Annotated in this window: 57 protein-coding genes, 1 tRNA gene and 2 pseudogenes (1 of these 60 running past the window's edge); 27 read left to right on the forward strand and 33 right to left on the reverse strand. The window is 65.7% G+C overall.

All coding sequences use genetic code 11. The features are described from left to right. A partial coding sequence (locus F3J14_RS35540) for an NfeD family protein (RefSeq protein WP_247682115.1) occupies nt 1-124 on the forward strand: 124 nt, incomplete at its 5' end. Further along, nucleotides 121-894: a slipin family protein gene (locus F3J14_RS03320; protein WP_166721768.1), complete on the forward strand. Its 774-nt coding sequence runs from the start codon at nt 121-123 to the stop codon at nt 892-894. The genes F3J14_RS35540 and F3J14_RS03320, both read left to right, overlap by 4 nt. A 75-nt stretch (nt 895-969) precedes the next feature. Here the strand turns inward: F3J14_RS03320 and F3J14_RS03325 are convergent, their stop codons facing one another. Then, nucleotides 970-2,247 carry a haloacid dehalogenase-like hydrolase gene (locus tag F3J14_RS03325; protein ID WP_166721769.1) on the reverse strand — a complete coding sequence of 426 codons (1,278 nt, stop codon included), beginning with the start codon at nt 2,245-2,247 and terminating at the stop codon, nt 970-972. Nucleotides 2,248-2,711: 464 nt separating this feature from the next. Between F3J14_RS03325 and F3J14_RS03330 the strand changes: the two genes are divergently transcribed. The 5 genes from F3J14_RS03330 to F3J14_RS03350 all read left to right on the forward strand — a co-directional run bounded on the left by F3J14_RS03330 (nt 2,712) and on the right by F3J14_RS03350 (nt 7,420). Beyond that, the gene (locus tag F3J14_RS03330; protein WP_166721770.1) at nt 2,712-3,611 is read left to right on the forward strand and encodes a M24 family metallopeptidase; all 900 of its coding nucleotides are present in this window, start codon (nt 2,712-2,714) and stop codon (nt 3,609-3,611) included. A gap of 65 nt (nt 3,612-3,676) precedes the next feature. Continuing rightward, on the forward strand, nt 3,677-5,464 hold the full coding sequence (locus F3J14_RS03335) for an SDR family oxidoreductase (RefSeq protein ID WP_166721771.1): 1,788 nt from the start codon (nt 3,677-3,679) through the stop codon (nt 5,462-5,464). A gap of 34 nt (nt 5,465-5,498) precedes the next feature. Continuing rightward, nucleotides 5,499-6,404 carry a metal-dependent hydrolase gene (locus F3J14_RS03340; RefSeq protein ID WP_166721772.1) on the forward strand — a complete coding sequence of 302 codons (906 nt, stop codon included), beginning with the start codon at nt 5,499-5,501 and terminating at the stop codon, nt 6,402-6,404. 102 nt (nt 6,405-6,506) lie between these two features. Then, nucleotides 6,507-6,794, forward strand: coding sequence for a hypothetical protein (locus F3J14_RS03345; RefSeq protein WP_006757696.1), 288 nt, complete (start codon nt 6,507-6,509; stop codon nt 6,792-6,794). A gap of 251 nt (nt 6,795-7,045) precedes the next feature. Further along, nucleotides 7,046-7,420: a DUF2917 domain-containing protein gene (locus F3J14_RS03350; RefSeq protein ID WP_166721773.1), complete on the forward strand. Its 375-nt coding sequence runs from the start codon at nt 7,046-7,048 to the stop codon at nt 7,418-7,420. A gap of 178 nt (nt 7,421-7,598) precedes the next feature. Here the strand turns inward: F3J14_RS03350 and F3J14_RS03355 are convergent, their stop codons facing one another. Then, on the reverse strand, nt 7,599-7,877 hold the full coding sequence (locus F3J14_RS03355) for a hypothetical protein (RefSeq protein WP_166721774.1): 279 nt from the start codon (nt 7,875-7,877) through the stop codon (nt 7,599-7,601). Nucleotides 7,878-8,631: 754 nt separating this feature from the next. Here F3J14_RS03355 and F3J14_RS03360 point away from each other — a divergent pair. Then, on the forward strand, nt 8,632-9,933 hold the full coding sequence (locus tag F3J14_RS03360; RefSeq protein ID WP_166721775.1) for an NCS2 family permease: 1,302 nt from the start codon (nt 8,632-8,634) through the stop codon (nt 9,931-9,933). A 72-nt stretch (nt 9,934-10,005) separates the two neighbouring features. Here the strand turns inward: F3J14_RS03360 and F3J14_RS03365 are convergent. Continuing rightward, nucleotides 10,006-10,188: pseudogene (locus tag F3J14_RS03365) on the reverse strand (LysR family transcriptional regulator); the annotation flags it as partial. Here F3J14_RS03365 and F3J14_RS03370 point away from each other — a divergent pair. Further along, nucleotides 10,182-10,562: pseudogene (locus tag F3J14_RS03370) on the forward strand (MBL fold metallo-hydrolase); the annotation flags it as partial. The pseudogenes F3J14_RS03365 and F3J14_RS03370 sit on opposite strands and share 7 nt — an antisense overlap. Before the next feature lie 153 nt (nt 10,563-10,715). Here the strand turns inward: F3J14_RS03370 and F3J14_RS03375 are convergent. Together F3J14_RS03375 and F3J14_RS03380 are read right to left on the reverse strand one after the other, a co-directional pair. Further along, nucleotides 10,716-11,003: a DUF1488 domain-containing protein gene (locus tag F3J14_RS03375; protein WP_011659381.1), complete on the reverse strand. Its 288-nt coding sequence runs from the start codon at nt 11,001-11,003 to the stop codon at nt 10,716-10,718. Nucleotides 11,004-11,248: 245 nt separating this feature from the next. Continuing rightward, on the reverse strand, nt 11,249-11,440 hold the full coding sequence (locus tag F3J14_RS03380) for a DUF2964 family protein (protein ID WP_006757700.1): 192 nt from the start codon (nt 11,438-11,440) through the stop codon (nt 11,249-11,251). A gap of 380 nt (nt 11,441-11,820) precedes the next feature. Between F3J14_RS03380 and F3J14_RS03385 the strand changes: the two genes are divergently transcribed. The 8 genes from F3J14_RS03385 (at nt 11,821) to F3J14_RS03420 (ending at nt 16,570) form a co-directional block, all read left to right on the forward strand. Continuing rightward, nucleotides 11,821-13,710: a sigma-54-dependent Fis family transcriptional regulator gene (locus F3J14_RS03385; protein WP_166721776.1), complete on the forward strand. Its 1,890-nt coding sequence runs from the start codon at nt 11,821-11,823 to the stop codon at nt 13,708-13,710. Nucleotides 13,711-13,786: 76 nt separating this feature from the next. Beyond that, the gene (locus F3J14_RS03390) at nt 13,787-14,089 is read left to right on the forward strand and encodes a 2Fe-2S iron-sulfur cluster-binding protein (RefSeq protein ID WP_166721777.1); all 303 of its coding nucleotides are present in this window, start codon (nt 13,787-13,789) and stop codon (nt 14,087-14,089) included. 56 nt (nt 14,090-14,145) lie between these two features. Beyond that, nucleotides 14,146-14,640 (forward strand): SRPBCC family protein, encoded by a 495-nt coding sequence (locus tag F3J14_RS03395; RefSeq protein ID WP_166721778.1) that lies wholly within the window; start codon nt 14,146-14,148, stop codon nt 14,638-14,640. 93 nt (nt 14,641-14,733) lie between these two features. Beyond that, nucleotides 14,734-15,111, forward strand: a complete 378-nt coding sequence (locus F3J14_RS03400; protein WP_166721779.1) for a DUF2946 domain-containing protein — start codon at nt 14,734-14,736, stop codon at nt 15,109-15,111. Between the two features lie 224 nt (nt 15,112-15,335). Then, entirely contained in the window at nt 15,336-15,701 is a 366-nt protein-coding gene (gene copC / locus F3J14_RS03405; protein ID WP_166721780.1) for a copper homeostasis periplasmic binding protein CopC, read from the forward strand. 52 nt (nt 15,702-15,753) lie between these two features. Beyond that, on the forward strand, nt 15,754-16,200 hold the full coding sequence (locus F3J14_RS03410) for a copper chaperone PCu(A)C (protein WP_166721781.1): 447 nt from the start codon (nt 15,754-15,756) through the stop codon (nt 16,198-16,200). Nucleotides 16,201-16,232: 32 nt separating this feature from the next. Continuing rightward, on the forward strand, nt 16,233-16,409 hold the full coding sequence (locus F3J14_RS03415; RefSeq protein ID WP_166721782.1) for a hypothetical protein: 177 nt from the start codon (nt 16,233-16,235) through the stop codon (nt 16,407-16,409). A 20-nt stretch (nt 16,410-16,429) separates the two neighbouring features. Then, nucleotides 16,430-16,570, forward strand: coding sequence for a hypothetical protein (locus tag F3J14_RS03420; RefSeq protein WP_247682111.1), 141 nt, complete (start codon nt 16,430-16,432; stop codon nt 16,568-16,570). 40 nt (nt 16,571-16,610) lie between these two features. Here F3J14_RS03420 and F3J14_RS03425 read toward each other — a convergent pair whose 3' ends face one another. Further along, nucleotides 16,611-17,936, reverse strand: coding sequence for a leucine-rich repeat-containing protein kinase family protein (locus F3J14_RS03425; protein WP_166721783.1), 1,326 nt, complete (start codon nt 17,934-17,936; stop codon nt 16,611-16,613). 140 nt (nt 17,937-18,076) lie between these two features. Here F3J14_RS03425 and F3J14_RS03430 point away from each other — a divergent pair. Then, nucleotides 18,077-18,161, forward strand: a tRNA-Leu gene (locus F3J14_RS03430). A gap of 97 nt (nt 18,162-18,258) precedes the next feature. Here the strand turns inward: F3J14_RS03430 and F3J14_RS03435 are convergent. From F3J14_RS03435 to F3J14_RS03460, 6 genes are all read right to left on the reverse strand, one after another. Beyond that, nucleotides 18,259-19,398 carry an FAD-dependent oxidoreductase gene (locus tag F3J14_RS03435; protein WP_166721784.1) on the reverse strand — a complete coding sequence of 380 codons (1,140 nt, stop codon included), beginning with the start codon at nt 19,396-19,398 and terminating at the stop codon, nt 18,259-18,261. Then, nucleotides 19,391-21,013, reverse strand: coding sequence for a methionine--tRNA ligase (locus F3J14_RS03440; protein WP_166721785.1), 1,623 nt, complete (start codon nt 21,011-21,013; stop codon nt 19,391-19,393). Before F3J14_RS03440 ends, F3J14_RS03435 begins: the two co-directional genes overlap by 8 nt. Nucleotides 21,014-21,062: 49 nt before the next feature. After that, nucleotides 21,063-22,130 (reverse strand): FAD-binding oxidoreductase, encoded by a 1,068-nt coding sequence (locus F3J14_RS03445; protein ID WP_247682112.1) that lies wholly within the window; start codon nt 22,128-22,130, stop codon nt 21,063-21,065. Then, nucleotides 22,127-22,510: a cupin domain-containing protein gene (locus F3J14_RS03450; protein ID WP_166721767.1), complete on the reverse strand. Its 384-nt coding sequence runs from the start codon at nt 22,508-22,510 to the stop codon at nt 22,127-22,129. The genes F3J14_RS03445 and F3J14_RS03450 overlap by 4 nt, the downstream gene beginning before the upstream one ends. Continuing rightward, nucleotides 22,507-23,835, reverse strand: coding sequence for a SidA/IucD/PvdA family monooxygenase (locus F3J14_RS03455; RefSeq protein WP_166721786.1), 1,329 nt, complete (start codon nt 23,833-23,835; stop codon nt 22,507-22,509). The genes F3J14_RS03450 and F3J14_RS03455 overlap by 4 nt, the downstream gene beginning before the upstream one ends. A 125-nt stretch (nt 23,836-23,960) precedes the next feature. Continuing rightward, complete coding sequence (locus tag F3J14_RS03460) at nt 23,961-25,307, reverse strand: MFS transporter (protein ID WP_348771934.1); 1,347 nt, start codon at nt 25,305-25,307, stop codon at nt 23,961-23,963. Between the two features lie 175 nt (nt 25,308-25,482). Between F3J14_RS03460 and F3J14_RS03465 the strand changes: the two genes are divergently transcribed. Beyond that, nucleotides 25,483-26,235, forward strand: a complete 753-nt coding sequence (locus F3J14_RS03465) for a winged helix-turn-helix domain-containing protein (protein ID WP_166721787.1) — start codon at nt 25,483-25,485, stop codon at nt 26,233-26,235. A gap of 9 nt (nt 26,236-26,244) precedes the next feature. Here the strand turns inward: F3J14_RS03465 and F3J14_RS03470 are convergent, their stop codons facing one another. Genes F3J14_RS03470 through F3J14_RS03480 form a run of 3 tightly spaced genes read right to left on the reverse strand, consistent with a single transcriptional unit; the run spans nt 26,245 to nt 28,955 of the window. Then, nucleotides 26,245-26,946, reverse strand: a complete 702-nt coding sequence (locus F3J14_RS03470) for a glutathione S-transferase family protein (protein ID WP_166721788.1) — start codon at nt 26,944-26,946, stop codon at nt 26,245-26,247. After that, entirely contained in the window at nt 26,943-28,448 is a 1,506-nt protein-coding gene (locus F3J14_RS03475) for an FAD/NAD(P)-binding protein (protein ID WP_166721789.1), read from the reverse strand. The genes F3J14_RS03470 and F3J14_RS03475 overlap by 4 nt, the downstream gene beginning before the upstream one ends. An 18-nt stretch (nt 28,449-28,466) precedes the next feature. Then, complete coding sequence (locus tag F3J14_RS03480; RefSeq protein ID WP_247682113.1) at nt 28,467-28,955, reverse strand: nuclear transport factor 2 family protein; 489 nt, start codon at nt 28,953-28,955, stop codon at nt 28,467-28,469. A 158-nt stretch (nt 28,956-29,113) separates the two neighbouring features. Between F3J14_RS03480 and F3J14_RS03485 the strand changes: the two genes are divergently transcribed. After that, nucleotides 29,114-29,536, forward strand: a complete 423-nt coding sequence (locus F3J14_RS03485; protein ID WP_166721790.1) for a VOC family protein — start codon at nt 29,114-29,116, stop codon at nt 29,534-29,536. Nucleotides 29,537-29,573: 37 nt separating this feature from the next. Here the strand turns inward: F3J14_RS03485 and F3J14_RS03490 are convergent, their stop codons facing one another. Next, the gene (locus F3J14_RS03490) at nt 29,574-30,458 is read right to left on the reverse strand and encodes a LysR family transcriptional regulator (protein WP_211080321.1); all 885 of its coding nucleotides are present in this window, start codon (nt 30,456-30,458) and stop codon (nt 29,574-29,576) included. A 77-nt stretch (nt 30,459-30,535) separates the two neighbouring features. On the opposite strand from F3J14_RS03490, the gene F3J14_RS03495 reads away from it, so the two are divergent. Further along, the gene (locus F3J14_RS03495; protein ID WP_166721792.1) at nt 30,536-31,837 is read left to right on the forward strand and encodes an aspartate aminotransferase family protein; all 1,302 of its coding nucleotides are present in this window, start codon (nt 30,536-30,538) and stop codon (nt 31,835-31,837) included. Between the two features lie 86 nt (nt 31,838-31,923). Here F3J14_RS03495 and F3J14_RS03500 read toward each other — a convergent pair whose 3' ends face one another. From F3J14_RS03500 to F3J14_RS03510, 3 genes are all read right to left on the reverse strand, one after another. After that, nucleotides 31,924-33,006: a LuxR C-terminal-related transcriptional regulator gene (locus F3J14_RS03500; RefSeq protein WP_166721793.1), complete on the reverse strand. Its 1,083-nt coding sequence runs from the start codon at nt 33,004-33,006 to the stop codon at nt 31,924-31,926. Between the two features lie 157 nt (nt 33,007-33,163). Next, a complete protein-coding gene (locus tag F3J14_RS03505) occupies nt 33,164-33,712 on the reverse strand; it encodes a hypothetical protein (protein ID WP_166721794.1) in 549 nt (182 codons plus the stop codon). A gap of 419 nt (nt 33,713-34,131) precedes the next feature. Further along, entirely contained in the window at nt 34,132-34,881 is a 750-nt protein-coding gene (locus F3J14_RS03510) for an SDR family oxidoreductase (RefSeq protein ID WP_166721795.1), read from the reverse strand. A gap of 45 nt (nt 34,882-34,926) precedes the next feature. Here F3J14_RS03510 and F3J14_RS03515 point away from each other — a divergent pair, with 45 nt between their 5' ends. The 3 genes from F3J14_RS03515 to F3J14_RS03525 all read left to right on the forward strand — a co-directional run bounded on the left by F3J14_RS03515 (nt 34,927) and on the right by F3J14_RS03525 (nt 37,284). Beyond that, nucleotides 34,927-35,904 (forward strand): AraC family transcriptional regulator, encoded by a 978-nt coding sequence (locus tag F3J14_RS03515; protein WP_166721796.1) that lies wholly within the window; start codon nt 34,927-34,929, stop codon nt 35,902-35,904. A gap of 67 nt (nt 35,905-35,971) precedes the next feature. Then, a complete protein-coding gene (locus tag F3J14_RS03520) occupies nt 35,972-36,832 on the forward strand; it encodes an AraC family transcriptional regulator (RefSeq protein WP_166721797.1) in 861 nt (286 codons plus the stop codon). Nucleotides 36,833-36,876: 44 nt separating this feature from the next. Beyond that, a complete protein-coding gene (locus tag F3J14_RS03525) occupies nt 36,877-37,284 on the forward strand; it encodes a DUF2000 domain-containing protein (RefSeq protein ID WP_138849408.1) in 408 nt (135 codons plus the stop codon). 148 nt (nt 37,285-37,432) lie between these two features. On the opposite strand, the gene F3J14_RS03530 is transcribed toward F3J14_RS03525, so the two are convergent. The 5 genes from F3J14_RS03530 to F3J14_RS03550 all read right to left on the reverse strand — a co-directional run bounded on the left by F3J14_RS03530 (nt 37,433) and on the right by F3J14_RS03550 (nt 42,404). Continuing rightward, nucleotides 37,433-38,134 carry an ABC transporter ATP-binding protein gene (locus tag F3J14_RS03530; RefSeq protein WP_011659407.1) on the reverse strand — a complete coding sequence of 234 codons (702 nt, stop codon included), beginning with the start codon at nt 38,132-38,134 and terminating at the stop codon, nt 37,433-37,435. Then, nucleotides 38,134-38,907: a high-affinity branched-chain amino acid ABC transporter ATP-binding protein LivG gene (livG, locus tag F3J14_RS03535; protein ID WP_166721798.1), complete on the reverse strand. Its 774-nt coding sequence runs from the start codon at nt 38,905-38,907 to the stop codon at nt 38,134-38,136. Before livG ends, F3J14_RS03530 begins: the two co-directional genes overlap by 1 nt. Next, nucleotides 38,904-40,175 (reverse strand): high-affinity branched-chain amino acid ABC transporter permease LivM, encoded by a 1,272-nt coding sequence (locus F3J14_RS03540; protein WP_006749487.1) that lies wholly within the window; start codon nt 40,173-40,175, stop codon nt 38,904-38,906. The genes livG and F3J14_RS03540 overlap by 4 nt, the downstream gene beginning before the upstream one ends. Nucleotides 40,176-40,186: 11 nt before the next feature. Beyond that, on the reverse strand, nt 40,187-41,113 hold the full coding sequence (gene livH, locus F3J14_RS03545) for a high-affinity branched-chain amino acid ABC transporter permease LivH (protein WP_166721799.1): 927 nt from the start codon (nt 41,111-41,113) through the stop codon (nt 40,187-40,189). Between the two features lie 172 nt (nt 41,114-41,285). After that, the gene (locus F3J14_RS03550; RefSeq protein ID WP_166721800.1) at nt 41,286-42,404 is read right to left on the reverse strand and encodes a branched-chain amino acid ABC transporter substrate-binding protein; all 1,119 of its coding nucleotides are present in this window, start codon (nt 42,402-42,404) and stop codon (nt 41,286-41,288) included. 809 nt (nt 42,405-43,213) lie between these two features. Here F3J14_RS03550 and F3J14_RS03555 point away from each other — a divergent pair. Beyond that, entirely contained in the window at nt 43,214-43,834 is a 621-nt protein-coding gene (locus F3J14_RS03555; protein ID WP_166721801.1) for a hypothetical protein, read from the forward strand. 559 nt (nt 43,835-44,393) lie between these two features. Next, on the forward strand, nt 44,394-45,950 hold the full coding sequence (locus F3J14_RS03560; protein WP_166721802.1) for a hypothetical protein: 1,557 nt from the start codon (nt 44,394-44,396) through the stop codon (nt 45,948-45,950). Nucleotides 45,951-46,287: 337 nt separating this feature from the next. Here the strand turns inward: F3J14_RS03560 and F3J14_RS03565 are convergent, their stop codons facing one another. The 4 genes from F3J14_RS03565 to F3J14_RS03580 form a co-directional block, all read right to left on the reverse strand. Next, complete coding sequence (locus F3J14_RS03565) at nt 46,288-46,797, reverse strand: OmpA family protein (RefSeq protein WP_166721857.1); 510 nt, start codon at nt 46,795-46,797, stop codon at nt 46,288-46,290. Between the two features lie 84 nt (nt 46,798-46,881). Next, nucleotides 46,882-48,150 (reverse strand): diguanylate cyclase, encoded by a 1,269-nt coding sequence (locus F3J14_RS03570; RefSeq protein ID WP_166721803.1) that lies wholly within the window; start codon nt 48,148-48,150, stop codon nt 46,882-46,884. After that, nucleotides 48,147-48,854: a YfiR family protein gene (locus tag F3J14_RS03575; protein WP_166721804.1), complete on the reverse strand. Its 708-nt coding sequence runs from the start codon at nt 48,852-48,854 to the stop codon at nt 48,147-48,149. The genes F3J14_RS03570 and F3J14_RS03575 overlap by 4 nt, the downstream gene beginning before the upstream one ends. Before the next feature lie 140 nt (nt 48,855-48,994). Next, a complete protein-coding gene (locus F3J14_RS03580) occupies nt 48,995-49,762 on the reverse strand; it encodes an SMI1/KNR4 family protein (RefSeq protein WP_166721805.1) in 768 nt (255 codons plus the stop codon). Between the two features lie 215 nt (nt 49,763-49,977). On the opposite strand from F3J14_RS03580, the gene F3J14_RS03585 reads away from it, so the two are divergent. Continuing rightward, entirely contained in the window at nt 49,978-51,219 is a 1,242-nt protein-coding gene (locus F3J14_RS03585; protein ID WP_166721806.1) for an FAD-binding oxidoreductase, read from the forward strand. Nucleotides 51,220-51,229: 10 nt separating this feature from the next. Here F3J14_RS03585 and F3J14_RS03590 read toward each other — a convergent pair whose 3' ends face one another. The 5 genes from F3J14_RS03590 to F3J14_RS03610 form a co-directional block, all read right to left on the reverse strand. After that, nucleotides 51,230-51,991, reverse strand: coding sequence for a FadR/GntR family transcriptional regulator (locus F3J14_RS03590; RefSeq protein ID WP_166721807.1), 762 nt, complete (start codon nt 51,989-51,991; stop codon nt 51,230-51,232). A 71-nt stretch (nt 51,992-52,062) separates the two neighbouring features. Beyond that, nucleotides 52,063-52,953, reverse strand: a complete 891-nt coding sequence (locus F3J14_RS03595; protein ID WP_166721808.1) for an amidohydrolase family protein — start codon at nt 52,951-52,953, stop codon at nt 52,063-52,065. Nucleotides 52,954-53,001: 48 nt separating this feature from the next. After that, nucleotides 53,002-53,943 carry an ABC transporter substrate-binding protein gene (locus F3J14_RS03600; protein ID WP_166721809.1) on the reverse strand — a complete coding sequence of 314 codons (942 nt, stop codon included), beginning with the start codon at nt 53,941-53,943 and terminating at the stop codon, nt 53,002-53,004. Between the two features lie 78 nt (nt 53,944-54,021). Then, complete coding sequence (locus F3J14_RS03605; protein WP_006749500.1) at nt 54,022-55,059, reverse strand: ABC transporter permease; 1,038 nt, start codon at nt 55,057-55,059, stop codon at nt 54,022-54,024. A 16-nt stretch (nt 55,060-55,075) separates the two neighbouring features. Continuing rightward, on the reverse strand, nt 55,076-55,907 hold the 3' portion of the coding sequence (locus F3J14_RS03610; protein WP_166721810.1) for a sugar ABC transporter ATP-binding protein. It continues 710 nt past the right edge of the window; 832 of the gene's 1,542 nt are visible here — the last part of the coding sequence; its start codon lies beyond the right edge, outside the window — the gene reads right to left on this strand; its stop codon occupies nt 55,076-55,078.

Below are 55,907 nucleotides of genomic sequence, written 5' to 3' on the forward strand. Positions count from 1 at the left end.
TAGCAGCGTGCCGCTCGCCGCCGGCAGCCGCGTGCGCGTGACCGGCCGCCAGGGGCTGACGCTGACCGTCACGCCGCTCTACGACGTGCCCGGGCAGGCACAACCCCAAGGAGAACCTTCATGATCGGTTACACGTTCGGCTTCAGCAGCGTCCTGATCGTCTTCGTCGTGGTGCTCGTCGCGTCGTCGATCCGCATCTTCCGCGAGTACGAGCGTGGCGTCGTGTTCATGCTCGGCCGGTTCTGGAAAGTGAAGGGGCCGGGGCTCGTGCTGATCATCCCGATCGTCCAGCAGGTCGTGCGGATCGACCTGCGCACCGTCGTGTTCGACGTGCCGCCCCAGGACGTGATCACGCGCGACAACGTGTCGGTGAAGGTCAATGCGGTCGTGTATTTCCGCGTCGTCGATCCGGAGAAGGCGGTGATCCAGGTCGCGCACTTCTTCGACGCGACCAGCCAGCTCTCGCAGACGACGCTGCGTTCGGTGCTCGGCAAGCACGAGCTCGACGCACTGCTCGCCGAGCGCGAGCAGCTGAACGCCGACATCCAGAAGACGCTCGACGCGCAGACCGATGCGTGGGGGATCAAGGTATCGACGGTCGAAATCAAGCACGTCGACCTGAACGAGACGATGGTGCGCGCGATCGCGCGGCAGGCCGAGGCCGAGCGCGAGCGGCGCGCGAAGGTGATTCACGCGGAAGGCGAACTGCAGGCGTCGGAGAAGCTGCTGCAGGCCGCGCAGCGGCTCGCGCTGCAGCCGCAGGCGATGCAGCTGCGCTACCTGCAGACGCTGACGACGATCGCGGCCGACAAGAACTCGACGATCGTGTTTCCGCTGCCGATCGATCTGCTGGGGTCGCTGATGGAGCGGTTGGGGGTGAAGCGGGAGCCTTGAGATGTGCGTGTGCCGGCTCGCACGAGGCCGATGCGGATGGACGCGGGGCCGCGGCGGTCCGGCGCCCGGCCCGCGTCAGGCCAGCAGCTTGCGCTCGGTCTTGCCGTACTTGATCGACTTCTCGTCCGGGATCATCAGGCCCGTGTGCTCGTCGCGGCCCTGCAGCAGGAAGCGCGCGTCCGGCTTGCCGATCTGTTCGGCCGCGAGCGTGCTGTCCGCGCCGATCTCGCCCTTCTTCATCCGGTTGACGATCACGCCGGCCGCGGTGTCCTTGAAATCGCGCAGCATCCACGCGTCGCCGTCGCTGTCGCCGAACACCAGCAGCGGGCCGTAACCCTTCTTCGACGCGAGGACGTTGCGGATGCCCACCGTCTTGCCGGGCCCCCAATTGAAATGCCAGCCGGCCGGATAGGTGCTCGTGTACCTGCCGTCCTGCATGTCGAGACGCAGGCCGATCACGTTCTCGGGCGCCACGCCGTAGCCATAGTTCGGATTGCCGGCGAACACGCGCACGACGTCGTCGAGCGACGCGGTACTCACGTACACGTCGATGCCGTTCGCACGCAGCGTATGCATCACCGCGCGGATTTCCTCGTGAATGCGGATGCCGTGGAAATGGGTATCGGCCACCACGCCGGCCTTGCCCGGCAGCGCCTTCGGGCTTTCGTAGCGAACCTTGCGCAGCGCGTCGCCGATACCGTAGTTGTTCGACGCTTCCGCCATCGCCTGCAGCTCGGCGGTCGTCATGTTCTTGTAGAAGTAGATGATCCACTTGTAGCCGACTTCGAGCGGATGCGTGTCGCAGATCGCGTCGTACATGAAGTACAGCTTCGCGCGAAAATCCTTGAACTGGTCGGTCTCGCGAATCTCGTCGAGGCTCTTGTCGCCGCCGAAGCCCTTGTAGTTCGCATGGAGCCAGCGGTAGTCGGACTCGACGTCGGCGGCGAGGTCCTCCATCGTCACCGGCTTGCCGTCGACGGTCGTATAGTCCTTCATGAACGCGCCCTTCGGCACGTCCTTCCACATCACGCCGACGAACTCGTCCGGCGTCAGCTTGTACTGCAGATGGTTGATCTGGTACATCAGCAACGCCTCTTCGCAGTCGTTCATGATGCACGTGTTGTCCCAGTCGAACACCGCATACGGGCGGCGCTTTCCATCGTAGCGCGCGCTCGCGACGCCATGCTGGTCGAGCACCGCCTGCAGGCGCGCGGCGTTAAACGGCGACCAGCGGCCCGGGTCCAGCGTGTCCGGCGCGATTGCGCGCTTCGCGCCGGCGATGCCGGCCTTGAGCATGAGCGGCGTCGCAGCGGTCGCCGCGGCAAGGGTGTTCATGAACCTGCGGCGTTGCATGGTCTCTCTCCGTGGAAATGTCGAATCGGCTTCGGTCGCCCCGCGCGACGCGCGGCACACCGGCCCCGCGAAGCCGCAAAGGCTTCGAATAGGGGCGGATGATGTGACGAAATTATTTCGGCAATTTGACAGCGTCTCGCCGCGACACGACGGAGAGTTGATCCGGCGCGACATGCCGGGCCCGCGCCGGAGCCTCGCGAGCTGCTCCCGGCCGGCCCGACCGCCGGAAACCTAGAGCTTCTCCTCCATTTCGGCCCTTCATTAGGAGAAGTCCTCACCTCCGGGGGGCTGGCACACGACGTCGAACCGGCCATGATCGTTACATCAATCAATGGCACATTAAATGCTGACTGAATAATTCGCCCGACATCACCGGCGGATGCGTTCCGGATCAGCGCCCCAGCCTTGCACAGGACTCGCGTCGCGCCGAGACGCAAACGCGGGCCGACACATGGAGACGCATCATGACCGCTCACAACCCGCTGCCGGAAGTCCACCTCGACGAGCTGCCGCAATTCCGCGCGGTCCAGCAGCTTGCCTACCGCTGCGTCGAGACCGTCGGCGCGATGCTCTATCCCGGCATCACCGAGAAGGAAGCCGCACGCCTGCTGACCGAATGGCTGCAGGACCACGGCGTGCACGACTGGCTGCACAAGCCGTTCGCGTGGTTCGGCGAGCGCACCGCGTTCGAGGGCTTCTCCGGCCTCAAGCACATGGGCGGCTTCAACCTCGCGTTCTTCCCGAGCCACCGCCAGCTCGAAACCGACATGCCCGTGATCCTCGACGTCGCGCCCGTGCTCGACGGGGTCGTCGCGGACGTCGGCTACGCGCACTGCCTCGGCCGCAACCCGATCCTCGAACAGCTGCAGGACGACCTGATGGACCATCGCGACATGATCGTGCGGCTCGTGAAGGCGCGCCGCCCGATGGCCGAGGTCGCGCAGGCGGTCGACGCGCTGTGCCGCCGCCAGGGCGTCGAGCCGCGCCACAAGGCCTATCCGTTCAAGGTGCTCGCGCATCGCGTCGCGAAGATCCACAAGCCGTCGAAACCGCGCTTCGTCGCGCGCTTCGGGCTGAACGCGACGCGCAACCTGCTGCTCGACCAGGGCCGGGCGGCGAAGCAGCAGGGCTGGTCGCCGCTGTGGTCGATCGACCGCCGCTCCGAACATGCGCCCGTGCCGGGCCTGTGGGCCGTCGAGCCGCATCTCGGCTTCGCCGGCGTCGGCGCGAAATTCGAGGAACTGCTGGTGATCACCGACGACGACGCGTACTGGCTCGACGACGACCTGCCGCACGTGCGCCGCTGGCAGCGCCGCCAGGCCGAACGCGCGCAGGCCGTCGCGGCTGTGCCGGCCGCTGCGTGACGCGTCCGCGTCGCGCCTTCCTCCCGAATTCCCTAAGCCCCGAATCCCTGAACGACGGACTCACGATGCAGCCTCTTTCCGACGAAGCACCGCTGGCCCTGTTCGAATTGCTTCACAGCGAGACGGCCGTCGCCTCCGGCGACCTGACGCTCGCGGTCAGGACCTGGGGCGACCCGGCCCGCTCGCCGGTCGTGCTCGTGCACGGCTACCCCGACGACAGCAGCGTCTGGCAGCAGGTCGCGCCGCTGCTCGCACGCAAGCACTACGTGATCGCCTACGACGTGCGCGGCGCGGGCCTGTCCGGCGTGCCGAAGCGCACGGCCGACTACCACCTCGCGAAGCTGACCGACGACTTCATCGCGGTGATCGACACGCTCTGCCCCGGCCGCGCGGTGCACCTGATCGCGCACGACTGGGGCTCGATCCAGGGCTGGGAATTCGTCACGGATCCGCGGCTCGCCGGCCGCATTGCGTCATACACGTCGTGCTCGGGGCCGTGCCTCGACCACGTCGGCTTCTGGCTGCGCGAACGCGTGCTGCGGCCGACGCCCGCATCGTTGGCCAAGCTCGGCGGCCAGCTCGTGCGCTCGTGGTACGTGACCTTGTTCCACCTGCCGTTCATCCCCGAGCTGAGCTGGCGGCTGTGGCTCGGCCGCGCATGGCCGGGCCTGCTGCGCCGGGTCGAGAAGACGCCGGCCGCCCCGCGCGCGACGCAGGCCGACGACGGCGCGCACGGCGTGCGCCTCTATCGCGCGAACTTCATCCGCTGCCTGTTCGCGCCGCGCGAGCGCTACGCGCACGCTCCCGTGCAGACGATCGTGCCGCTCGGCGACAAGTACGTGAGCCCGGCGCTGTCCGAGAACCTGTCGCGCTGGGTGCCGCGGTACTACCGGCGCGAAGTCGCGGCCGGCCACTGGCTGCCGCTCGCTGATCCCGCGCGCTTCGCGGGCCTCGCCGAGCAGCTGATCGACGCGGTCGAATCGGGCGAAGAGCCGCCCGCGCTCGCGAACGCACGCCGGCGCGCCACCAGCGGCCGCTTCAGCGGCAAGGTCGTGGTCGTCACCGGCGCGGGCAGCGGCATCGGACGCTGCGCGGCGCTCGCGTTCGCCCGCGAAGGCGCGACCGTCGTCGCGTGCGATATCGAGCTCGCGAGCGCCGAGCGCACCGCGCTGCTGCTCGGGCTGATCGGCGCGCAGGCGCATGCGAAATGCGTGGACGTCGGGTCCGCCGACGAGATGGAAGCGCTCGCGACGTGGGTCGGCAGCGAACTCGGCGGCGCGGACGTCGTGATCAACAACGCGGGCATCGGCATGGCCGGCGGCATTCTGGATACGACCACCCACCACTGGGAGCGCATCCTGCACGTGAACCTGTGGGGCGTGATCCACGGCTCGCGACTGTTCGCCCAGCAGATGGCCGCGCGCGGCACCGGCGGCCACATCGTCAACACCGCGTCGGCCGCCGCGTTCGGGCCGTCGCGCGACCTGCCCGCATACGCGACGACGAAAGCTGCCGTGCTGATGCTCAGCGAATGCATGCGTGCGGAACTCGCGGAGAAAGGCATCGGCGTGACGGCCGTGTGCCCGGGCTTCGCGGAAACCGGAATCATGGCGTCGACGCAATACGCGGGCGCCAACGCTCAGGACGAGGCACGGCTGCGCAAACGCGCGACGAAGCTGTACCAGATGCGCGGCCTGAAACCCGAGACCGTCGCGCAGGCGATGGTCGACGGCGTGCTGCGCAACCGGCCGGTCGTGGCGGTGGGCGCCGAGGCACATGCGCTGCGCGTCGTCGGCCGCTTCATGCCGTGGCTCGGCCGAATGCTCGCCCGCATCGGCATGGCATCACATTGACGGCGCAGGCCCCCGCACAGAAACGGAGACACAGATGACCGCTACCGCCGACTATCACCAGATCAAGGCCCGGCACGTGAAGTTCGACTTCAGCGACACGCCGATCACGTGGGTGCCGAACGACCCGTGCAGTACGCACATCATCAACACGCTGAACCTGCTGTTCCCGGAAGGCGAGCTGTGGTTCTGCCGCGTGTACAACAAGGCGCTACCGCACATCACCGATGCACGCCTGCGCGACGAAGCCGAAGGCTTCCTGCGCCAGGAAGCCGTGCATTCGCGCTCGCACGGCGGCGTGCTCAAGCATTACTACGACCGGCACGGGATCGACACGAAGCCGTTCACGCAGAAGCTGAACTGGCTGTTCACGCGCGTGCTCGGCGAAGCGCCGTTCGGGCTGAAGATCGGCCATACGCGCTTCTGGCTGCGGCAACAACTCGCGGTGATCGCGTCGCTCGAACATTTCTTCGGCTATCTCGGCAACTGGGTGCTCAATGCGCACGGGCTCGACGAAGGCGGCGCCGACCCGACGATGGTCGACCTGCTGCGCTGGCACGGCGCGGAGGAAGTCGAGCACCGGACCGTCGCGTTCGACATCTACAACCACGTGGGCGGAAACTACCCGGAGCGCTGCGTGCACATGGCGTTCGTGATCGTGCTGCTGCTCTACTTCATCACGAGCGGCGCAAGATTCATGTACCGGCGCGACCCGGCCGCCGGCCGCTATCCGGGTTTCGTGCGCTCGTGGTGGAAGGGTTCGCGGCGCGGCCACCTGCCGTCGTTCTGGAAAGTGATCGGCGCGGCGCTGCGCTATTTCAAGCCGGGCTATACGCCACACCATGAAGGCTCGACCGAGCAGGCGCTCGCATATCTGGCCCGCTCGCCCGCCGCGCAGGCGGCCGCGCACGGCGGCAACTGGGGCACGACGAAGGGCGCGTGAACGGCTGCCCGAGCGAGGTCGTCGGCGGCTTTGTCACGGCCTCGGCGGGCGGTGCCCGCCGAAGTGCGTACAATCGCGGCTTCATTTCCCGGAGGTGCCGCGATGGCCATGAAGAAAACCGATCTAGAAAAGAACAAGGCGCTCAAGCTGACGCAAGCGATGAAGCAGTCGAACGCCGCGCGCTTCGGCAAGGGCGCCGAGGAAGCGCCGAAGCTCGATCGCCGCGCGCAGCGCAAGCTCGACCAGGAACAGGGCCTCGTGCCGTTCGCGTGCAAGCTCAACGCCGATCTCGTCGAACAGCTGAAGGCGCGCGCCGCCACGCACCCGGACGGGATGACGGGCCTGCTGTCCGAACTGCTCGTGAACGGCCTCGCCCAGCGCGACGCGTGATCGTCACGCCGCTCGAAAATAGTCGTTGACAACGCCGTACGACATCGACAAACTCGTTCGCATGCCTACGTTCAAGCACATCGCCATCGCGAATCATTGCTCGATGAACATTCGAAAGAATGGATCACGGGAGGCGCTTGTGCGTTAGCATCCGAGCAGTACCGCATGTCACACAAGGCCTCACCGGAAACGGATGAGGCCTTTTTGTTCTGGTGCGCGTCATCCGTCCGGCTCAACGAATGGAGCAGACGATGGACCAGGCAAGCCCGTTGTTCGACCGTCCCGATACGCGCCGCACCGGCGCGATCACGTTACCGACCGTCGTGATCCGTTTCGCGGTTGCGCCGCGCACGACCCTGACCTGGCGCGCGCCGAGCGATGCGGAAATTCGTGCGCACGGCGCGCCGCTGTGGATCACGCGGCCGCCGAGCGTCGACGATTACTGGGTGCAACCCGGCGACGTGCTGCGCATCGCGCGCGGCGATCGCATCTGGCTCGGCACCGATGACGACCGGGCGGCCGAAGCGTCGATCACGACGGCGTACGTGCGGCGCGGCGAACGGCTGAGACGCACGCTCGCGCAAGTGCAACGTTTGCTCGTCGGACGATGGCGGAGAAGAGATTGACGATGCGCGCTCACGCGCGCAACGAGGCACCGGAGCGCGCGGAATCACCGCATCCGGAAACGGACGCACCGGCGGCGCAATGCGTCGCCGGTGCGCATCGAATGACGCGGCACGCCCATGCGTGCCGCGCGCGATCGCGCACCGTGCGCAACCCTTACCTGCATTGCGTGCATCAGGTTCAGGTGCTGGCGGCGAGACGCGGGCCCGTGCTACGGGGAGTGGAATCAAGGTCGGGGCGTTGCGCGGCATGCGAGGTCACCCACGGGTCGATGCCTTGTTTTTGCACCTCCTCGAGAAATGACACGCGTGTACGCCAGTAATCCGCTTGTAATTTCGCATCGATGACGCGCTGTTCGGCTGAGAACAGTTCCATGCGCGCTGTCACGAGCATCGACGCAGCGGTTTTTTCCGGCGTGGGGGCGTGCCGCATCGCCCAACGGCTGATCCAGTTCAACATGCTGACCTCCGTAATTACGGACGAACCCGCATCGGGCAATCGCAATCGGTCGCGCCTGCCCGAATGCGCAGCGACCGTCACCACACTTCACCGCCTGGCCTGCACGGACTGCGACTCCCCCGCGTCGGCAACAACCGGCCGGCGTGTGCGCGCGGTGTATCTATCCTAGAAAGAGTTGCCGGTTTACGCGATGACCTCTTGCAATCTTTTACACAGAAACCACAGTCGCTCCCGCATCGAGAAATGACAGTTGCGGACGGGACGGCTTCGGAGCAGGATAGCCCGATATCTGCCACCGCCCGGACCGACGAACGGCCGCTGCGCACCCGCGCCGGTCCTGCGCGCGCGTTCGCGCATGCGTTGCGCCCGCCCCGCGTTCGTCCAGCATGCGGGCGCTCCATGGCAGTCGCATGTCATCGTGCGGCGGCCGCGCGCCGCGCGTCCCTCATGCCGTTGCGCCCGCATCGGCCGACACGGCCTGCCCGCCGTCGAATCGTTTCCATCGTTTCCGCCTGCCCACTTCGTCCAAACCGGTAAAATGCGCGCCTTCCTCGCGCGGCCGGCCTGCCCGACCGTTCGCGCGAACGCAGCCGATCGTGCCCCGCAACTATATCGTCCGAGCTATCCGCGCTATTACAATCCGCCGATAGCGCGGCAATAGTGGCTGGTTACAGTACGCCGGCCGCGCGCTGCCGTTACAACAATTCGGCACAAACAACAAGCAACACGACAACCCGACCGGAGAAACGCCTACATGGAATCCATCAAGCGGTATTTCGGCTTCGCTGAAGCCGGCACCGATTTCCGCACCGAAATACTCGCGGGCGTCACCACGTTCCTGACGATGGCCTACATCATCTTCGTCAACCCTGCGATCCTCGGCGACGCCGGCATGCCGAAGGAATCCGTGTTCGTCGCGACCTGCCTCGTCGCGGCGCTGGCGTCGCTCATCATGGGGCTGTACGCAAACTACCCGATCGCCTGCGCGCCGGGCATGGGCCTGAACGCGTATTTCGCGTACACGGTCGTCAAGGGAATGGGTTTCACGTGGCAGGCCGCGCTCGGCGCGGTGTTCATCTCCGGCTGCCTGTTCCTGCTCGTCACGCTGTTCCGCGTGCGCGAGGCGATCGTCAACGGCATTCCGAAATCGCTGCGCATCTCGATCACCGCCGGCATCGGCCTGTTCCTCGGCATCATCTCGCTGAAGACCTCCGGCGTGATCGTCGGCAACCCGGCCACGCTCGTCACGCTCGGCGACCTGCACAAGCACGACACGATCCTCGCGATCATCGGCTTCTTCACGATCGTCACGCTCGACCATCTGCGCGTGCGCGGCGCGATCCTGATCGGCATCATCGGCGTGACGATCCTGTCGTTCTTCTTCGGCGACAACCAGTTCCACGGCGTGTTCTCCGCGCCGCCGTCGATCGACGCGACGCTGTTCAAGCTCGACATCGGCGCCGCATTGTCGACCGGCATCATCAACGTGATCCTCGTGTTCTTCCTCGTCGAGCTGTTCGACGCGACCGGCACGCTGATGGGCGTCGCGAACCGCGCGGGCCTGCTCGTCGAAGGCAAGATGAACCGCCTGAACAAGGCGCTGCTCGCCGACAGCACCGCGATCGTCGCGGGCTCGGTGCTCGGCACGTCGTCGACCACCGCGTATATCGAAAGCGCGTCGGGCGTGCAGGCCGGCGGCCGCACGGGCGTGACGGCGATCACCGTCGCGGTGCTGTTCCTCGCGTGCCTGTTCATCGCGCCGCTCGCCGGCGTCGTGCCGGCCTACGCGACCGCGCCCGCGCTGCTGTACGTGTCGTGTCTGATGCTGCGCGAGATGGTCGACGTGCCGTGGGACGACGCGACCGAAGCCGTACCGGCCGCGCTGACCGCGCTGCTGATGCCGTTCACGTACTCGATCGCGAACGGCGTCGCGTTCGGCTTCATCTCGTATGGCGGCCTGAAGCTGCTGACGGGCCAGGGCCGCACGGTCAAGCCGGTCGTGTGGGTCATCGCGGCCGTGTTCCTGTTCCGCTTCTTCTATCTCGGCAGCGAGTGACGCACGCGCATCGGTGCGATGCGCGATGAAACTCCGCCACCTTCGGGTGGCGTTTTTGTTGGAGTACGCGCATCACGCGTCCGCCTGCCGCAGTACCCAGTGCGCGAAGGTCTGCAGCGGACCGTCGCCCAGCTCCAGCGCCTCGGGCAACACGAGGCAGAAGCGCTTCACCACGCCTCGACCGTCGGGCCAGGGCGCCGCGAGCGATCCTTGCGCGATCTCGGCGTCGACATAGAGTCGTGGCGCCAGCGCGACGGACCTTCGACGCTTACCAGGCGCAACTTCGTACCATCGAGGCAGGCGACGTACTGGCCGGCATCGTCGCGGTGCCGCTACCTGGGCATACGCCTGGCCACACCGGCTATCGTGTTGAATCGCACGGCGAGCGCCCGCTGATCTGGGGTGATCTCGTGCATTTCGCGCCGATCCAGGTCGCCCGGCCCGACGTGTCGATCGCGTTCGACCAGGATCCGTCGCAGGCATCCGCGACGCGCGCGGCCGCGCTCGCCGAAGTCGCTTCGGACAACGTGTTGATTGCGGGTATGCACCTCGCCGACACGGGCTTCGCACGCATCGCGCGCGCGAATGGCGCAACCGACGGCGCGTATGCGCTCACCGGGGCGGATTGACGGAAACGGAACGCAGGCACGCCATCGCGCCGCACGATGTTCGAATCGTGCCGGGCATCATCCCGCGCCAAGCGGGGCACCGGACCACCATGCGCCGATACGACACGGGCGCCGGTATCCGGCGCCCGCTCCGTCGCTGCCCGGTCGTCCGGTTCAGCGCCAGTTCGCCTCGTAGAAGCGCACATAGCCGCTGCGCAGCGTCAGGCATTGCGCGCGCGTCTCGGACAGCAGCCGCCGCGCGGCTGCCTCGATCCGCTCGCGGTGCTGATCGTACGCACCGACCATGTCCTCGAAGCGCGGCGACGCCGCACCGAAATGATCCTCCAGCGCCTCGGCGGTGATCTGACATTGGACGCGCTCGCCATTGACCAACGCCGTGAATCCAAGCATCAGGTCGCGCCCCGAATATTCGGGCTTCTCATTCGTGAAATGAATTTGCATGGGAGCCGCCTATCGGCCGGTAGAAAGCAAATGACCGCGTCCGTCGTCCGCTACCGGCCGGACGAAAAATGTACGCGGGCTCGCCGGCAGAGGCACGATCCACGGAGGGTATGGCGCGGACAATGCATGCCGGTTGCATTCCACTTTAGACGGTTTCGCGCAGGAGGCAAAATTTACGACGCGCGTCGTTCTGACGCGCATTTCCTCTGACCAGCGCAACATCCGACACCGTTTTCCGAACGGCGTCAGTGAGGATCGGTGGGCCAGATGTTCAGCGAGATCGCGGCGGTCGTGGCGCCCACCGCAATGGCGGCGGCCCCGTATTGCACTGCGTCGCTCAAGTCGAACAGCAAACCGTGGATCGCCACGGCGATGCCGCCCAGCATGATGAAGGTGGCGATGGCCGCCAGCACGACTCTCAGTTCCGTCCGAACCATGATGCGTCTCCCGAACGGATGCATGTCACGTCGCATGCATGTTGCGATGCGGAACACGGCGCGTGCGTGCTCCGCTTTCATCATTGCAGGCGGGCGCTTAAAAGCAAGGGGTTTTTGTACCCGGTCGCGCAACGCGCGCCGCGCTTGTATGATGAGGCGATATCGATGGCGGCGGCCCCGGTGACGGATGGTGCGGTGCAAGGCGGCAAGGTGGGTCGATTGTGATGCATGGGGCCCAAACAAGCGCTGAAGTGCCAAGCTGGGCCGACCGCGAAGCATGGGGCCCAAGTAAGCGCTAAAGCGCTAACTTGGCGCCGACCGCGAAGCATGGGACCAGAGTAAGCGCTGAAGCGCTAACTCTGGTCGACAGGAGACAAGACATGCCTCAACCTTTCGTGCTGCCCGCCACCGCGGGCCGCAACGACCTGCTCGCGCAGGCGCATGCCCGTTCGACCGCGGTCGGCCTGCGCGCAAACGAGCGCCCCGATTTCTCGCCGCTGTCGCGCCTCGCGCTGCGCGAACTGCTCGACACGAACCACGCCCTGTTCGCGCACGCGCGCCCCGTGATGGAGAACCTCCACGCGCAGATCGCCGACACGCAAAGCCTCGTGCTGCTCACCGATGCCGACGGCGTGATCCTGCACAGCATCGGCGACGCGGACTTCATCGAGAAAGCCAATCGCGTCGCGCTATGCACCGGCGTGTCGTGGGCCGAAGGCGCGCGCGGCACCAACGCGATCGGCACCGCGCTCGCGTCGGGTCAGGCGCTCGCCGTCCATGGGTCCGAACACTTCCTGCGCGCGAACCATATCCTCACCTGCTCCTGCGCGCCGATCATCGCCCCGTTCGGCCGCACGCTCGGCACGCTCGACGTGAGCGGCGACCCGCGCGGCTTCAGCCCCCATACGCTCGCGCTCGTGCGGATGTCCGCGCAGCTGATCGAGAACCACCTGTTCGCGAACCAGTGCGCGGAAGCGTTGCGGCTGCGCTTCCATGCCCACGAGGATTGTGTCGACTCCCTGTTCGCCGGGCTCGTCGCGTTCGGGCCCGACGGCGGGCTGATCGCCGCGAATCGGAGCGCGCAATTCCAGCTCGGCGCAACGTTCGATGCATTGCAGCATCACGGCTGCGACGCACTGTTCGGCATGCACTTCGGCCAGCTCGCGCAGCAGGCGGCCCGCGCCCCCGGCGCACCGTTCCGCCTCACGCTGTCGACCGGCGTGCGCGTGCTCGCACGCTGCGAATTCGCGGAAGCGCACAAGACGGCCATCGCCGTCTCGCCGCCCGCCCCCGCCGTGCGCTTGCGCGCGCCGGACCCCGACGCCATCACGTTCGCGACGCTCGACACCGGCGATGCGCGGATGGCCGCCGTGCTCGAACGCGTCGCGAAGATCCGCGGACGCGACCTGCCGTTGCTGATCCTCGGCCAGACCGGCACCGGCAAGGAATGGCTCGCGCGTGCGCTGCACCAGGCGTCGCCGCGCGCGGATGGCCCGTTCGTCGCGGTCAACTGCGCGGCGCTGCCGGATTCACTGATCGAGGCCGAACTGTTCGGCTATGAGGACGGCGCATTCACCGGCGCGCGCAAGCGCGGCAGCCCCGGCAAGATCGCGCAGGCCGACGGCGGCACGCTGTTTCTCGACGAAATCGGCGACATGCCGCTCGCGCAGCAGGTCAGGCTGATGCGCGTGCTGCAGGAGCGCGCGGTGATGCCGCTCGGCGGCGCACGCGCGGTGCCGGTCGACGTGCGCGTGGTGTGCGCGACCCACCGCGACCTGCGCGCGATGATCGCGGAAGGCACGTTCCGCGAAGACCTGTTCTACCGGATCAACGGACTCGCGGTCACGCTGCCGGCGCTCGCCGCACGCACCGACCTGCCCGCGCTGGTCGAGCGGATCCTCGCGCGGCTCGCACGCAGCGAACCGATGCCGGGCCGCCTCGCGGCCGACGTGCTCGATGCATTCATGCGGCACCGCTGGCCCGGCAACCTGCGGCAGATGACCAACGTGCTACGTACGGCCGGCATGCTCGCCGAAGACGAACCCGAAATCACGCTCGCGCATCTGCCCGACGATTTCTGGCTCGACTGCGACGACTCGCCCGCGGCGGAAGCCGCACCGGCCGACACGCGCGAAGCGACGACGCTGCAGAGCCACCAGGCCGCGGTGATCGACGCGGTGCTCGCGCGGCATGGCGGCAACGTATCGGCCGCCGCGCGTGAGCTCGGGCTCGCGCGCAATACCGTGTATCGCTACCTGCGGCGACACTGACACCGGGGCCGGCCGCAGGCGGCTTCGGGTATGCTTGGCGCTTGCCTTGCCGCCGCCGCGCCGCCCGCTTCGACCCATGACCGATCCCGACCACCCGCCTCTCGTGCGCATCGAGCCGCTCGGCGCGACGTTCGACGCCCCCGATTCGCTGACGCTGCTCGAGGCCGCCGCGTTCGCGCACGTCAGGCTGCCGCGCTCGTGCCGCAACGGCACGTGTCGAAGCTGCCTGTGCAGGATCGTCAGCGGAAGCGTACGCTACACGATCGAATGGCCGGGGCTGAGCCGCGAGGAAAAGGCCGACGGCTATACGCTGCCGTGCGTGGCCGTCGCGATCTCCGATGTCGTGCTCGACGTGCCCGACGCGGAGATGATCGACTGAATGCGGCGCGCGGCCGCGCGCCATCCTGCAACGATGATGCCTGCCTGGAGAACGTGATGACCCAGCCAACCGATCGCATCGAGAAACAAGCCTTGCTCGCCGCGCCGCTGGCGCGCGTCTGGGAAGCCGTCAGCAATGCCGGCGAATTCGGCACCTGGTTCGGCGTGACGTTCGACGGGCCGTTCGTGGCGGGCCAGTCGATGTTCGGCCGCATCACGCCGACGCGCGTCGACGACGACGTCGCCAAGGCCCAGGAGCCGTATGCGGGCACTGTATTCGAAATCGTCGTCGATCGCGTCGAGCCGAAGCAACTGTTCTCCTTTCGCTGGCATCCGTTCGCGATCGATCCGAACTTCGACTACACATCCGAGCCAATGACGCTCGTCACCTTCTCGCTCGCGGAAACCAACGGCGGCACGCTGCTGACGGTCACCGAAACGGGTTTCGATCAACTGATCGAAGCGCGCCGCGCGAAGGCACGCGAGATGAACGACCAGGGCTGGGCCGCACAGATGATGCTGATCACGAAATATCTGGCGAAGCACGCCTAGCGCGCCACAACGCCGCATGCCCCATGCCGACATGCACATCGACGTGCGTGGCATAATCCGCTCCATCGTCGCCCCTACGCCGCCGCGCATCGCATGCTGAGTCGTCGACTCCGGAAGATCGTCAGTCTGATCGGGATGCTCGCCATCCTGATGACCGCGCTCGCGCCGACGATCTCGCAGGCGCTGACCACACACGACCGCGTCGACGCGCTGCTCGCCGGTTACTGCACGGCCGGCCCGGCCGGCGGCGACCACGCCGGCGATGCGTCGTCGAAGAGCCTGCAGGCCCATCTGCAGGCTTGCGGCTACTGCAACCTGCTTGCCCATACGCCTGCCCTGCCCGCGCCCGAACTCACGTTCGCGGCCCACGTTCACCTCCTCCAGCATCGCGCAGCCACCCGCTTCGAAAGCCTGCGCCGCGCGCTGCCGCTCACGGCCGCGCAACCGCGCGCCCCGCCGTTCGCATCCTGATTCGTCGTCACTGCGCGTGATGCCGTAGCGCATCGCGCCGTCCGCACGTGCGTTACGCGTGCATGCCGTGTCACGTTTCGAAGGACGCTCATGTTCGACCCTATTGCTCGCGGCGTCGTGCCGTGCATGCGCTTGCCCGCTTCCGGCGGTCACGCGTGCGCGAACGCGCGGCCGCACGTCGAATGCATCGTTCTCCTTGTCATTTCCAACCGGATCATCTCGTCATGAAAACCACTGCATTCCTGCGCGGCGCACTCGTCGCACTCGGCTTCGTCGTCGCACAGGCCGCTCATGCGCACGCGCACCCGAAAACCCTCGAGCCGGCCGCCGACGCCACGTTGTCGAGCGCGCCGCACGCGGTCACGATCGACTTCAGCGAAACGCTCGAGCCCGCATTCAGTTCGATCGCCGTCACCGACAGCCACGGCCAGTCGGTCGCCGACGGGAAATCCGCGGTCGACGCCGGCAACCGGAAGCGGATGCACGTTGCGCTGACTAACCTCGCGGCCGGCACGTATACGGTCGTGTGGATCGCGGTGGCGAGCGACGGCCATCGCACGCAGGGCCGCTATACGTTCACGCTGAAGTAACGCATACGCGACCCGCGCGGCACGCTTCCCTATCCGATCAGGAACACACTCGATGAAACGCTCGATTCCGACCAGCCTGCTGTTTGCACTGCTCGCGCTCCAGGCACCCGTCACGTTCGCCGCGTCGACCGTACAGGCCGATGCGTGCTGGATCCGCACGATGCCGGCGACGGTGCCGTCGTCCGGCTACTTCACGCTGAAGAACGATGGCGACAAGCCCGCCACACTCACGAGCATCGATACGCCCGCATTCGGGATGGCGATGATCCACGAAACGCAGACGGCCGGAAGTACCGCGAAGATGGTTCACGTCGACGCGGTCGACGTGCCCGCACACGGTACGGTGACGTTCAAGCCGAAGAGCTATCACGTGATGCTGGAGGAACCGCGCCAGCCGGTCGCGCCCGGCGCGAAGGTGCCGTTCCGGCTGCATTTCGCCGACGGCTCGACGGTGTCCGTGACCTGCGACGCGAAGGCGCCTTCCTACGCCGGCCAGTAACGCCGGATACGCAACGACCGAGGGAGACGCACATGAGCAAAGAACGCCTGCGGCTGGCTGACCTGATCGTCCGCTACCGGACGCCGCTGAATATCGCCGTATTGATCGTCTGCGGGTTATGGGCGGCGTGGATCGCATGGATCACTCGGCCGGCCGCGATCGATACGCCGTCGGCAATCGCCGCGTACTGCATGCGCGACGCGAACTGATTGCCCGCACCGGCGTCGTCGTGCACAGCGTCTATTCGTTCGGCGTGCGCCGGCTTCATCGCGGCTTTGGCGTCGGCCCGTGGGTGCGCGCGGCCAAGCGCGCCAGCGGATTGCTGTTCGTCGGGCTCGGGATCAGGCTGCTGACCGCGCGGCAGGCATGACGATCCGCACGGCGACGGGCTGCGCCGCGACGCAACACCGTCAGGCCTTCGACGCCGCCAACACGGCCGACACCTCGCCGAACGAAGGCCGCGCGTCGATATCCTCGTTCAGACAGTCGGCCGCCAGCGCGTCGAGTGCGTGCGAACCTTCCCATGCACGCGGCTCGCAGCGCGCCAGCAGCTCGCCGAGCAGATACCCGAACGCCCTGACTTCCAGCCGCTCGAGCCGCGCTGCGCGCACGCGGTCGTTCACGTCGTAGACCGACGCCGCGCCGAAATCGCCGAGCAGCGCACCGCCCTCGCCGTCGTGCAGGATGTTGTGCGCGTACAGGTCGCCGTGCATGATGCCGCGCGCGTGCAGATGCGCCGCGACCGACGCGATGCCGAGCGCGATCCGCAATGCCGCGGCCGGCTCGAATCGCGCGTCGGCCGCATACACGTCACGCGTACAGGACGCAAAGCTCGGCGGCCCCGCGAGGTTCGTCAGTGCCGGATCGACCAGTTCCATCACGAGCCCGTGCGTGCCGTCAGGATGACCGCGTACCTTGCCGATCACCGGAATCATGTTCGGGTGGCGCCCGGCGTGCAGGCAGGCGGCCATTTCGCAGTCGGGCAGGCCGTCGCTCGTCACCGCCCCCTTGAACAGCTTGACCGCGACCGCTCGCGGCGCGTGGCCGTCCGAGCGCCACTGCGCGCGGTAGATGACGCCCGATGCGCCTTCGCCGAGCTTCTGGTCGCAGGTGAGCGACGTCCAGTCGATGTCCGCGACGCCCGGTTCGGCCGACGCGGCGGCCTCCGGCGCGGCACCGAACGGGTTGCCCGCGGATGCGAGCCATGCCAGGCGCGGCAGACGCAGCAGCCAGTCCGGCAGCGCGTCGAGCCGGTTCGCCGACAACCGGACCAGTTCGAGCGAACGGCAGGCGGCCATTTCGGCGGGCAACGCACGCAGTCGGTTGCCCGCGAGCATCAGCTTCTGCAAGCGCGAACAATCGCCGATCTCCGCGGGCAGTGCGTCGATTTCGTTGTCGGTCAGGATCAGCCAGCGCAGCGCGCGCGGCAGCGAACCGCGCGGCACCGTGCGGATCCGGTTCGCCTTGAAGCCGATCATGTCGAGCTGCGCACACGTGCCGAGGACTTCAGGGAATTCGGTGAAGCCGTTGCCGGACGCGAACAGGATGCGCAGGCGATGCAGCCGCGACAGGTCGTCCGGCAGCGCGGACAGCGCATTGCCGGACAGGTCGAGCACTTCGAGCGTGTCCGCCAGATCGAAGATCTCGCCCGGAAATTCGGTCAGCCCGCACGCGAGCTTGAGTTGCCGGGCGCCCGCCAGCTGGCCGGTCTGCAGTTGTTCGAGGGTCGTCGTCACGGGGAGAAAAACGGGTTGCGGTTGCGATGATCGTCGGATCGATCCGACGAATTTTACCGGGATCGCTTTCGCCTCCCCGCAATCGTGTCACACCCCCTTCACAAATGCGCAAGGTGACGCTAGAATTGCGCCCCTGCAGTGCCGACGTGGTGAAATTGGTAGACACGCTATCTTGAGGGGGTAGTGGCGAAAGCTGTGCGAGTTCGAGTCTCGCCGTCGGCACCAAACATGGTTTCTCCGTGTTTCGGGCATGTGCAAAAAACCGCGACAGCGCAACGCTTCGCGGTTTTTTTGCTTCGGCGATTTGATTCCGATTCTCACGTCATCGCGATGCACACTTCTCGAAGCGCATGACGTCGAATGCCCGCAACTCGGGCCGGAGTCGACCAGTCTCCAGCCAGTCGGCAACCCCCTGCCCGAACACTGGCGCAAGCTTGAAGCCGTGCCCCGACAATCCCGCCGCGACGAACAACCCTTGCACCCGTGGATCCGCGCCGAAGAGCGGGTTGCCGTCCGGCGTGTCGTCGAAGAACGATACGCGGCTGCCGGCCGGCGTCGCGCCGTCGATGCGCGCGAATCGCCGCGCCGCACGAACGCGGTAACGCAGCTGCTCCGCGTCGCCCATGCGCGTATCGAAACCGTCCACATCGATTGCACCGCTGTCGCTGGCCTGCAATGATCCGATGAAGTAATGCCGAGGCAGATCGGGACGCAGGTAAAACCCGCCGCGGCGGTCCGAAAATCCGGGCAACGACGCCCGGCCGCCGTCGTCGGCTCGGACAATCGCGACGCACTGGCGCGACGGCGCGATCGGCAGTTCCACCCCGCAGCTCGCCGCGAGACGCGCCGCCCACGGCCCTGCTGCATTGACGACGACTGCGCAGTCGATGCTGCCGCGGTCCGTGTCGACACCCACGACGCGGCCGCCCTGCAGGCGGATCCCGCGGACCTCACACCGCGTGTCGATCTGCGCGCCGCTCGCGCGCGCACCATGCGCAAACGCCAGCGCGCTCGCGCGCGCATCGCAGTAACCGGCGTCGGCTTCGTACACGGCGCCGGCAAGGCCTTCGGCATCGATATCGGAGCACAGGCCGCGCATGTCGTCCACCGACAGCAACGACAGCGCGAAGCCTTTCGACCGCAGCGAATCGACATACGCATGCGTCGCGTTCCAGTCCTCCGGAGCCACCGCCGTCAGGAAACCCGTGCGCCTGAACCGGCAATCGCCGCCGACGGTCTCGCTCCAGTGGCGGTACGCATGCGATCCGTCCGACGCAAGCGCAACAAGCGCCGGATCCGCGTAGTACAGCCGCACGATGCCCGGCGACGCACCGGATGAGCCGGCCGCAATGTCCGCGCGTTCGAGCAATCGCACATTCGTGCCCGCCTGCGCTAGATGCCATGCGATGCCGCACCCGGTCGTGCCGCCCCCCACCACGACGACGTCCGCCGTTTCACGCATGCGCGGCGCTCCTTTCGTGGACCAGCGCGGGCGGCAGACACGGATCGAGCGCATCGCGCGACAGCGGCGTGAACCATATGCGCCCGGCGATTCCGCCACGCGGTCGGGATGCCGTCGACCATTCGCATCGACGCGGCGCGCCGTCATGCCCTGTTGCGTACCACAGGTCGTTCGCAAACCGTGGCATCACCGGCGCGGCGATGCACGCGAGCCCCTTCAGCCACCCATACGCCTGCGCCGCATCGCTCAGATCGACGTTCGGCAGCACGATCCATGATCGCAGCACTGCGCAGGCGGATCGCACGCTCACCGCGTCGAACCGAAACGATGCATCGAGCAGATGCAGCGACGCGGTCAGCGCGTCGCGCAATGGCGCCGCGATGCCGACCGGCTCGCCGACGATCGTCTCCAGCGCAGCGGCTGCCATGCGAACGCGCTCCTGCAGTGTCGTCACGAGTTCGTCGTTGACGAAACCGATGAAGGCGTCGACGTCGAAGTTCGCCGTGCCCGCTTCCGGGCTCTCGCGCGCGAGGAAGTAGCGGACCGCGTCGCTCGAGGCGGGTGTCGCCTCGACGATGTCGGCAGCCCACACGACGTGGAGCCGGCTCGTCGAAAATTTCGCGCCCTGCAGATTGTAGAAGTAGTTCGTCAACACATGGTCGAACGGCTTGCGACCCGGCAACGCGCCCATCACGGCCGCGCTGCCTGCAAGCAGCAGCACTGCGTTGTCGATGCCGAAACTGACGAACGTCGTCACGTCGCCGTCGCTCTGCATCGGATGCGCGCCTTGCGCGCCGTCCGCGCACAGGTCTCCGCAGGTCAGCGCGTACTCCCAGCCGGATTCGAACAGCACGCGAGGATTGCCGAGGCGATCCGCAGGCCACGCGACGCCCCAGTCGCCAGGCGCCGTCAGCCGCACGAGGCCGCGCTCCTGCGCGAGAAACCGGCGAATCACGTCAATGAATTGCGGAGGCGCGCCCGAAGATGCGAGACGACGCACAAGCGCGGCCTCGTCGGGAATTCGCAGGAACAGGCTTTCGACCTCGCGCCACTCGAGTTCCGCATCGCCGAGACGCGGTTCCGGATCGCGCATCGCCTCCGGGCGGAAGTGAGCGCCGCACGCCTCGCAGAAGTAGCCGCCGGCCGGCGCGTCGCACTGCGGGCACCGGCCGACGAGCCACGCGCCCGCCAGATAGCGGCCCGTCGCACGACTGTACAGCACCTTCTCGACCACCGTTTCGGTCAAGCCGCGCTCGACCAGTTGCTCGACGGCTCGGCGCGCATTCGCCGCATGACGATCCGCATGTGGGCCCTGCACGAGATCGACGAATGCGTCGACTTCGACGTCGAGTGCCGCCAGATCATGCGCGATCCGATCGTGATAGTCGTGACAAACCTCGTGCGGGGAGCGCGATTCCTGTAGCGCCTTCCACAGCACGTAAGAATCGAAGCCATCGACCGCCGATACGATGTCGACGCGATGGCCGTGACTGCGAAGATGACGGCCCAGCATGTCCATGCGCAGGTATGGGCCGGCGATGTGGCCGAGATGCAGACGCCCGTTCGGCGTCGGCGGAATCGGCATCAGGAAGAATTTTCGGGGCTCGGTTTTCATGGCGGATTTCACGGATTCGAATTAGCTCGCATTGAACAGCGTGACCACGTCACGCGTCGAAACGACGCAACGCCTCGTCGGCAAGACCGGGCGAAAGCCGGAAACCGGCGCCGCTACCCGCGCCGGCGATCACGACAGGGACTCCCGGCACGCGTTCGACGAGCGGCTCGCCGCTCGGCGTATACGCATCGCAGAACACGCGTCCGCCCACGAATGCATCGCTTGATCCGGGCAGATAGCGCTCGACGACGCGCATCGCAAGCAACCGGTCCTGTGCTGAGATTTCCAGCGCATGCTTGAGCGGCCTGCAGTCCCACTCGTCGGCGCGAAAGCTGAATAGCCACTGATTGCGTGCCGGCAACGGCATCAGATAGGCGTCCGACTGCGCAAAGAACACGGCGGCGGCGTCCGGCGGCGGAACGCGGTCCACATGCAGCGCGACGACTTTCTTCACGCGCACCGAGGCAGCCGCGGCGAACGCACTGAACGGCTCCCCTGCGAGCCACGGCCCCGCCGCCACCACCGCGCGCATTGCACGCATCGTCGTGCCGTCGTCGAGCCGCAACTCGACGCCCGACGCGCCGGCGTCCAGCGCGCGCACACCCACGCCTTCAACGCAACTCACATTCGACGACCGCATGCTTGCAGCGATCAGACTCCGCGCAATAAGCGCGGGATCATGACTGACCGCCGTCCCCCCGCGCAGCAACACCTCGGTCTCGTCAAGCACAAGCGGGCCGATGAGCTTGTCGCGCAGGATTGCAGGCGGCACATGCGCACCACCGATCGTGAAATCCACCGCAAGCTCCTGCAGTGCGTTTGTGCGCGCGGCTTGTGTCACCCAGAACACATCGGCTGAAGTCGTACGCAGCCCGAGCGGGCCCCGAATTTCGCGATAGAGTTCGGCGCTTAGCGCCGCAAGCTTCCGCTCTCGCGGCGTGACGCCCGTCGCCAACAGTACGCCGGCGGAATGTGCAGTCGCACCGTCGCCGACGCGGAATCGCTCCACGAGACAGATCCGCCATTGAGGAAAGCGCCGCTGTGCAAGATAGAGCGTCCACGCGCCGACGATACCGCCGCCGACGATCGCGAGATCATATTCGCGCATCATGCTCATTGCCACCATACCGAAAAGATTTGCGCATCCGCTTCGCCGACATTGCGCGCAAAATGTGGCCGCCATGGTTCGAAAAACACGGTCTGTCCCGCGTCGACGCGATGCCATGCACCGTCGTAGCAGACATCGAGTTGCCCGCTCGACACGAACCATATCTCGTACACGGCGTGACGGTCTTCCTGCGTACCGCATCCTGGCTCGATCGTGAAACGCGAGCTGCGCAGCGGCGCCTGCGCCATGCGCTCGCAGAACGCATGCATGAAGAGCCTCACGCCAGCGAGATCGACAGCCTCCTCGGTTTCGACGACGCGAGGCGCGATCGGAGCAGGGGCAGCCAGCGACTGGCAGGCCGCCTGATCGTATCCCCGGGTACTGGTCACGAGACCACCTCCAGATCCTGAACGCCGCGCTGCATGACCCTGCCCTGCGCTTCCCAGTGAACGAACGGTGCCCGTTCGTCCAGGTCGTAGCACTGCGCGCCGGCGATGCTGTTGATGATGCGCGCGCAACGCCATGGAATCAGGCCGAGATTCGGGTCGGCGATGCCGCGCTGATGTCTCGCGGCGTTCTGCACATAGATGCGGCTGCCGGACGGACCGTTCCAGCGGATCGCATAGTCGTGGTCGACGACGAAGCCGTCGGTGCCCCACTCGATCCGGTCAGCGATCGGATCGAGGCACGCGGGCATGCCGTACGTGTAGCCCGTGCACAGCACGACGATGTCGGCTTCGAGCGCTTCGTGCACGTCGCGCTGTGCATGCCTGAGCGTCAGCGACCAGCCGCTTCCGTTGCGGGCGACCGCGACCAGTTCGCGCGCCGGGCGCAACTGCAGATCGCACGGCAGACCCGTCACGTGGCGCAATTCGTACACGCGCCGGTAAATCGACTCGAGCAGTGCGGACGATACGCCGTCGCTCGCGAGTTTCTGCTCGGCCAGCAGCGACGCGCGACGCGCGGCAGGCAGATCGTAGAAATAGTCCGCATATCCGGGCGTATAGAGCTCGTTGGTGAACGACGATTCGTCGAGCGGCGCGAAATTCCACCGCCGCGACGCCCACGTGACGCTCGCCGGCATCGCGCCCGCATCGGAAATCAGGTGCTGGAACACTTCCGCCCCGGTCTGCCCGCCGCCGATCACGACGACGCGCTTGCCCTCGACCGCGTTGTTGTTGGTCAAGTACTGCGACGCATGCAGGAGCGTCGTGCCGAGATACGGCTTCGCGCAGTCAGGGACGCTAGGCTGCTGCCCGGTACCGAGCACGAGATGACGCGTCGTCTGCGTCCAGTCCGGTCCGTGCACGGCAATCAGGTCGCCGTCGATCTCGACCGCTTCGACTTCGCGGTTGAACTCCAGATTCGGCAGTTGTTCGCAGGCCCAGCGATAGTACTGGTTGAACTCACGCCGCATGACCTGAGGGAAATTCGCGTTGATGAAACAAAGCAGCCTCTTCTGGCTCGCCAGAAACTGCAGGAACGACAGCGCGCTGGTCGGATCGACCAGGCTGACGAGATCCTTCAGAAACGAAACCTGCAGCGCGGCGTTCGGCAGCATCAGTCCAGCGTGCCACTGAAATTCCGCCCGCCGGTCGAAAAAGCAACTGCGAATCGTCCGGTGCGGCTTGAGGAGGGCCGCGAGGCTGAGATTGGCGGGACCGATCCCGATCCCCACGACATCCATCGGTGCTTCCGTAAGCGAGTAGCGCATGGTTCAAGTCCTTAGATCATCAAGAAGCGACAGCGAAACGGCGGCCCGGACACGAAATGCGCGCCGACACGGCGTCGCAGACCGCGCCCGACGGCGATCTGGTTGAAATGCCCGAGTGAATGGAATCAGACTGCGGCTTTCGGCTCGCGGCCGGTCCGCACGAGCGTGACGCGCCAGCATGCAGCCGCCGCCAGCGACAGCGCGATCGCAACGAAGATCGCGACGCGCACGCCTCCCCCCGGTGTCTGCGCGGTGCTCATCAGCGCGCCGAAGATGGCCACGCCGAATGCGGAGCCGCTTTGCCTGCTCGCATTGAGCACGCCAGCCGCGATGCCGGCACGACTTTTCTCGACGGCGCCCATCATCGCGGCCGTGACGGCCGGCGTAATCACGCCCGAGCCGAATCCGACCGCAGGAAAACACAACGCCACGCGCCAGTACGGCGCATCGCTCGCCAACGCCAGCAGCCCCGCGAAACCCGATGCGTAGAGCAGGAAGCCCGCGACCACGACACGGCGCGCGCCGTAAGCACGGCACAACCGGCCCGCGGAAAAGCTGCCGGCCGTCACCAGCACGGTCAGCGGCAGGAATGCGAGACCAGTCCGCAACGGCGGCCAGCCGCGGTTCTCCTGGAAATACAGGCTGAGCAGGAACAGCAATCCGTAGAAAATCAGCGCCGAAACCAGCGAGACGAATACCGATGCCGAAAACACGGGAAGACGAAACAGGCCGGGCGGAAGCATTGGCTGCGCGCGACGACGCTCTATCGCGACGAAGCCGAACCATGCCGCAACGGCCAGCACGATACCGCCCAGAATCGGCGTGGATCTCCATCCCAGTTTCGCGCCTTCGATCAGGATCGCGACCGAACTCGCGAGCGCGATGATCGCCGCCACCTGGCCGGCAATATCCATATGCGCTGCGCCGTGGCGCTGCGACGCGCGCGGAATGTGCGTCGTCAGCCACGCACCGCAAATGGCAAGCGGCACGTTCACGAAAAATATGCTTCGCCATCCGAACCAGTGGATCAGAAGACCACCGGCAAGCGGCCCCGCCGCCATCGCAATGCCGCCGCAGCCAGCCCAAACGCTGATCGCCCCGGCTCGCTCCTGCGCGTCCGGATATGCCGTGCTGATCAGCGTCAGCGAACACGGAACGAGCAGCGCAGCGCCGACTCCCTGCAGTACGCGCGCAACCACCAGCGTCGCCAGATCAGGCGCGGCGCCGCACAGCGCCGACGCAGCCGCAAACACCAGCAAGCCGGTCAGATAGACGTTCTTCGCGCCGAGACGATCACCTAACAGGCCCCCGGTCAACAACAGGCTCGCGAACGTCAGCGTATAGGCATTGACGACCCACTGCAGCCCCGATACGTCGGAGCCAAGCGTAGCCGCGATCCGCGCGAGTGCAACGTTGACGATCGACGTGTCGAGTATGACGACGACATAGCTAAGGCTTGTCGCCAGCAACACGCTTTTCTTATATTCGATTGTTTCATTCACGTGAATAAGGTCCCCAACGGAATAGCGTGTTGACTATAAGCGTGGGCCCATCGACAATGCTTCGGAGCGTATCGAAGTGTGCCGGATCGAACATCGGTTCGCGATACGAAAACGAAAAGACAATAAATAGAACCGGAGAGAAGCAGTGAGTCAGCACAATATTTCAACCGTGGCCCATCTGATCGCGGAGCCCGTGCGTGCGGTGATTCTGATCACGCTGACGGACGGCTGTGCCCGTTCGGCGAGCGCGCTTGCGGAAGCCGCCGGCGTCACCGCGCAGACGGCGAGCTCGCACCTCGCAAAACTGCTCGACGGCGGCCTGCTGAAGGTGGAAAGCAAGGGCCGACACCGTTACTACAGCCTGGCTGGCCCGCACGTTCCACGCGTGCTCGAGAGCCTCGCGTCCGTCGGCCCCGTCTCGCAGGCATGGCGCACGACACCGAATCGTTCCGCACGGGAATTGCGCTTTGCGCGCTGCTGCTACGACCATCTCGCCGGGCAGATCGGCGTTGCCGTCACGCAGCGAATGCTCGAGCGTGGCTACCTCATCGAGCACGGCGAATACGCGTACGAACTCACACCGAGCGGGCATTCATGGCTGCAGCAACTCGGCCTCGACGTCGGGGGGCCATTCGCGAATCAGGCAGGGCACGCGCACCGGTGCCTCGACTGGACCGAGCGGCAATACCATATCGCCGGTGCGCTCGGCGCCCATTTGATGAACGCATTCTGTACGTGGGGGTGGATGGCCCGCGGTCATGAGACACGCGTCGTCGTCGTGACACCGGCCGGCTGGGAAGCGCTCCGCGAACATTTTGGCATCGAGCGCAACGCCGAACTGGACGCGCAAGCGCAGCGGGGCACGCCGCGCTTCGCCGGATATCGCGAGACGGCCTGACCGGCGCTATCACGCACGCGCGCCGGCCTCCTGCAACGCCGGTCGCCGACGGTAACGGCCAGACGCGAAAGCCGCCTCGATTTCCACGATACGTCGCTCCAGATCCTCACCGGTCCGGCGCCATGCGGGTATCGTGTCCAGCAGCCTTGCATGCCACGCGGACAGATGTGGGTAGTCGTCGAATGGCGCACGAGTACGCAGTACATGGCTGAACGGCGCGGCGAGGTCGATATCAGCTAGCGTCGGCGTGTCGCCGACCACGAACGCCCTATCGCGGAGATGGTCGTCGAGCACCTGCGCATACCGGCGAATCGATCGAAGCGCATCGGCGACCAGCACCGGATCCTCCTCACGTCCCTGGAGCCGGTGAATGAAACGCTCGTCGATCAGCACTGCGGGCCCGCGCCGGAAATGTTCTGCAGCCCAGAACATCCATTTGAGCACATCGACGCGCGCCGTGCCTGAGGGCCACAATGAGGAGCCGGAACGTTCGGCCAGGTAAATCGCAATAGCCGACGCCTCGAACAGCACGACAACGCCGTCTGTCAGCGTCGGAATGGTTCCGTTCGGATTCAATGCGAGATAGGACTCCGTGCGGTTCTCGCCGGCGAACAGATTGACCAGCGTGAAGTCGACATCGAGCGACTCATGCATTGCGACGGTCAATACCCGCCGCGTGTTGCTCGACCCGCGGTCGCCATACAGTTTCATCCTGCCTCCGTTGCAACGGTATCTTGCTCAGCGCGGCGTTCGTCTTCGGCACGCCAGCGCCGACACAGCTCGCCACCCTGTCGCGCAGCCTGATAGAGTGCGTTGATCAGCGGCGCGCCGAGATAGGACGCGACGCCGAGCGTCCAAATCCGCTCCGGATGCGCGCCGCCCGCGAGCCAGACCCGGAGGTCGGTCGACACGCGCGGCACGCCGCCCGCGACGTCCGAGTCGGCAGACAGCGCAAGCGCGCTTTCGCTCGCGCGCAGCGGCGCTTTCTGAAAGCCCGTCGCGCACACCACCGCATCGTATGTCTCCGACGCGCCGTCCTGCCAGTCGATCCGCCAGCGGCCGCCGGCCTGGTGCAGCATCGCCGGCATGCCTGTCTTGACATGCAGCCGCCCTTGCTCCGCAAAGCCGAGCAGTTTCTCGCCATTCCCGAGCGGGCATGCAAACAGATATCGGCCCATCGCGCGCGAGCAGGCGTCGATCGCCAGCTTCTGACGCGCGGGCGGTTCGCTGCGCAGGCGCGCTTCGACCGCGTCCATGTTCGCAACCAGAACGTGCTGCCAGTCGGTCGCGCCGTCGCGTGCCAGCGTCACTTCGCGCCGCAGACGCTCGATCGGATCACGCAGCCGTACCACCTGGTCGCTCAGCGCGCGCCCGCGCACCGCGCGCGCCGAACGTGCGACGATGCGCATCAGGCGCCACGACAGCGCGCTTGAATTCAGATCGAGACGGGCGTACGCCGCGGCGTCGATCGGCACCGGCGCGACGCGGGTCGTCGCCGTGCGCACCGCAGGCAAGCGGCCCGACGGAGAGGCGATGACGGCCGAATGGCCGCCGCGGCACAGCAGCAACGCCGCGTCGACCGCCGTCAGCCTGCTCCCCAGCACAAGCACGCGCGATCGCGGCTCGAGCTGCGCGAGCACCGCTCCTTCCGGGTAGAACCGCGCGAAAATACGCGGCGCGCCGACGTGCGCCTTCACGTACTCTGGTACATAGGATTCGCCGTTACCGGTACACACGAGCACATCGGTCGCCTCGAGCGCCCTATCGACGTCGAGCCAGACACGGTACCCTCCCGTCGGCGTTCTTTCGATATACCGGGCGCCGGCACTCACCAAACGATGATCGATACCCGCGTCTCGGGCCTGCCGACTGAAATGCGCATGGCGCGAAACGAGATAGTCCGACACGTGGCGGCGCGCGACGAACGCGTCGCGCGACACGGACACGCCGATGGATCGCAGATAGGCGCGGAAATCGTCGGGATCGTCGTCAAGAATCGACATCGTCTCGACCGACGTATTGCATAGCAGCGCCGGATCGACCGCCGAGAATGCGACGCCCCGCCCGATTCCGAGCGGATCGACGATGTCGATCGACTGCGCGACGCCGAAACGGACCGCAGCCGCAAACGCGGCGACGCCGCTCGCGCCACCACCGACGATGACCAGACGACGCCGGCCTTTCACATCGCTCGCCACACGTGCTTTTTCCATTCGTTGCGGTCGCCCCGTCTATCGCGACGCACGCGCGTCCGCCGCGGCGAGCGCGCCGGCGAGCAATTTGACACCATGCCAGCCCCAGTACACACGGTGGCAGACGATTTGACCGTCATCGATGTCCATCATCTCCATCAGGTCGACCTGATCGCCGGCCGGCGCGACGCGCGGATATTCCCACGTAAGCTGCTTGCCGTTGACGAAATAGACGCCCGTGCGATACCACTGCGCGAGGTCGCTGGGAAACTTGCGGATGCTGTCCTCGAAGAACGTCAGGATAGCGTCGCGTCCGACCACCAACCCGCTGTTTCGCTCGGGATAAACGGCCAGCGCGAGCGGCGTTTCGAGTACCGCGCGCTCGGCATAAAGCGCCGCAGTGCCAGCGAGGTCGCGCTTGCGCACCGTGTCGTGCCACACGGTGAAAATACGGTTCATGTCCGCATCGACAGAATCAATCATCGGAACTCCCAGGCAAGATCGGCCAGCGCGCATGACAGCCGGCATCGCATTCGATTCCCGACTATATCGGAGCCCGACCTCGCCTCGTTTCGACGCGTGTCGAAGTATCGTGCCGCACCGCACGCTGCGAACGAACAAGGTGATACATGCCGCCAATCGCGGATAATCTGTCGGCTTCGCATTCCCTCCATCGAGGCTCCCCCATGAAACCCCGAATCAGCGTGCTGACCCTCGGCGTCGACGATCTCGACGCCGCCGTGACGTTCTATCGCGACGGGCTGGGTTTGCCGACGCAAGGCATCATCGGCACCGAGTTCGAACACGGCGCAGTCGCCTTTTTCGACTTCCAGAACGGACTGAAGCTAGCGCTGTTCGAGCGCGGCAACATCGCGCATGACGCCGGGCTGCCGGTGACGGCGCGCAGCGCGACCGAGTTCACGATCGGGCACAACGTCGCGAGCGAGCGCGAAGTCGATGACGTGATGCGGCAAGCGCTTGCTGCCGGTGCCCGGTTGGTGAAGCCGGCCGGCAAGACCTTCTGGGGCGGTTATTCGGGGTACTTCCAGGACCCGGACGGGCATCTGTGGGAAATCGTCTTCAATCCGGCGTTGATGCCGGGCGATTGACGGCCGCTGCCGCATTGTCGAGAGCGAATGCTGCCCGTCACAGCACCGGCAACACCGCCCGGATATGCTCCGCGAACGCGGCCGTCAGATGCGACGGCCGCTTCCGGTCGAAGCGCAGCGTAATGCCCACCGCCGGCAGCGGCGGCAGCCCGCGATCGCCGGCGAGGATCGCCAGATCGGCAGGCACCGCCGTCTGCGTCATCACCGCGAACGCCTGCCCCGAACGCACGAGCGCCGTCAGCCCCGCGAGGCTGCTGCTCGCATACGCGACGCGATAATCGCGGCCCGCGCGATGCAACGCATCGCAGGCCGCGATGTGATCGAGCGTATCGGGATCGGAAAGCGCGAGCGGCAACGGATCGAACTGCGCGGCATCGAGGCCCGGATAACCGATCCAGACCAGTTGCTCGCGACGGATGACGTCGTCGGTCGACCCGTCGTCCGGCAATGAAATCATCGCGAGATCAACCGCCCGCTTGTCGAGCTGTTCGAGCAACCGCGGCGTCGGCCCGCACACGACCTCGACGATCGCCAGCGGATGCTGGCTCGAGAACTGCCGCAGCAGCGACGGCAGGAACGCGGCCGCGTAATCGTCCGGACACCCGAACCGGATGCTGCCCGACAATCCGGTGCCGCACAGGTCGGCCATCGCCTCGTCATGCTGCCGCAGGATGCGCTGCGCATGCACGAGCAGCCGCTCGCCGGGGTGCGTCAGCACCACGCCGCGGCCGGTGCGCTGGAACAGCGGCTGGTCGACGCTTTCCTCGAGCCGGCGCATCTGCTGGCTGAGCGCGGACTGCGTGCGGCCGACCCGCGCCGCCGCGCGGCTGAGTGAGCGCATCTCGGCGATGACGACGAACGAGCGCAGCAGGTCGATTTCGAGCGAGCGTCCCAAGGTATTAGCTCCGTTTCTACCTTGCATAAGCACTATTCGTTTCCATAAAACCAGACCGGCGCCTAGACTGCAAGCGATCCCTGCCCCTTGCCCGGAGATGCCCGATGTCCCTGAACGACGACGCAACCTTCTGGCGCAACGCCAGGCAGCATCTGGTCCGCTACGGCGGCACATTCGAGCCGGTGATCATCGAGCGCGCGCAAGGCAGCTTCGTCTACGACGCCGACGGCCGCGCGATCCTCGATTTCACGTCGGGCCAGATGAGCGCGGTGCTCGGCCACAGCCATCCGGAGATCGTCTCCGTCATCAGCGAATACGCGGGCAAGCTCGATCACCTGTTCAGCGGGATGCTGTCGCGCCCGGTCGTCGACCTCGCGACGCGCCTCGCCGACATCACGCCGCCCGGCCTCGATCGCGCGCTGCTGCTGAGCACCGGCGCGGAATCGAACGAAGCGGCGATCCGGATGGCGAAGCTCGTCACCGGCAAGTACGAGATCGTCGGCTTCGCGCAGTCGTGGCACGGGATGACGGGCGCGGCGGCGTCCGCCACGTACAGCGCCGGCCGCAGGGGCGTCGGCCCGGCCGCCGTCGGCTCGTTCGCAATTCCGGCGCCGTTCACGTACCGGCCGCGCTTCGAGCGCGGCGGCACGTACGACCCTCTCGCCGAACTCGACTACGCATTCGATCTGATCGATCGCCAGTCGAGCGGCAACCTCGCCGCATTCATCGCGGAGCCGATCCTCAGCTCCGGCGGCATCATCGAATTGCCGGAAGGCTACATGGCGGCACTCAAGCGCAAGTGCGAGGCACGCGGGATGCTGCTGATCCTCGACGAAGCGCAAACCGGCGTCGGACGCACCGGCACGATGTTCGCGTGCCAGCGCGACGGCGTGACGCCCGACATCCTCACGCTGTCGAAGACGCTCGGCGCGGGGCTGCCGCTCGCGGCCGTCGTCACGTCCGCGCAGATCGAGGAGCGCGCGCACGAACTGGGCTACCTGTTCTATACGACGCACGTGTCGGATCCGCTGCCGGCCGCGGTCGGCCTGCGCGTGCTCGACGTGGTGCAGCGCGACGGCCTCGTCCAGCGGGCGAACGTGATGGGCGACCGGCTGCGGCGCGGGTTGCTCGACCTGATGGAGCGCTTCGACTGCATCGGCGACGTGCGCGGACGTGGACTGCTGCTCGGCGTCGAGATCGTCAAGGATCGCCGGACCAAGGAGCCGGCGGACGGGCTCGGCGCGAAGATCACGCGCGAGTGCATGAACCTCGGGCTCAGCATGAACATCGTGCAGTTGCCCGGCATGGGCGGCGTGTTCCGGATCGCGCCGCCGCTGACCGTCAGCGAAGCGGAAATCGATCTCGGGTTGTCGTTGCTCGAGCAGGCGATCCGCCGCGCGCTGTAACGGAACGCCAGGCGCAACGCCGCACGCAACCAGCGCGCGGCAAGATTCGAGCAGGACCAGGCGTGCCGCGCCGCGCGCCTCGAAACCTAGTCAAGCCTCCCGGCCCGAAACACGCTGCGCAATTCGTCATGGTTGTGTACGTTGAGCCGGCGATAGATCTTGCGAACATGATCGACGACCGTGCTGTCGCGCAGCGCGAAGTCACGCGCGATCTCGCTGTGCGAGCGGCCCAGCACGAGTTGCACACAGAGTTCGCGTTGTCGCTCGGTCAGGCCGAACGCGAAACCGAGTCGTTCGACCATCAGCCTGAGCGGCGGAAAGTGTTCGATATAGATCACGATCGCGGCATCGCGTTGCAACGCGACCTCGTGGGTACATCGATAGGCCTTGAAGCGGAAACGCCCCGCATCGTTGCGACGCTCGAGCATCGCGGGTGGCGCCGGGTAGCCGAGCCAGATCCGGTTGATGTTCGACCGCAGCGGCGCGAGCCAGTCCGGCAAGCGTTCGTGATGGTAGAACGCGAGCGGCTCGCCGGTCGCGAGCGACAGCATCCGGATGCTGTCGGTGTTGTGCAGCAGGAGCCGGCCATCGTCATCGACCACCATGACCGCGGACTGGCTGCATTCCGATTCGTGAAGCGTTGGCTGCACGGGCCGCGACAGCGCATGGGCAAGATGCCGTGCCACGGGTTCGATGTCGCGATGGTTCTTTTCCGAGAACGGACGGCCGCCTGATGCGCGCGACAGCAGGAGGCTGCCCCAGCCGCGCGTGCCGTCCGTCGCGGTCAGCTCAAGGCAGTGGCGCATCGACATCGGCCGCCACAGGTCCGCATACATCTCGCTCGACAGCAATGCATCATCGTAGTGCGCGCTGTTGTCGAAACCGCGCCCGCGGCGCATCGCATCGGAAAACGTGATGCCCAGCACCTCATGACAGGAAGAGTTGTGAATGTTCGCGAAATACGCCGGCAATAACGTGTAGACCACATCGTTTTCGCTGCACACGTCCGACACCGCGTAGTGCTCGTCGGCATATATGAACATGCCCCAATCGGCACCGACGATGTGCCGGGTCGCCTCAATCACATGAGGAATGACGAGGCGCGGCTCGACGGCAAGCGAACAGAGCCGACGAATATGACTCGCAAGCGCGGCGTGTTTGTCAGACATGAATGCGCTCCTCGAACATGCACCGGATTCGCTCGCGGGCCGGGGCGAGACGCTCGACTGCACACGTTCCGCGATGCCTGTCAGTTTAGCCATCCCACATGACAAAGACGGCAATTGCCCCCTTTCAAGAGGGCGTTAATCCGACATGTGGGCTCTATCATTCCGCCATTCCGGCTGCGTTTGCGTGACGAACCCACTGCTGCGTTCGGCATGCGGGATTTGTCCGGCGCGATGCAATTGCGGCGGAATGATCCGATTCGCGATGCGCGAGTAAAACGCGCACAAAACGACTCGCCACGCGCGACAGAACCATGGCGCGAATCTGCGCATGCCGATGCGTCAATCGTCGGAAAGCCGTGGGAATTGCCGGGAGAGGATCGACGTTACGCGTGCGGGCGTAGACAGGCGCAGGCCTGTCGACCACGGCTGCCGGCACGTCGCGCGTCACGATGCAGGTGAGCGCGCCGAAAGCAGCCGCACGCACGCGGCGTGTCGACATACGCGGACGATGCGTAATCCGCGCGTCATTGTTGTCGCATCGCTTTTTCATGTGAGGTGCCACGATGAAGGGCATGTACAAGGCGGCACTGGCCGTCATTTGTGTATTGGGTGCGTCAGGTCTCACCCGGGCGCAGGACGATGGCGCCGCGGCAGCGTCGAGCAAGTCGTCCGACTCGGCGATCAGCGCGACGTCGATGGGCAGCATGCCCAGCGCCGGTTCCCAGGCGGGTGGGCCGACCGGGCTCACGCGCGCGCAAGTCAAGGAGGAATACTTGCGTATGCAGAAGTCGGGGGACCTCCAGCGTCTCAACGAGCTGTATGGCGGCGGCCAGTAGCAGTGGGTGTCCGGCGCGGCATGGTCGCCCGTGTATCGGGTGGAGTAGCGACGGCGCGACCATGCACGGCCGACGGATAGACGGCGAGCAGTAGCGCTCCCGGCGTTTTTTCATGCCGAGCGCGACATGCTGAAAAGCACGGACCGCATCCGTCCGTGATACATGCACGGACGTGCAGGCCATCGCGCGGCCGGCCCGTTGCAGGCCGGCGGCATCCTGCATCACTCGCGCAAACAAGCCTGTTTGATCCGGTCGTTGGCGAGCAGGTTCGCGCCCATGTCGGCGAGCCTCAGCCTGCTTCGGCCGCCCATGCTTCGGCATCGGCGCCGGCCGGGATGCGCATCGGGCACGACGGATCGGTCGCCGCACGCCACACGGCTTCGGCGACGTCCCGCGCATGCGTAATCGGCGCGGATTCGTCGACCATGCGCGTAAAGGCCGCCGCGGCAAATTCCGCATAAGCCTCGTGCTCGAAGCCGTGCATGTGCACGCGCGCGTTGTCGGCAAAACGCGTGTCCGGTGCACGGCCCGGCAGCACGAGACGCGCGCGCACGCCGAACGGCTCGAGTTCGAGCGCCATCGATTCGGTGTACGCATTGACCGCCGCCTTGCTGGCGCGATAGGCGGCGACCAGCGGCAGCACCTTCAGCGTGACGCTCGACGTGACGTTCACGACGACGCCGGCCCCGCGCTGGCGCAACTGCGGCAGCACGGCTTCCGTCACCGCGATCGTGCCGATCGTGTTGGTCTCGAACAGCGCGCGCACGGTGTCGAGCGGCATCAGCTCGGCCGGCGCGGCCGCGCCGAAACCCGCATTGTTGACGAGCACGTCGATCGGGCCGGCGGCATCGATCGCCGCGCGGATGCTGTCGGGGTTCGTGACATCGAGCGCCAGCACGCGCAGGTGCTCCGACGGCGGCAGGACGTCCTCGCGCGGCGTGCGCATCGTCGCGACGACCTGCCAGTCGCGGGCCAGGAAATAGCGGGCAATCTCGAGGCCGAAGCCGGAGGAACAGCCGGTGATCAATACGGTCTTCATGCGAACTCACTCCTGTGACGTGTTGGGCATGTGTTCGTACGATAGATGGCCGCATCCGTATTCGCTACAATCGAAAATCCGATTTTCTTTTGCGAGAGTCCGGCGATGATCGATCCGCTAGCCGAGGTCGTGACGCTGCTGCAGCCGAGCACGCGGTATTCCAAACTCGTTCATGGCGCGAGCCCCTGGCGCATCAGCCGGACGGTCGCGGGCGAGCCGTTCTATTGCGTGGTCCTGGAAGGCGGGTGCCAGGTCGCGATCGACGGGCATCCGCCGATCGCGCTGCTGCCCGGCGATTTCGTGCTGATTCCGGCGGCCTACGGCGTCGCGATATCCAGTCTCGAGCTGCCGCCGCCGGGCGTCGAAACGGCCGCGCCGGTCGTGCTCGACAACGGCGAATACCGAATCGGCGATGCGAGCCGCGCGGTCGACGCGCGCATGATGGCCGGCCACTGCAGCTTCAGTTCGCCAGACGCGGCGCTGCTGGTGTCGCTGCTGCCGCAATACGTGCACGTGCGCGGCGAACCGCGCCTCACCACGCTCGTGCAACTGGTGCGGGACGAATCGCGTGCGCAGCGGCCGGCGCGCGAACTCGTGCTGTCGCGCCTCGTGGAAGTGCTGCTGATCGAGGCATTGCGGTTTTCGGCAGACACGGGCGCATCGCCCGGCCTCGTGCGCGGTCTCGCCGACAGCCGTCTCGCCGCCGCGATCCGCGGGATGCACGAACGCCCCGCGCACCCGTGGACGGTCGTCGAGCTCGCGAAGGAAGCGGCGCTGTCGCGTTCGACCTTCTTCGAACGCTTCAGCCGCGCGGTCGGCGTCGCGCCGATGGAATACCTGCTCACCTGGCGCATGGCGCTCGCGAAAAACCTGCTGCGCCGCGACGAGGGGCGCATCGCGGAGATCGCCGGGCGCGTCGGCTACAGTTCCGCGAGCACCTTCAGCGTCGCGTTCACGCGGCACGTGGGCCGGCCGCCCGCGCAATATGCGCGTGACGAACGCGCGGCGGCGAGCGACGCATGACCCGCAACCGCCATCCCGCGACCTGCGTACACTACCGGTCACGCAACGACGACGCGCGAGGCAGGCGATGACGACAGCGGCAAAGAATCCCGACACGCGCGACCACTGGCTCGTCGCGCGGCGCGATGCGGAAACCGGCATCGAAAGCCTGCACGCGCATTTCAACGGCCATGCGTACGATGCGCACGATCACGACGACATGCTGGTCGGCTTCACCGAGCAGGGCGTGCAGCGTTTCCAGTGCCACCGTTCGCTGCATACGAGCGTGCCGGGCCGCGCGATCCTGATCGAGCCCGGCGCGATGCACGACGGCCATGCGCCCGAAGCGGGCGGCTTCACCTACGGGATGCTGTACCTGCCGCAAGCCTGGGTCGAACGCGCGGCGCGCCGGCTGGACCTGCCGGGCCTCGGCAGCGTCGAAGCCGCGTTCGGCCATACGCTCGTCGACGATCGCGGCCTCGTCGAGGCGATCCGGCACGCGTTTCTCGCGATCCACGGCAACGAAGGCCGGCTCGCGCGCGATCAGACGCTCGACCGCCTGCTGACGCGGCTCGGCGGCGAACTGCGTGGCATCCCGCTCGCGCTGGAAAGCGGCGTCGTGCCGCCGGCGATCGCGCGTGTGCGCGATCTGCTGCATGCGCACATGGATGGCAATCTCGGCCTCGACGAGCTGGCCGGCGCCGCCGGGATCGACCGGTTCCGCTTGACGCGGCTGTTCCAGCGCGCGTACGGCACCTCGCCGCACGCGTACCTGGTGCGCTTGCGGCTGCGCGCCGCGCGCCGGCTGCTGGCGGCCGGCCGCACGCCCGCCCAGGCGGCCGCGGACGTCGGCTTCGCCGACCAGAGCCACCTGGGCCGCTGGTTCCGCCGCGCGTACCGGATCACGCCGGCTGCGTACCGGCACCTGAGCACAAACGTTCCAGACTAAGCGCGCGCGACATCCGATCATGCGTGCTTCAACGAGGAGCAATCATGATCGATACCAAGGTAGCGCTGATCGTGCGCGACGATCTCGCGGCGTGGCAGAAACTCAATGTCGTCGCGTTTCTCGCGACGGGCGTCGCGGCCGAAGCGCCCGACGCGCTCGGCGAGCCTTACGAGGATGCAGCGGGCCGCCGCTACGGACGCATGCTGGGCCAGCCGATGCTGGTGTTCGCGTCCGACTTGAACGGGCTGCAGGCCGCACACCGGCAGGCGCTGTCGCGCGAACTGACGATCGTGCCGTACGTGCATGCGATGTTTTCGACCGGGCACGACGCGGCCAACCGCGAAGTGTTTCGCGCCGGGGATGCGGAGAATCTGGATCTGGTCGGGCTGGCTCTGCACGGACCGAAGAAGGCCGTGGACAAGGCCGTGAAAGGGCTGGCGTTGCACGCGTGAACGCGCCGCAACGCGGCCGCTTTCAGATGTAGTCCGAATTGAGCGACGATCGAAAGCAAAATCGGTCGCAGCTTTCTTCAGTCCGTAATTCAGTCGGCAAAAGCATCGGCTCCGCCGCCGGCCCGTTGCAGGCCGGCGGCTTTCCTCATCAACCGCCGAGGTAGGCTTGCTTGATCCGGTCGTTCGCGAGCAGGTTCGCGCCCGTGTCGGCCAGCACCACGCGCCCCGTTTCGAGCACGTAGCCGCGATCGGCCACACCGAGCGCCTTGTTCGCGTTCTGCTCGACCAGGAACACCGTGACACCTTCGTCGCGAATCGTCCGGATGATGTCGAAGATCTGCGCGATCACGAGCGGCGCGAGGCCGAGCGTCGGCTCGTCGAGCAGCAGCAGACGCGGCTTGCTCATCAATGCGCGGCCGATCGCCAGCATCTGCTGTTCGCCGCCCGACATCGTGCCGGCCCGCTGCGTCGCGCGCTCCTTCAGGCGCGGAAACAACTTGAACACGTGCTCGATGCCGTCGTCGATCTCGTGACGGCTCGCGAAGAAGCCGCCCATCTTCAGGTTCTCGAGCACCGTCAGGCTCGGAAACACGCGCCGCCCTTCCGGCGAGATCGCCATCCCCTGCCGCATGATTTGGTGCGTCGACATCGCGGTGATGTCGTTGCCCTCGAACAGCACGCGGCCCGACGATGCGCGCGGCGTGCCGCACACGGTCATCATCAGCGTCGTCTTGCCGGCGCCGTTGCTGCCGATCAGCGTGACGATCTCGCCCTTCTTCACCTCGATCGACACGCCCGCGAGCGCCTCGACCGCGCCGTAGTGCGTATGGACCTGTTCCAGCTTCAGCATCACTCTTCCCCCAGATACGCCTTGATCACGCGCGGGTCGTTGCGGACCGCTTCCGGCGTGCCGATCACGATCGGCCGCCCGTGCTCCATCACGAGAATACGGTCCGATACGCCCATCACGAGGCTCATGTCGTGTTCGATCAGCAGCACCGACACGCCGAACTCATGGCGCAGCTTGTCGATCAGGTGCTGCAGCTCGATCTTTTCCTGCGGGTTGAGACCGGCCGCCGGCTCGTCGAGCATCAGCAGACGCGGCTCGGTGATCATGCAGCGCGCGATCTCCAGACGCCGCTGGTGCCCGTACGACAGCGTGCCGGCCGGCCGGTTGGCGACCGACCTCAGCCCCATCCGGTCGAGCCACACGGCCGCGCGTTCGAGCGCTTCCTTCTCGGCGCGGCGGTACGCGGGCGTCGAGAACAGGCCCGGCAGCAGCCCGGCCTTCACCTTGCGATGCTGCGCGACGAGCAGGTTCTCGACGACCGTCAGCGACTTGAACAGGCGGATGTTCTGGAACGTGCGCACCAGGCCCTTCAACGCGATCTTGTGGCTCGGCAGCCCGCCGATCGCGTGGCCGTCGAGCACGACGTCGCCGCCGGTCGGCTTGTAGAAGCCGCCGACGCAGTTGAACACCGTGGTCTTGCCTGCTCCGTTCGGCCCGATGATCGCGAACACCTCGTTACGGCGCACGTCGAAATCGATGCCGTCCACCGCGAGCAATCCGCCGAAGCGCATCTGCAGCCCGGCGACCTTCAACAGTTCTGCATTCGCGCTCATTGCGGCAGCTCCACGTGGGGACGGCTCGCGGGCAGCAGGCCCTGCGGACGCCACATCATCATCAACACCATCACCAGACCGAAGATCAGCATCCGGTACTCGGCGAAGCCGCGCGCGACTTCCGGCAGCACGGTCAGCAGGATCGCCGCGAGAATCACGCCGAGCTGCGAGCCCATCCCGCCGAGCACGACGATCGCGAGAATCAGCGCCGATTCGATGAAGGTGAACGATTCAGGATTCACGAGGCCCTGACGCGCCGCGAAGAACGCGCCGCCGATACCCGCGAACGCCGCGCCGAGCGTGAACGCCGACAGCTTGATGCGCGTCGGGTTGAGGCCCAGCGAGCGGCACGCGATCTCGTCGTCGCGCAGCGCTTCCCACGCACGGCCCATCGGCATGCGGATCAGGCGGCTCGTCACGAACAGCGTGAAGCCGACCAGCACCAGCGCGATCAGGTACAGGAAGATCACCATGTGCTCGCCGCTGTACTCCAGCCCGATCAGTTCATGGAAAGTCTTCGCGCCTTCGACGCTCGCCGAGCGCGCCATCTCGAAGCCGAACACCGTCGGCTTCGGAATGCTCGAGATGCCGTCCGGGCCGCCCGTGAGGCTCGTCAGGTTGTTCGCGAGCAGGCGGATGATTTCACCGAAGCCGAGCGTGACGATCGCGAGATAGTCGCCGCGCAGGCGCAGCACCGGGAAGCCGAGCAGGAAGCCGAACGTCGCCGCCGCGATCGCCGCGATCGGCAGGCACTCCCAGAACGACAGCCCGAAATACTGGTTCAGCATCGCGTACGTGTAGCCGCCAACCGCGTAGAACCCGACATAGCCGAGATCCAGCAGGCCCGCGAAACCGACCACGATGTTCAGCCCGAGGCCGAGGATCACGTAGATCAGCGCGAGCGTCGCGACGTCCACCGCGCCGCGCGAGCCGAAGAACGGCCACACGAGCCCGACCGCGAGCAGCACCCAGATGACCACGCGCTGCTGCTGCGCGCCCATCGCGGGCAGCGCCGGCAGCTTCACCGCCGATTTCGCGCGCACGAGCCACGGCTTGAACAGCTGGAACAGGAACACGGCCGCGACCGCGATCCACACCGGGCGCCAGTGCGGCGTCAGCACCACCTGATAGCCGTCGAGCTTCAGCTGCAGCCCGAGCACCGGAATCGTGAGGATCGCCGTCAGGAACGCGGCGGCCACGGCGTTCTTCAGCGCCTGGCTGACCGAAGCGTCGGCGGCCGGACGGCGAACGGAAATGACTTGACTCATCTGCGTCTCCCTTAGACCTTTTCGATGTCCGACTTGCCGAGCAGGCCAGTCGGGCGGAAGAGCAGGATCAGCACGAGCAGGCCGAACGCCACCACGTCCTTGTACTCGGCCGGCATGTAGCCTGCTGCGAAGGTTTCCGCGAGGCCCAGCAGCACGCCGCCGAGCATCGCGCCCGGGATGCTGCCGATCCCGCCGAGCACCGCGGCGGTGAACGCCTTGATGCCCGCAACGAAGCCGATGTACGGATTCAGCTTGCCGATCGTCAGCCCGATCAGCACGCCGCCGACGGCGGCCAGCATCGCGCCGAGCACGAACGTGAACGAGATCACGCGGTTCGTGTCGATGCCGAGCAGGTTCGCCATCTTCATGTCCTCGGCGCACGCGCGGCACGCACGGCCCATCCGCGAATGCGAGATGAACAGCGTAAGCGCGATCATCAGCACGAGCGTCACGCAGACGATCAAGAGACGCGCATACGGAATCGTCACGTTGAAGTCGCCGCCGAGATGGATCTCGAACGCGCCGGAGATCAGCACCGGCACGGACACGTCGCGCGCCCCCTGGCCGATCTGCACGTAGTTCTGCAGGAAGATCGACATGCCGATCGCGGAGATCAGCGGCACGAGGCGTGGGCCGCCGCGCAGCGGGCGATACGCGACGCGCTCGACCGCGAAGCCGTACAGGCCCGTGACGATCACCGACACGATCAGTGCGGCCCCGAGCACGAGCGGCAGCGGATAGCCGGCGGAGATGCCGATGGCGGTGAGGGTAACGAGGCCCACGTACGCGCCGATCATGTAGATCTCGCCGTGAGCGAAGTTGATCATGCCGATGATGCCGTAGACCATCGAATAGCCGATGGCGATCAGCGCATAGATCGCACCCAGCGTCAGGCCGTTGACCAGTTGCTGGGCGAATTGAGGAAAGAAGTCAGTCATGTGCGGGAAGCTCCCGTTGGCGCTGGGTCGCATGCCGTCGCCGGATCACGGCGTTCGGCCGCGCGCAACGCACGGTGTCGTCTCGGGCCGCCCCTTGGCCGCGCAACGGCCAAATGCGCACGCGCCCTGCCCGGGTGACGGGCAGAGCGGTGCGCGGGGCGGGTACTCCGTATTACCGGGCGGCGGTCTTCGTCGCGTCCTTGTGCCACGTGTAGACGACGAACTTGAACGACTTCAGGTCGCCCTGTGCGTCATACGCGACCTTGCCGATCGGCGTGTCGAACGTCGTCTTGTGCATGTACGCGGCGACCTTCGTCGGGTCCGTCGTCTTCGCTCCCGCGATCGAATCGGCGATGATCTTCACCGCTGCGTACGACGGCATCTGGAACGGGCCGTTCGCGTCGCGCTTCTTGTCCGCGAACGCCTTCACGAGGCCTGCGTTGGACGGGTCGGCCGAGAAGTCGGCCGGCAGCGTGACGAGCATGCCTTCCGAAGCCGGGCCGGCGATCGCCGTCACGTCCTTGTTGCCCACGCCTTCAGGTCCCATGAACGTTGCCTTCACGCCCTGCTCGCGCGCCTGGCGCATCAGCAGGCCCATTTCCGGGTGGTAGCCGCCGAAGTAGACGAAGTCGACGCCTTGCGACTTCAGCTTCGTGATGATCGCCGAGTAGTCCGAATCGCCGGCGTTGACGCCTTCGAACAGGACGACCGGGATCTTCGCGCCTTCGAGGTCCTTCTTCACCGACGATGCGATGCCCTGGCCGTACGACTGCTTGTCGTGCAGGATCGCGACCTTCTTCGGCTTCACGTTGTTGATGATGTAGTGCGCGGCGGCCGGGCCTTGCTGGTCGTCACGGCCGATCGTGCGGAAGATGAAGTGGCGCTTCTTGCCTTCCGTCAGCTGCGGCGCGGTGGCCGACGGCGTGACCATCACGATGCCTTCGTTTTCGTAGATGTCGGATGCGGGGATCGTCGAACCCGAGCACACGTGGCCGATCACGTACTTGATCTTCTGGCTGACGATCTTGTTGGCGACGGCGACGGCCTGCTTCGGTTCGCAAGCGTCGTCCATCATCACGACTTCAAACTTGTTGCCGCCCGCACCGCCTGCCGCGTTGATCTGTTCGATCGCGGTCAGCGCACCGGCCTTCACCATGTCGCCGTATTGGGCGACCGAACCGCTCATCGGACCAGCGATGGCGATCTTCACGGTTTCCGCTTGCGCGGCGGCGGCGCCGGCGGCGAACAGCACGGCGGCGACGGAAATGGACGTAAGACGGGACAGCGTCATCAGGAGCTCCTCGATGTTGTTAGTCATACGGGCAAAGGCGGCATGACTTGCGCAATCGAACAGCACCCGGGGCGAGGACATGGGACACGCCCGAGACACATGAAGACGGACCTGCGGATGGATGATGCGTAGCGGGGCCCGGCTCTTGCAGTCCCCGAAGGGGACGTCTGGTTCGGAAAGACATCGTGATGCGTCTTGCATTGCGCAAGCGTTTCGCCTGCCCCGCTTGCCAAATTGCTCGTTCGGAGGGATGGTCCGACAGCCATTGGCAAGGCAGCCGAAATTATATGGGCGTTTTTAAATCGTCTGTCAAAAATGCCGGTGTTATGAGGGAAAACACGGAGAAACTTGCCGGGTGGCGGGTGGCGATTCGGGCGCAACTTGGTGGGGGTGCCAACGTTTGCGGTGGGTGCAATTGGGTTGCGATTTTGGGTGGGTAGGTGGCGTTGCGGCTTGTGGGATAAGGCATGCGGAGATTTTCGGGTGGGCGGCGAGCGACCTTTTGGTTTTATAGGGTCGAACTATTTAAACCAATCGACTGATGATTGCACTGACCTGCACCGTTGCGGGGCGTTGGGTTGGGGCGGCGAATCCTTCCGTATGCTGACGCTTTCGCCGCTCACGAAAGCTTATTGTTATTTTTATGAAATAATTCGAGCTCGCTTCTGCAATCCAGCCAGCCTTCCTGCGTGTCGCGTCCGCCGCGCCTCGTAGTCGCTTCAGGGCCGCTTCGACGCCCATCCGTCGCCGAGCCGCCAGCCAGTGATCTGCCGTTTTTTCCCATCGCCTATCAGCTGGTTCGGAGCCCGATGAATCATCCTCTTCGCTTTTCTTCTGCCGCTGCGCTTGCTTGTGCGCTTTCTGTTTCTACCGCCGACGCTTCGGGCCGCGATTCGCTGGTCGAGCACCCGGGCGGTGCCAATGTGTTTCGTTCCGAACGTCGGATTGTGGCTCGGGATGATGGGCGTGTGGCGCGGACGACACGGCGTGTGAAGTACGCAGCGCCAGTCGAACGTAGTCCGTTCAATATGCCGGATACGCGGCCGTTGCGGGTTTCGGGCGATACGCTTGCGCCGCAGTCTTCGGATGAACACGAGTCCGGCAATTCCGTATGGTCTTCGAATCGCGTCGAACTCGGTGCGGGTGGGAGCGATAGCTTCGGGCGGGCGTTGCCCGGGCACGAACAGCGTGAACTGAACTGGAATGAATATCTGCGGGCCAGTGGGTCACACGCTCCTGGCGGCGGCAAACCGTATGCGCCGACGCGACCTTTCGATGCCGCGCGCGGTCCGCACGGTGCGCCTAATCCGTACGATCCGTCGGTGCCGCAACCGGAGACGCGGACGTTCTATGACGACGGCGCGGGTTCGCATTGCACAGCTACCGGTGGCGCGGGGACGGCGCGGTCGTCTTGCAATATCGCTTGGTGATAGGTTTGGTGGCCAGTGGCCGCCGCTGCCCTACGCAGTGCCAACGCAGCTGCCCAAGCGGACGCCGCAGAGCATTCACTCTCGGTCAGTTGAAGGCACCTGCGCTTTCAGAAGAGGACGCGGGCCAATCCGTTGCTGATTTTAACGATTCCACGACAGGTGATGTTCGCTATTACAAGAAGACCATTCCAACAACGCTTATGACGTATTGGTCGAGATTGATGACCGTGGTAACACATTCTGACAAGGTTCAACAAACGCCGACAAGGCAAAGAAGGACTCGCGTGCTTAACGCGAAAAATAATTGGGGGAGGCTTCAGCACTGTGGAACCTTCACCGGAGACGGTTTGTGGAAGGTTCGGTGTAACGCGCCACTGCACAACGGGGCATTCCGGGATCGGCTAGTACCGTTTCCCAACCAGCCCGCAGTACGTCCCATCAGCTTGCTACAGTGGGCCGGTCCTAGTCAGCGTTGGTGGCAAGTATCGTTACACGGTACACTATGCCAAAATAGGGTCAAATTTGCGTTAGGCCGTGACTTCCATCCCAGGAGAATCTCTTGACGAGTCCAGACGAAAAAAAACTTATCGCGCTTCGGCAAAAAATTACCGAAAGCCTTCGTATTCAGCGCGATAGTTCCGAAGCCGTTCCATATATCGATGCCAGCAACATCGTAGGTGACGTCTGTGCAAGGCAAAATCACGCCATTTTTGCGCGGCGCGGTTGCGGAAAAACTCTCCTTCTTCATCATTCGAGTCGATCCGTTGATGACTCCGTCCGCGCGGTCTATTTGAATTGCGAAGATTTCAAAAGGCATTCATTTCCAAATGTCCTAATTGAAATTCTCGACGCACTGTTCGGCGAGCTCGAAAGACATCTCACTGGATGGTTTGGTAGAAAAAAGCGATCACGGGACCTAGTAAAGCAAATTCGCGGAGAACTCTCTAAGCTCAGAGTTTCCGAAGACTCGAGCGAAGAGTCTGTTCGGAGCACAAGTAGCGCGGAGCAAAACACGTCTGATGAAGTGTCACTTGGGATTTCGAGCACACCAATTACTGCAAAAATCGGTGAAATCTCCGCTCATAAGTCAAAAACGGAGATCGAGAGAAACTATAAAGTCCGCAACGATAAGTTGCGTGAACTAGATATGTTACTTCCACGCCTTAAAGAACAAGTTCGAGAGTTCTTCCACGTCTCCAGCTCAGTAAAATCTGTATTTCTCCAAATCGATGACCTTTATCATCTTAGGAAAATTGACCAACCGTTCGTGATGGATTACATCCATCGCCTTTGCAAGGACGTACCGCTCTACTTCAAGGTTGCCACTCTGCGCCATGCATCTTCCCTATACGTTGATCGCGACGGCCAACCCATCGGCGCCCAAGAACGCCATGATTATCAACCTATCAATATCGACTACACATTCACGGACTTTGCGCGAACTCGCGATCAGAACCGCAGAATTTTTCATGAATTTGGAAGATCGGTAGGGCTAAAATCCAATCAAATCGACCAGCTTTTCAAAGGGGAAGGGTTTGATCGGCTCGTGATGGCCGGCGGTGGTGTTCCGAGAGATACTTTGTCATTGTTTCTGGAGGTTCTAAATACTGTTCGTGAAAATGGCGGCGACCGAATCGGCAAAGATGATGTCAGAGTCATGAGCCGGTCCAATTTTGAACGCCGCATCGAGGAATTAAAGCAGGACTCCGAAGGTGGCGAACAAGACGTGCTAATGCGTGGCATCTACGCACTCAGAACATTCTGCCTAACAAAGAAATCTAATGCCTTCGTAATTTCCGAACAATCCTTACAACAAAGAGACGATTTTCGACAGCTCATAAATCGCCTACTTGATTATCGAATAATCCATAATGCTGGCGCCGCCATAACTCACAAATCTCAGGCCGGAACATACCAAGCGTTCGCCATTGACATAGGCTGCTACGCCCATCTTCGTAAGCTTGATGGCCGATTCAATGAGCTTGACCTTTCTGATCGAGAGGCAAAGGAAAAATTGCGCTCGGCACCCGTTTTCGGTCCATCTGATTTTGAATCGCTCCTTCAGGCAACCCCTCAAAACGTTGAGGCAGCATTGCTAGGAGATGTCGATAGCTGAAGTATGTTGCAAGGGGGTTTGGCAAGCTGCACTTATTCTTTCACTCTGAGTCACGCCCCCGTCGACTCTTGATATGCACCATTGGCGAGCCTTTCCAAACCGCGTTCGAAACCTGGCGGGTGGGCTCGCTTGATGCCCCGGCCCATCGGAGTTGAACAGTCTGGAGGCGTCACGCATTAAAATGTCTGCGATCAATTTCCGGACGTACTCCGGCGTTCCCGTGCGTGACCAATCGGAACTAGCTGGACTGCCGTGTTACTGCCAGCCACACACGATCGGCTACGACCGCCAATACCTGATACACATCGCGGGACGTTTATATCCCGTTAAACACCCCTCACCGCGGCGAAACCACAATCGCCGCCCGCCGATTCTGCGCCCGCCCGGTTGGCGTCCGGTTATCCCCCACCGGATCGTTCTTCCCCTTCCCTATAACCGCAATCTGCTTCCCGTCCAGCCCCACATCCACCAGTTCAATCGCCACCACCTCCGCCCGCCGCCGCGACAACTCCAGGTCGTAAGCCACCTCCCCCTCATCATCGGAGTACCCATAAACCCGCACTCCATTGATTCCGGCTGACTTCAACGTCCTCCCGATCCGCTCAACGATCCGCCTCACATCCGGCTTCAGGTTATACCGATCGAAATCGAACAAAATCGGCCCGCTCGACCCGAACTCGAACCCTTGCCCGGTCTCCTGAAACCCGGCCGACTTCAGCGCCGTGACCTGCGTCTGCGTGAGCCCCCGATGAAGCGGCGGCGTCTTGCACCCGCCAAGCAGCAGACACAGCAGCACCGCGCTTGCGACGCACAGCCTCCCAATGCTCACCGGCAACGAGTTTTTCATCATCGTCCCCTTCGTATGCGCCCGCGCCGCGTGCGCTTCTTATCCCGCCGCCGCGGCCTCGCCCGCAGCGCGAAACGATAGACATCAAACCCGCCCGGCAACGCCTTCCGCCAACTGCCACGTCCCCGGCCGCGCACGCTTGGCGCGGTACATCGCGGCATCCGCCGCCCGCAGCAAGCCGTTCGCGTCCGACGCGTGATCGGGATACAGCGCCACGCCGGCACTCATCATGGTGGCCACCATGCGTCCGTCGGGCAGCTCGATCGACGGCACCATGCCGGACAAAATCTCGTCGGCGATCCGGCACACGCTTTCCACTTCGCGCACAGTGCCCAGCATCACCGCAAATTCGTCGCCGCCCAGGCGCGCGACCAGATCGGTCTCGCGCACCTGCGTGCGCAACCGCGCCGCGACACCGATCAGCACTGCGTCGCCGACATCGTGGCCGAGGCAGTCGTTGATCTCCTTGAAGCGGTCGCAGTCGAGATACAGGATGGCGACCCTCTGCCCCGTCACCACGGCATCGCAAAGCGCCACCGACAGACGCGACTCGAACTGCGCACGGTTGGGCAGCCCGGTGAGCGCATCGTGCGTCGCCTTGTGTTCGAGCGATGCGTTTTCGTCGCGCAGCGTGTTCTGCCAGTCTTCGAATTCGTCGAGCAGCGCGTTGAAGTCGTCGCCGAGCTGGTTCAACTCGGCGATCACCGCGGGCTCGACGCGCCGCCCGAACGCACGCTCGCGCCGCACGGCATGCGCGACGCCGGCGAGCGCGCGCAGCGGCGCAACGATGTTGCGCAGCAGACGCTTCGAGCTGACATACGCGCCGAGCACGCTGACGACCAGGCAGCCGAGAATGCCGCCGATGCCACCGAGCAGGAATCCAAAGAACTGATGCCCGCGGCCACGCACGATGACCTGGCCGACGACGATGCCGTCGTGCATCACCGGGATGGCCACGGGCCCGGGCAACGCGAGATCGGCGACACCGCGCTCGAGCCGGGCGATCCGGTCTTCGGCGGGCAGCTTCCAGGTGGCGAACAGCTGTCCTCTGGCATCGGTGACCACCACCTGCGCGACATCCTCGTCGTGGGCGATGGTTGCGATCGCCTCGTTTGCCGCGACGCGGTCACCGAACACGAGCGCCGCCTCGACCGTATAGCCGAGCGAGCGGGCCAGCAGGTTCAGGTTGTTGCCGGCATACGCGCGCAACGCGATCACGGCGACGACGATCAGCGACACGGCGGCCATCGCAACCGCGACGAAGGCCAGGCGCAAATGCGCGCGACGCAGCACGCTTTGCAGCGTCGGGCGCGGCACACGTGAAGATGAAATGGGGGGCGCGGAGCGTGTCATGGCGTCAGCGGCCGTCGCGCGAGATTGAGCACGTTCGGATGCACGCGCACACCGCTGCGCGCGACGGCATCGAGATTGATGTCGAACGTGACGCGTTCGCCATCGACCGTGAGGCAGAACATGGCACCCGCGGTGCAGGACTCGTCGTGCTCGGCGATCGTCAGCACCGGGCGGCCCGCCAGCGCGGCTCTCACCCGCGCTCGTTCATCGTCGCCCAGGGTGCCGAGATAGACGACGTCGCACGCGAGGCCGAGCGCGGGATCGTCGAAGCGCACGCGCTGCACGTCGAGCGCGGTCGAGCCTGCCTGCAACGTGTCGGTCAGGCCGGCCGCGTAGTTGGGGCGACCGGTCACGCACAAATGCAGACGAACGGGTGTCGACGGCCAGCGCGTGAAACTGACGATGCCGAGCACGACCTGGCGCACGGCGGAGTCGTGTGAAGAAATCACGGGACTGGCAGCACTGACGGCCGGCGCGGCGGCGGCGATTCGCACGGTTTCGCCCGGCTCTTCCGTGTCGCCAGACGCCCCGGCGAGGACGGCCGGCGCACCGCTCAGAACGCAAACGATTGCGATGAACGCGTGGCGTAACGTGGCGACTCGGCCTGGCCGGCCGGACGCCGTACACGCAGCGATTGCCGCCGCGCACGCTGGCGTCGATACGGCTGCATGACTCGCAGCCGCCGCGCACACACTCGCATCCATGATGGAAACATCTGCTGCAGTCGTTCCCGGTGCTACCGCTTACCTGCATGCGCATGCAAGCACCGTCTCACGCGCACGATTGCTTCCATCTTAGGTAAAAATTCGTATCCCAAACCAGTGGGATACACCCGCAAGTAACGTCATACGGTACGCAGAAACGACGGGGTACGTCCCGGGCCCCCGCACCGCTTGTCGGCTTCCTCGACGAAGATCTCGAACCACGCGTTCATGAGCGCCCAGAAATCGACCGGCTCGATTTCGGTCGGATTCTCGTGCCACCAGAGGCGTCCAGCTGCGCTGCCGTCGCCGGCACTGTCGCGAAGATCCAGGCACAGATAGTCGCCGCTGCCGTTCTGAAATATCGTCCACACGAGATCCAGGTTCACGCCGAGCTTGCGTGTCTCGTCGGGCGTCAGGTCGAGCTTGTCGGTCAGCGCAGTCTGGTCGCCGATCGGCATCGGTCCCATCGAGTTGGCGGGAAAGAAGGTCCAGCCATCGTGCACGTTCTCGTAGAACAATCGCAGACCATCGGGCAGCGCGCACCAGAACGATTCGTCGACAGGCGCCCGCTCGCCGAGCGGCATGCAACCGATGAAGAAATTCAGATCGCCGGACTCGACCGTGTACGGATACAGCAGCATGACGCCGCCATCATCGCTGCGGAACACAGCCGGCCGCGCGAGCTTGTCGCGAAAGAATTGCGCGATCGCCGGCAATCGATCGATGACGCCTGCCCACATCTGCACGAGCTCGTCGGCAACCCGATCATCTGAAGCAGTCAGCAACGCGAGCCACGTCGGCGGCACCTCGACGCCGGTCGGAATTTCATGCGCCGCGAGCCACACGCTGCCGGTCACCCCGAAGCGCTTCAACTCCGCTGCGTATGCGTGTGCGGACCACTCGATCATCGCGCGTCACCGTTGAATGTCGGAACCCGCGCATTCTACTGTCCCGCATGACCGGGGCGATCGCGAATCGCCACGCACGGGCCACCCGCACCGAGCCGACGACGCGCCCCCTTGGTGCCCCGCCCCACCGCGAGTATCCTTGCGGTTCGAGCCACTCCAACCAGGGCGCGCGCACCGCTCCGCGGCCAAGCGTCCCCGCTAACGGCCAATACACGATGGATTTCGACGTAATCGTTCTGGGCGCAGGCATCGTCGGCGTCTCCGCCGCGCTGCATCTGCAGGATCGCGGCCGCAAGGTCGCCCTCGTCGACCGCGGCGCGCCCGGCGAAGGCACGAGCTTCGGCAACGCAGGGCTGATCGAGCGCTCGTCGATCGAACCGTATCCATTTCCGCGCAGCCCGTTCACGCTGATGCGCTACGCGCTGAACCGCTCCACCGATCTCTACTGGCACAGCACGTCGCTGCCCGCGTTCGCGCCGTGGCTCGCGCGTTTCTGGTGGGAATCGGCGCCGATGCGTCACGCAGCCGCGTCGCGCGACATGCTGCCGCTGATCGAGCGCTGCATCGTCGAGCACGACGCGCTGATCGCGCGTGCCGGCGCAGGGGAACTGGTGCGTGCAAGCGGCTGGATGGAAGCGTTCCGCACGCCGGCCGCATTCGAACGCGCGGTCGCCGATGCGGGACTCACCGCGCGCCGCCACGGGCTCGGCATCACGCCGCTCGATGCCGCGGCACTGCGTGCGCAGGAACCGAGCCTCGCGCCCGGCTTCTGCGGTGCGCTCCACTGGCTCGATCCGAAAAGCGTCGTCGATCCGTCCGCGCTCGTCAAAACCTACGCGCAACTCTTCGTGCAAGGCGGCGGCACGCTGCTCACCGGCGATGCCGCGAGCCTCGACGCCTTGTCGCCAGGCTGGCAGGTCACGACGGAACAAGGCAAGATCGCCGCGCCAGCCGTGGTCGTCGCGCTCGGCCCGTGGTCCGACACGGTGTTCGGCAAGTTCGGCTACAAGATTCCGCTGCGCGAGAAGCGCGGCTATCACATGCACTACGCGCCTTCCGAACGCGGCGCGCCGTCGGCGCCGATCGTCGATCGCGAATACGGCTACGTGATCGCGCCGATGCGGCGCGGATTGCGGCTGACTACCGGCGTCGAGATCGCGCGGCGCGGCCTGCCGCCGACAGGCGTGCAGCTCGATCGCGCGGAACGCGTCGCGCGCCCGGTGTTCGGCTTCGGCGAACGGCTCGACCCGCAACCGTGGCTCGGCTTCCGGCCGTGCACGCCGGACATGCGGCCGGTGATCGGTCCCGCGCCCGCGCATCGCGGGCTGTGGTTCTCGTTCGGGCACAACCATCACGGGCTCACGCTCGGCCCCGTCTCCGGCCGCCTGCTGGCCGAGATGATGACGGGCGAAGCACCGTTCACCGATCCGACGCCCTACCGCGCCGACCGCTTCTGAGTTCGCGCGCTCAGTCGAGCGCGCGACCGAAGATCCGGATCACCTCGTCGAGATGCTCGGCCATCGCGCGGCGCGCGGCCTCGGGGTCGCGTGCGCGGATCGCGTCGAGGATCGCGCGGTGTTCCAGCTCCGACCGGTGCGGCATGTCGTTGGGCATGTACAGCGACTGCAGGCGCTGGAACATCAGGTCGTACTTGTGCGCGAGCAACTGCTTGATCATCAGCGCATAAGCCGGGTTGTCGCTCGCTTCCGCGATACGGATATGGAACAGCCGGTCGCCCGGATGCGTGAGCGAGCCGCTGCGGTTGTCTTCCTGGTTGCGCAGGAATGCCGCGTGAATCCCTTCGATCTGCTCGTCCGAGCCGTGTTTCGCCGCGAGCGCCGCGGCTTCCGGCTCGATCAGCCGGCGCGCCTGCAACAGCGCGAACGGCGGGATTTCGGTATCGAGGTCGAGCGCGATGCCGAGCTCCGGATCGATCTCGACGATCGAAAACGGCGCAACCTTCGTCTCGGGCCGCGGTTCCGGTGCGGCAGCCGCCTCGGGTTGGCGCACCTTCACGCCGTCGCCGACACGCACGCTGACGAGCCCGCTCACTTCAAGCGCGATCAGCGCCTCGCGCACCGACGTGCGCGACACGCCGAACTGCTCGGCCAGTTCGCGCTCGGGCGGCAGATAGCTGCCCGGCGGAAAATCGCCGGACTCGATCATCGCGCTGAGCTTGTCGGCGATCTGCTGGTAGAGGCGGCGGTTCTGAATCGGCTGGATGGACATACGTTGATACAGGTAAGCGGTTGCGTTGCGGACGGCCCGACGAATGAAGCATCGGGCCGCTCGCGCCTATTTTATATGCCGGGCTTCGGGTCGCCCGGCACCGCATAGCAACGTTCGGCCGTGCCGCCCCACAACGCGTTGCGCTCGGCCGCCGACAACCGCGCTTCGGCCCAGCGCTCGACCAGCGACGCCACTTCGTCATACGACGCCGCGAGCAGGCACACGGGCCAGTCCGAGCCGAACATCAGCCGCTGCGGGCCGAACGCGTCGAGCGCCGCATCGAGGCATTGCTCGATGTGCCGGACGTCCTGCCCGCGCAGGCCGCGCCGCCAGTCCGTCTCGGTCACGAGCCCCGACAGCTTGCACACGACATGCGGCAGCGCGCCCAGCTCGCGCAACGCGGCACGCCAGCGTGCGAGCGCGGTGTCGTCGCGGTCGAACTCGGCGAGCGCGGGCTTGCCCGCATGATCGAGCACGAGCCAGTGCGCATCGTGCCGTGCACAGAACGCGCGCACGTCGGGCAACTGGCGTTCGAACACGAGCACGTCGTACACGTAACCGTTCGCCTGCAGCCACGCGACGCCGCGATTGAACGCGGGATCCGCGACGAACGCGCCGACGTCGGCTTCGTCCTGCATCTGATGACGAAAGCCGCGCAGCTTCGGGCTGCCCCATTCGGCGATGCGCTCGGCGAGCGCCGGCGCACCGAGATCCTCCCAGCCGACCACCGCCGCGATGCGCGCATCGTCGCGAGCGAGATCGAGCAGGAACGACGTCTCGTCGCGTCCGGCGCGCGCCTGCACCGCGATCGACGCGCCGAGCGCCTGCGCATGCATCTGCGGCCACAGCGCGTCGGGCAGGTAATCGCGGGCGAGTACGCCCATGCCGGGGCCGATCCACGGATAGTCGGCCGCGCGGTAACGCCAGAAGTGTTGATGGGAATCGATACGCATTGCGCCCATGGTGTCCTCGTGGTTCGCCCTCGAACGCGGCATCACATCACGTCACGCTCAGTCGTACAACACCGCCGAGATCTTCGGGTCGTCGATATTGGTCTTGTCATACCAGTAGAAACCGGTATCGATGACCTTCGGCAGCTTCTCGCCCTTGATCGCCTTCACGGCCGCCTCGACGGTCTTGTAGCCGATTCCGATCGGATTCTGCGTGATCGCGCCGGCCATCAGCCCGCTGCGGATCGCGTCCTTCTGCTGCTTGCCCGAATCGTAGCCGACGATCACGACCTTGCGCTTCATCTCGCGCACGCCATTCACGACGCCGATCGCCGAGCCTTCGTTGGTGCCGAACAGGCCCTTGAGCTTCGGATACGCCTGCAGGATCGACTTCGTCACCTCGGTCGACTTCAGCTGGTCGCCTTCGCCGTACTGCACGGTCACGACCCGCACCTTCGGGTGCGCCGACTTCATCCGTTCGAGAAAGCCGTCGCGGCGATCGATGCCGGTGCGGCTCGTCTGGTCGTGCGCGACCACGGCGACCTCGCCTTCGTCGCCGATCAGCGCGGCGAGCTTGTCGGCGGCGAGCGATGCGGCGGCCTTGTTGTTGGTCGCGGCCGTCGTCACCGGGATGTCGCTGTCGACGCCCGAGTCGAACGCGATCACGGGGATCTTCTCGGCCTGCGCCTTCTTCAAGAGCGGCAGCGCGGCCTTGCTGTCGAGCGCGGCGAAGCCGAGCGCAGCCGGCTTCTTCGCGATCGCGGCGGACAGCATGTCGATCTGCTTGTCGACCATCGCCTCGGTTTCGGGGCCTTCGAACGTCACCTTCACCTTGTAGTCCTTCGCCGCCTGCGTCGCGCCCGCTTTCACGGCCTGCCAGAACTGATGCTGGAAGCCCTTCGAGATCAGCGGGATGTAGGTTTCCTGCGCCTGCGCGCCGGCCGTCACGCCGACGGCGAACGTCAGCCCGACGATCGCGTTCAACACCTTGCTCCTGATCACTTCGCGTCTCCTTGGTTGGTATCGACTGAAATGCCGGCCCGGCCGGCGGTGAAGCAGATGCGCATGCACGTATGTGCGTCAGCGGCGGCGCCGGCGCAGGATGTCGACGTAGACGGCGAGGATGATGATCACGCCCGTCACGACCGTCTGCCATTCCTGCGCGACCGACATGATGCGCAGGCCGTTGGTCAGCACGCTCATGATGAACGCGCCGATGATGGTGCCGACGATGCTGCCCGCGCCGCCCGACAGCGACGTGCCGCCGATCACGACGGCCGCGATCGCATCGAGCTCGTAGCCCTGCCCGAGCGCCGGCTGCGCGGAATTGAGCCGCGACGCGATCAAGAGGCCGGCGATCCCGCATACCGCGCCGCTGAACGTGTAGACGGCGATCTTCCACGCATCGACGTTCACGCCGGACAGCCGCAGCGCTTCCTCGTTGCTGCCGAGTGCGAACGTGTAGCGGCCGAAGATCGTGCGGTTCAGCACGATCGATGCGCCGATCGCGACGAGGAACAGGATCAGCACCGCGTTCGGAATCGGCAGCGCGGGAATCAGGCTGCCGATCAGCGAATCCTGCGCGATCGACGTGAAGCCCGGCGTGTCGTTGAAGTAGATCGGCCGGGTGCCCGAGATCACGAGCGACAGCCCCTTCAACAGCATCATCATGCCGAGCGTCGCGATGAACGGCGGCACCTTCATCTTCGCGATCACGAAGCCGGACACACTGCCCGACAGCGCGCCGAAACACAGCGCGGCCAGGATCCCGAGCGGCAGCGGCATCCCCCACTTCGTCAGCACGACGCCGGCCATCACCGCGCAGAACGTCATCAGCGTGCCGACCGACAGGTCGATGCCCGACGTGATGATCACGTAGGTGCACGCAACCGCCAGCACACCGTTCACCGCGGTGGCCTGCAGAATCGACACGAGGTTGTCGACGTCGAGAAAGTTCGGCGAGGCGAAGCTGAAGAATGCGATCAGCAGCACGAGGCTCGCGAACGCGAGCAGCTTCTGCCGCGCGGCCGGGTTGAAGAAGCGGGCTTTCAGGCCGGCTGCGCCGGCCGGCGTGTCGCCGGTGGCCAGAGGCGGAACGGGATGCGTATCGTTGGGCATGATCGTAGGGGCTGAATCAGGACAATACGGTCGACTCGCGCTGCGTCGCGAGCTGCATGATCTTTTCCTGCGTGGCGTCGGCCGCGCGCAACTCGCCGGTCACGCGCCCTTCGCACATCACGAGAATCCGGTGGCTCATGCGCAGCACCTCGGGCAACTCCGACGAGATCATCACGATCGCCTTGCCGTCGGCGGCGAGCGCGTCGAGCAGCTTGTAGATCTCGCTTTTCGCGCCGACGTCGATGCCGCGCGTCGGTTCGTCGAAGAACAGGATGTCGCAATCGCGCAGCAGCCATTTCGCGATCACGATCTTCTGCTGGTTGCCGCCCGACAGCAGGCGCGCGGGCTGCGCGACCGACGGCGTGCGAATTGCGAGTTGCCGCACGTACGACTGCGCGGTGTCGCGCATCTCGCGCGCATCGAGGAACATGCCGCGCCGCACGAAGCGGCGCATGCTCGACAGCGCGATGTTGTTCTGCACGTCCATCCCGACCGCGAGCCCGAAGTGCTTGCGGTCTTCCGACAGATAACCGATCCCGTGCGCGACCGCGTCGGCCGGCGTGCGGATCGTCACGGTCTTGCCGTGCACGCGGATCTCGCCGGCGTCGACCGGGTCCGCGCCGAACACCGCGCGCGCGACCTCGGTGCGGCCCGCGCCCATCAGCCCCGCGAAGCCGAGGATCTCGCCGCGCCGCAGCGTGAAGCCGACGTCGCGGATCGCGCGGCCGCGCGACAGCCCGCGCACTTCGAGCGCGACGTCGTTCGCGGACGTATCGGGCGGCGTGCGAAATTCGGTATCGAGCTGGCGGCCGACCATCATTGCGATGATCGCGTCCATCGACGTGCCC

The organism is Burkholderia sp. Tr-862 (assembly GCF_011753085.1).
Classification (GTDB): domain Bacteria; phylum Pseudomonadota; class Gammaproteobacteria; order Burkholderiales; family Burkholderiaceae; genus Burkholderia; species Burkholderia ambifaria.

Coding starts and splice junctions, on each gene's coding strand:
- F3J14_RS03470 (WP_166721788.1), bottom strand. CDS start 26,946: ATGAAACTGTATGGCGACCGCGGGTCGAGCAACACGCGGCGGGTATTG.
- F3J14_RS03325 (WP_166721769.1), bottom strand. CDS start 2,247: ATGCAACGCCGCAGGTTCATGAACACCCTTGCCGCGGCGACCGCTGCG.
- F3J14_RS03395 (WP_166721778.1), top strand. CDS start 14,146: ATGACCCAGCCAACCGATCGCATCGAGAAACAAGCCTTGCTCGCCGCG.
- F3J14_RS03350 (WP_166721773.1), top strand. CDS start 7,046: ATGGACCAGGCAAGCCCGTTGTTCGACCGTCCCGATACGCGCCGCACC.
- F3J14_RS03555 (WP_166721801.1), top strand. CDS start 43,214: ATGAATCATCCTCTTCGCTTTTCTTCTGCCGCTGCGCTTGCTTGTGCG.
- F3J14_RS03575 (WP_166721804.1), bottom strand. CDS start 48,854: ATGGATGCGAGTGTGTGCGCGGCGGCTGCGAGTCATGCAGCCGTATCG.
- F3J14_RS03520 (WP_166721797.1), top strand. CDS start 35,972: ATGACGACAGCGGCAAAGAATCCCGACACGCGCGACCACTGGCTCGTC.
- F3J14_RS03540 (WP_006749487.1), bottom strand. CDS start 40,175: ATGAGTCAAGTCATTTCCGTTCGCCGTCCGGCCGCCGACGCTTCGGTC.
- F3J14_RS03605 (WP_006749500.1), bottom strand. CDS start 55,059: ATGCCCAACGATACGCATCCCGTTCCGCCTCTGGCCACCGGCGACACG.
- F3J14_RS03445 (WP_247682112.1), bottom strand. CDS start 22,130: ATGAGCATGATGCGCGAATATGATCTCGCGATCGTCGGCGGCGGTATC.
- F3J14_RS03455 (WP_166721786.1), bottom strand. CDS start 23,835: ATGCGCTACTCGCTTACGGAAGCACCGATGGATGTCGTGGGGATCGGG.
- F3J14_RS03500 (WP_166721793.1), bottom strand. CDS start 33,006: ATGTCTGACAAACACGCCGCGCTTGCGAGTCATATTCGTCGGCTCTGT.
- F3J14_RS03390 (WP_166721777.1), top strand. CDS start 13,787: ATGACCGATCCCGACCACCCGCCTCTCGTGCGCATCGAGCCGCTCGGC.
- F3J14_RS03530 (WP_011659407.1), bottom strand. CDS start 38,134: ATGCTGAAGCTGGAACAGGTCCATACGCACTACGGCGCGGTCGAGGCG.
- F3J14_RS03320 (WP_166721768.1), top strand. CDS start 121: ATGATCGGTTACACGTTCGGCTTCAGCAGCGTCCTGATCGTCTTCGTC.
- F3J14_RS03345 (WP_006757696.1), top strand. CDS start 6,507: ATGGCCATGAAGAAAACCGATCTAGAAAAGAACAAGGCGCTCAAGCTG.
- F3J14_RS03480 (WP_247682113.1), bottom strand. CDS start 28,955: ATGCCGGCTGTCATGCGCGCTGGCCGATCTTGCCTGGGAGTTCCGATG.
- F3J14_RS03375 (WP_011659381.1), bottom strand. CDS start 11,003: ATGCAAATTCATTTCACGAATGAGAAGCCCGAATATTCGGGGCGCGAC.
- F3J14_RS03550 (WP_166721800.1), bottom strand. CDS start 42,404: ATGACGCTGTCCCGTCTTACGTCCATTTCCGTCGCCGCCGTGCTGTTC.
- F3J14_RS03595 (WP_166721808.1), bottom strand. CDS start 52,953: ATGGGCGCAATGCGTATCGATTCCCATCAACACTTCTGGCGTTACCGC.
- F3J14_RS03415 (WP_166721782.1), top strand. CDS start 16,233: ATGAGCAAAGAACGCCTGCGGCTGGCTGACCTGATCGTCCGCTACCGG.
- F3J14_RS03590 (WP_166721807.1), bottom strand. CDS start 51,991: ATGTCCATCCAGCCGATTCAGAACCGCCGCCTCTACCAGCAGATCGCC.
- copC (WP_166721780.1), top strand. CDS start 15,336: ATGAAAACCACTGCATTCCTGCGCGGCGCACTCGTCGCACTCGGCTTC.
- F3J14_RS03340 (WP_166721772.1), top strand. CDS start 5,499: ATGACCGCTACCGCCGACTATCACCAGATCAAGGCCCGGCACGTGAAG.
- F3J14_RS03505 (WP_166721794.1), bottom strand. CDS start 33,712: ATGCTGCCCATCGACGTCGCGCTGATCGCCGAGTCGGACGACTTGCTC.
- F3J14_RS03570 (WP_166721803.1), bottom strand. CDS start 48,150: ATGACACGCTCCGCGCCCCCCATTTCATCTTCACGTGTGCCGCGCCCG.
- livG (WP_166721798.1), bottom strand. CDS start 38,907: ATGAGCGCGAATGCAGAACTGTTGAAGGTCGCCGGGCTGCAGATGCGC.
- F3J14_RS03385 (WP_166721776.1), top strand. CDS start 11,821: ATGCCTCAACCTTTCGTGCTGCCCGCCACCGCGGGCCGCAACGACCTG.
- F3J14_RS03475 (WP_166721789.1), bottom strand. CDS start 28,448: ATGGAAAAAGCACGTGTGGCGAGCGATGTGAAAGGCCGGCGTCGTCTG.
- F3J14_RS03435 (WP_166721784.1), bottom strand. CDS start 19,398: ATGCGTGAAACGGCGGACGTCGTCGTGGTGGGGGGCGGCACGACCGGG.
- F3J14_RS03355 (WP_166721774.1), bottom strand. CDS start 7,877: ATGTTGAACTGGATCAGCCGTTGGGCGATGCGGCACGCCCCCACGCCG.
- F3J14_RS03440 (WP_166721785.1), bottom strand. CDS start 21,013: ATGAAAACCGAGCCCCGAAAATTCTTCCTGATGCCGATTCCGCCGACG.
- F3J14_RS03330 (WP_166721770.1), top strand. CDS start 2,712: ATGACCGCTCACAACCCGCTGCCGGAAGTCCACCTCGACGAGCTGCCG.
- livH (WP_166721799.1), bottom strand. CDS start 41,113: ATGACTGACTTCTTTCCTCAATTCGCCCAGCAACTGGTCAACGGCCTG.
- F3J14_RS03400 (WP_166721779.1), top strand. CDS start 14,734: ATGCTGAGTCGTCGACTCCGGAAGATCGTCAGTCTGATCGGGATGCTC.
- F3J14_RS03565 (WP_166721857.1), bottom strand. CDS start 46,797: ATGAAAAACTCGTTGCCGGTGAGCATTGGGAGGCTGTGCGTCGCAAGC.
- F3J14_RS03485 (WP_166721790.1), top strand. CDS start 29,114: ATGAAACCCCGAATCAGCGTGCTGACCCTCGGCGTCGACGATCTCGAC.
- F3J14_RS03495 (WP_166721792.1), top strand. CDS start 30,536: ATGTCCCTGAACGACGACGCAACCTTCTGGCGCAACGCCAGGCAGCAT.
- F3J14_RS03490 (WP_211080321.1), bottom strand. CDS start 30,458: ATGCAAGGTAGAAACGGAGCTAATACCTTGGGACGCTCGCTCGAAATC.
- F3J14_RS03585 (WP_166721806.1), top strand. CDS start 49,978: ATGGATTTCGACGTAATCGTTCTGGGCGCAGGCATCGTCGGCGTCTCC.
- F3J14_RS03335 (WP_166721771.1), top strand. CDS start 3,677: ATGCAGCCTCTTTCCGACGAAGCACCGCTGGCCCTGTTCGAATTGCTT.
- F3J14_RS03525 (WP_138849408.1), top strand. CDS start 36,877: ATGATCGATACCAAGGTAGCGCTGATCGTGCGCGACGATCTCGCGGCG.
- F3J14_RS03580 (WP_166721805.1), bottom strand. CDS start 49,762: ATGATCGAGTGGTCCGCACACGCATACGCAGCGGAGTTGAAGCGCTTC.
- F3J14_RS03515 (WP_166721796.1), top strand. CDS start 34,927: ATGGCCGCATCCGTATTCGCTACAATCGAAAATCCGATTTTCTTTTGC.
- F3J14_RS03380 (WP_006757700.1), bottom strand. CDS start 11,440: ATGGTTCGGACGGAACTGAGAGTCGTGCTGGCGGCCATCGCCACCTTC.
- F3J14_RS03410 (WP_166721781.1), top strand. CDS start 15,754: ATGAAACGCTCGATTCCGACCAGCCTGCTGTTTGCACTGCTCGCGCTC.
- F3J14_RS03510 (WP_166721795.1), bottom strand. CDS start 34,881: ATGAAGACCGTATTGATCACCGGCTGTTCCTCCGGCTTCGGCCTCGAG.
- F3J14_RS03360 (WP_166721775.1), top strand. CDS start 8,632: ATGGAATCCATCAAGCGGTATTTCGGCTTCGCTGAAGCCGGCACCGAT.